Annotated in this window: 53 protein-coding genes, 1 tRNA gene and 1 pseudogene (1 of these 55 cut by a window edge); 30 read left to right on the top strand and 25 right to left on the bottom strand. The window is 72.7% G+C overall.

The genetic code is table 11. From position 1 onward, the window contains the following. Positions 1–3,064, top strand: the 3' portion of a protein-coding gene (hrpA, locus tag ACIQVZ_RS34455; RefSeq protein ID WP_402455569.1) for an ATP-dependent RNA helicase HrpA. Its footprint begins 947 nt before the window's first position; the window shows 3,064 of its 4,011 coding nt (coding positions 948–4,011); its start codon lies beyond the left edge, outside the window; it ends in the stop codon at positions 3,062–3,064. Positions 3,065–3,182: 118 nt separating this feature from the next. Continuing rightward, positions 3,183–3,256: transfer RNA gene (locus ACIQVZ_RS34450), tRNA-Asp, on the top strand. Positions 3,257–3,615: 359 nt separating this feature from the next. On the opposite strand, the gene bldC is transcribed toward ACIQVZ_RS34450, so the two are convergent. After that, entirely contained in the window at positions 3,616–3,822 is a 207-nt protein-coding gene (gene bldC / locus ACIQVZ_RS34445) for a developmental transcriptional regulator BldC (protein ID WP_014137253.1), read from the bottom strand. Positions 3,823–4,307: 485 nt separating this feature from the next. Beyond that, entirely contained in the window at positions 4,308–5,204 is an 897-nt protein-coding gene (locus tag ACIQVZ_RS34440; protein WP_402455566.1) for a hypothetical protein, read from the bottom strand. 199 nt (positions 5,205–5,403) lie between these two features. Between ACIQVZ_RS34440 and ACIQVZ_RS34435 the strand changes: the two genes are divergently transcribed. Next, entirely contained in the window at positions 5,404–6,561 is a 1,158-nt protein-coding gene (locus tag ACIQVZ_RS34435; protein ID WP_350880607.1) for a Glu/Leu/Phe/Val dehydrogenase dimerization domain-containing protein, read from the top strand. 416 nt (positions 6,562–6,977) lie between these two features. Continuing rightward, positions 6,978–7,235: a DUF3073 domain-containing protein gene (locus tag ACIQVZ_RS34430; RefSeq protein WP_063348338.1), complete on the top strand. Its 258-nt coding sequence runs from the start codon at positions 6,978–6,980 to the stop codon at positions 7,233–7,235. 160 nt (positions 7,236–7,395) lie between these two features. Here ACIQVZ_RS34430 and purM read toward each other — a convergent pair whose 3' ends face one another. The 3 genes from purM to ACIQVZ_RS34415 form a co-directional block, all read right to left on the bottom strand. Beyond that, the gene (gene purM / locus ACIQVZ_RS34425; protein WP_363581413.1) at positions 7,396–8,481 is read right to left on the bottom strand and encodes a phosphoribosylformylglycinamidine cyclo-ligase; all 1,086 of its coding nucleotides are present in this window, start codon (positions 8,479–8,481) and stop codon (positions 7,396–7,398) included. Between the two features lie 79 nt (positions 8,482–8,560). Beyond that, positions 8,561–10,144: an amidophosphoribosyltransferase gene (gene purF / locus ACIQVZ_RS34420; protein ID WP_350880611.1), complete on the bottom strand. Its 1,584-nt coding sequence runs from the start codon at positions 10,142–10,144 to the stop codon at positions 8,561–8,563. Between the two features lie 242 nt (positions 10,145–10,386). After that, entirely contained in the window at positions 10,387–11,241 is an 855-nt protein-coding gene (locus ACIQVZ_RS34415) for a diacylglycerol kinase (RefSeq protein ID WP_350880613.1), read from the bottom strand. Positions 11,242–11,367: 126 nt separating this feature from the next. On the opposite strand from ACIQVZ_RS34415, the gene ACIQVZ_RS34410 reads away from it, so the two are divergent. The 3 genes from ACIQVZ_RS34410 (at position 11,368) to ACIQVZ_RS34400 (ending at position 13,665) form a co-directional block, all read left to right on the top strand. Continuing rightward, complete coding sequence (locus ACIQVZ_RS34410; RefSeq protein WP_063348342.1) at positions 11,368–12,651, top strand: adenylosuccinate synthase; 1,284 nt, start codon at positions 11,368–11,370, stop codon at positions 12,649–12,651. A gap of 123 nt (positions 12,652–12,774) precedes the next feature. Beyond that, the gene (locus ACIQVZ_RS34405; protein ID WP_350880615.1) at positions 12,775–13,404 is read left to right on the top strand and encodes a GNAT family protein; all 630 of its coding nucleotides are present in this window, start codon (positions 12,775–12,777) and stop codon (positions 13,402–13,404) included. A gap of 60 nt (positions 13,405–13,464) precedes the next feature. Beyond that, positions 13,465–13,665 carry a DUF397 domain-containing protein gene (locus tag ACIQVZ_RS34400; protein ID WP_350880617.1) on the top strand — a complete coding sequence of 67 codons (201 nt, stop codon included), beginning with the start codon at positions 13,465–13,467 and terminating at the stop codon, positions 13,663–13,665. A gap of 51 nt (positions 13,666–13,716) precedes the next feature. Here the strand turns inward: ACIQVZ_RS34400 and ACIQVZ_RS34395 are convergent, their stop codons facing one another. Beyond that, positions 13,717–13,875, bottom strand: a complete 159-nt coding sequence (locus ACIQVZ_RS34395; protein ID WP_350880619.1) for a hypothetical protein — start codon at positions 13,873–13,875, stop codon at positions 13,717–13,719. 309 nt (positions 13,876–14,184) lie between these two features. On the opposite strand from ACIQVZ_RS34395, the gene ACIQVZ_RS34390 reads away from it, so the two are divergent. From ACIQVZ_RS34390 to ACIQVZ_RS34375, 4 genes are all read left to right on the top strand, one after another. Continuing rightward, the gene (locus ACIQVZ_RS34390) at positions 14,185–15,036 is read left to right on the top strand and encodes a helix-turn-helix transcriptional regulator (protein WP_350880621.1); all 852 of its coding nucleotides are present in this window, start codon (positions 14,185–14,187) and stop codon (positions 15,034–15,036) included. After that, positions 15,033–15,233 (top strand): DUF397 domain-containing protein, encoded by a 201-nt coding sequence (locus ACIQVZ_RS34385; RefSeq protein ID WP_063348346.1) that lies wholly within the window; start codon positions 15,033–15,035, stop codon positions 15,231–15,233. Before ACIQVZ_RS34390 ends, ACIQVZ_RS34385 begins: the two co-directional genes overlap by 4 nt. A gap of 193 nt (positions 15,234–15,426) precedes the next feature. Then, positions 15,427–17,160, top strand: a complete 1,734-nt coding sequence (metG, locus tag ACIQVZ_RS34380) for a methionine--tRNA ligase (RefSeq protein WP_402455556.1) — start codon at positions 15,427–15,429, stop codon at positions 17,158–17,160. A gap of 181 nt (positions 17,161–17,341) precedes the next feature. After that, entirely contained in the window at positions 17,342–17,653 is a 312-nt protein-coding gene (locus ACIQVZ_RS34375) for a helix-turn-helix transcriptional regulator (RefSeq protein WP_063348348.1), read from the top strand. A 106-nt stretch (positions 17,654–17,759) separates the two neighbouring features. Here ACIQVZ_RS34375 and ACIQVZ_RS34370 read toward each other — a convergent pair whose 3' ends face one another. Together ACIQVZ_RS34370 and ACIQVZ_RS34365 are read right to left on the bottom strand one after the other, a co-directional pair. Then, positions 17,760–18,662 carry a class I SAM-dependent methyltransferase gene (locus ACIQVZ_RS34370; RefSeq protein ID WP_402455553.1) on the bottom strand — a complete coding sequence of 301 codons (903 nt, stop codon included), beginning with the start codon at positions 18,660–18,662 and terminating at the stop codon, positions 17,760–17,762. A 105-nt stretch (positions 18,663–18,767) separates the two neighbouring features. Next, positions 18,768–19,766 (bottom strand): NAD(P)/FAD-dependent oxidoreductase, encoded by a 999-nt coding sequence (locus ACIQVZ_RS34365; RefSeq protein WP_402455550.1) that lies wholly within the window; start codon positions 19,764–19,766, stop codon positions 18,768–18,770. 286 nt (positions 19,767–20,052) lie between these two features. On the opposite strand from ACIQVZ_RS34365, the gene ACIQVZ_RS34360 reads away from it, so the two are divergent. Beyond that, the gene (locus ACIQVZ_RS34360) at positions 20,053–20,328 is read left to right on the top strand and encodes a PhdYeFM domain-containing protein (RefSeq protein WP_350880629.1); all 276 of its coding nucleotides are present in this window, start codon (positions 20,053–20,055) and stop codon (positions 20,326–20,328) included. Further along, positions 20,325–20,729: a type II toxin-antitoxin system VapC family toxin gene (locus ACIQVZ_RS34355; protein WP_402455548.1), complete on the top strand. Its 405-nt coding sequence runs from the start codon at positions 20,325–20,327 to the stop codon at positions 20,727–20,729. Before ACIQVZ_RS34360 ends, ACIQVZ_RS34355 begins: the two co-directional genes overlap by 4 nt. Before the next feature lie 75 nt (positions 20,730–20,804). On the opposite strand, the gene ACIQVZ_RS34350 is transcribed toward ACIQVZ_RS34355, so the two are convergent. The 3 genes and pseudogenes from ACIQVZ_RS34350 to ACIQVZ_RS34340 form a co-directional block, all read right to left on the bottom strand. Beyond that, positions 20,805–21,374 carry a GNAT family N-acetyltransferase gene (locus tag ACIQVZ_RS34350; RefSeq protein WP_402455545.1) on the bottom strand — a complete coding sequence of 190 codons (570 nt, stop codon included), beginning with the start codon at positions 21,372–21,374 and terminating at the stop codon, positions 20,805–20,807. 138 nt (positions 21,375–21,512) lie between these two features. Next, a pseudogene (locus tag ACIQVZ_RS34345) lies at positions 21,513–21,662 on the bottom strand (DUF350 domain-containing protein); the annotation flags it as partial. A gap of 50 nt (positions 21,663–21,712) precedes the next feature. Further along, positions 21,713–22,201: an LURP-one-related family protein gene (locus ACIQVZ_RS34340; RefSeq protein ID WP_363581438.1), complete on the bottom strand. Its 489-nt coding sequence runs from the start codon at positions 22,199–22,201 to the stop codon at positions 21,713–21,715. Positions 22,202–22,292: 91 nt separating this feature from the next. Between ACIQVZ_RS34340 and ACIQVZ_RS34335 the strand changes: the two genes are divergently transcribed. Next, positions 22,293–22,802 carry a GNAT family N-acetyltransferase gene (locus ACIQVZ_RS34335; RefSeq protein WP_402455542.1) on the top strand — a complete coding sequence of 170 codons (510 nt, stop codon included), beginning with the start codon at positions 22,293–22,295 and terminating at the stop codon, positions 22,800–22,802. A gap of 34 nt (positions 22,803–22,836) precedes the next feature. Here the strand turns inward: ACIQVZ_RS34335 and ACIQVZ_RS34330 are convergent, their stop codons facing one another. Beyond that, positions 22,837–23,091, bottom strand: a complete 255-nt coding sequence (locus ACIQVZ_RS34330; protein WP_402455540.1) for a hypothetical protein — start codon at positions 23,089–23,091, stop codon at positions 22,837–22,839. 122 nt (positions 23,092–23,213) lie between these two features. Between ACIQVZ_RS34330 and ACIQVZ_RS34325 the strand changes: the two genes are divergently transcribed. Continuing rightward, entirely contained in the window at positions 23,214–25,028 is a 1,815-nt protein-coding gene (locus ACIQVZ_RS34325; RefSeq protein WP_402455537.1) for an NHL domain-containing thioredoxin family protein, read from the top strand. 77 nt (positions 25,029–25,105) lie between these two features. On the opposite strand, the gene ACIQVZ_RS34320 is transcribed toward ACIQVZ_RS34325, so the two are convergent. Beyond that, complete coding sequence (locus tag ACIQVZ_RS34320; protein WP_350880643.1) at positions 25,106–26,416, bottom strand: M18 family aminopeptidase; 1,311 nt, start codon at positions 26,414–26,416, stop codon at positions 25,106–25,108. A 423-nt stretch (positions 26,417–26,839) separates the two neighbouring features. After that, positions 26,840–28,669, bottom strand: coding sequence for an acyl-CoA dehydrogenase (locus tag ACIQVZ_RS34315; RefSeq protein WP_350880645.1), 1,830 nt, complete (start codon positions 28,667–28,669; stop codon positions 26,840–26,842). 214 nt (positions 28,670–28,883) lie between these two features. On the opposite strand from ACIQVZ_RS34315, the gene ACIQVZ_RS34310 reads away from it, so the two are divergent. Both ACIQVZ_RS34310 and ACIQVZ_RS34305 read left to right on the top strand, forming a co-directional pair. Further along, positions 28,884–29,387: an SseB family protein gene (locus ACIQVZ_RS34310; RefSeq protein ID WP_063348360.1), complete on the top strand. Its 504-nt coding sequence runs from the start codon at positions 28,884–28,886 to the stop codon at positions 29,385–29,387. A 126-nt stretch (positions 29,388–29,513) separates the two neighbouring features. Further along, on the top strand, positions 29,514–30,464 hold the full coding sequence (locus ACIQVZ_RS34305; protein ID WP_402455532.1) for a pirin family protein: 951 nt from the start codon (positions 29,514–29,516) through the stop codon (positions 30,462–30,464). 72 nt (positions 30,465–30,536) lie between these two features. On the opposite strand, the gene ACIQVZ_RS34300 is transcribed toward ACIQVZ_RS34305, so the two are convergent. The 3 genes from ACIQVZ_RS34300 to ACIQVZ_RS34290 form a co-directional block, all read right to left on the bottom strand. Next, a complete protein-coding gene (locus ACIQVZ_RS34300) occupies positions 30,537–31,358 on the bottom strand; it encodes an integrase (protein ID WP_350880649.1) in 822 nt (273 codons plus the stop codon). Positions 31,359–31,702: 344 nt separating this feature from the next. After that, positions 31,703–32,323, bottom strand: a complete 621-nt coding sequence (locus tag ACIQVZ_RS34295) for a TIGR03086 family metal-binding protein (protein ID WP_402455529.1) — start codon at positions 32,321–32,323, stop codon at positions 31,703–31,705. Beyond that, positions 32,320–33,186: an alpha/beta hydrolase gene (locus ACIQVZ_RS34290; protein ID WP_402455526.1), complete on the bottom strand. Its 867-nt coding sequence runs from the start codon at positions 33,184–33,186 to the stop codon at positions 32,320–32,322. The genes ACIQVZ_RS34295 and ACIQVZ_RS34290 overlap by 4 nt, the downstream gene beginning before the upstream one ends. A 175-nt stretch (positions 33,187–33,361) precedes the next feature. On the opposite strand from ACIQVZ_RS34290, the gene ACIQVZ_RS34285 reads away from it, so the two are divergent. After that, positions 33,362–34,003 carry a TetR/AcrR family transcriptional regulator gene (locus ACIQVZ_RS34285; RefSeq protein WP_402455523.1) on the top strand — a complete coding sequence of 214 codons (642 nt, stop codon included), beginning with the start codon at positions 33,362–33,364 and terminating at the stop codon, positions 34,001–34,003. Here ACIQVZ_RS34285 and ACIQVZ_RS34280 read toward each other — a convergent pair. Beyond that, a complete protein-coding gene (locus ACIQVZ_RS34280) occupies positions 34,000–35,319 on the bottom strand; it encodes an amidase (protein ID WP_402455520.1) in 1,320 nt (439 codons plus the stop codon). The genes ACIQVZ_RS34285 and ACIQVZ_RS34280 overlap by 4 nt on opposite strands. A 30-nt stretch (positions 35,320–35,349) precedes the next feature. Beyond that, positions 35,350–35,580, bottom strand: coding sequence for a hypothetical protein (locus ACIQVZ_RS34275; RefSeq protein ID WP_350880659.1), 231 nt, complete (start codon positions 35,578–35,580; stop codon positions 35,350–35,352). A 207-nt stretch (positions 35,581–35,787) separates the two neighbouring features. Between ACIQVZ_RS34275 and ACIQVZ_RS34270 the strand changes: the two genes are divergently transcribed. Beyond that, the gene (locus tag ACIQVZ_RS34270; protein WP_402455516.1) at positions 35,788–36,765 is read left to right on the top strand and encodes an LAETG motif-containing sortase-dependent surface protein; all 978 of its coding nucleotides are present in this window, start codon (positions 35,788–35,790) and stop codon (positions 36,763–36,765) included. 88 nt (positions 36,766–36,853) lie between these two features. On the opposite strand, the gene ACIQVZ_RS34265 is transcribed toward ACIQVZ_RS34270, so the two are convergent. Further along, on the bottom strand, positions 36,854–37,489 hold the full coding sequence (locus ACIQVZ_RS34265) for an ATP-binding protein (RefSeq protein ID WP_402455513.1): 636 nt from the start codon (positions 37,487–37,489) through the stop codon (positions 36,854–36,856). Positions 37,490–37,718: 229 nt separating this feature from the next. On the opposite strand from ACIQVZ_RS34265, the gene ACIQVZ_RS34260 reads away from it, so the two are divergent. The 11 genes from ACIQVZ_RS34260 (at position 37,719) to ACIQVZ_RS34210 (ending at position 50,257) form a co-directional block, all read left to right on the top strand. Further along, positions 37,719–38,549 (top strand): hypothetical protein, encoded by an 831-nt coding sequence (locus ACIQVZ_RS34260; protein WP_402455510.1) that lies wholly within the window; start codon positions 37,719–37,721, stop codon positions 38,547–38,549. A gap of 224 nt (positions 38,550–38,773) precedes the next feature. Further along, complete coding sequence (locus ACIQVZ_RS34255) at positions 38,774–39,529, top strand: YcnI family protein (RefSeq protein WP_350880667.1); 756 nt, start codon at positions 38,774–38,776, stop codon at positions 39,527–39,529. A gap of 79 nt (positions 39,530–39,608) precedes the next feature. Further along, positions 39,609–40,277, top strand: a complete 669-nt coding sequence (locus ACIQVZ_RS34250) for an SCO family protein (RefSeq protein ID WP_350880669.1) — start codon at positions 39,609–39,611, stop codon at positions 40,275–40,277. Beyond that, on the top strand, positions 40,274–40,795 hold the full coding sequence (locus ACIQVZ_RS34245; RefSeq protein ID WP_350880671.1) for a copper chaperone PCu(A)C: 522 nt from the start codon (positions 40,274–40,276) through the stop codon (positions 40,793–40,795). The genes ACIQVZ_RS34250 and ACIQVZ_RS34245 overlap by 4 nt, the downstream gene beginning before the upstream one ends. Positions 40,796–40,808: 13 nt before the next feature. After that, entirely contained in the window at positions 40,809–42,872 is a 2,064-nt protein-coding gene (locus tag ACIQVZ_RS34240) for a FixH family protein (protein WP_402455505.1), read from the top strand. Between the two features lie 5 nt (positions 42,873–42,877). After that, entirely contained in the window at positions 42,878–44,200 is a 1,323-nt protein-coding gene (gene efeB / locus ACIQVZ_RS34235; RefSeq protein WP_402455502.1) for an iron uptake transporter deferrochelatase/peroxidase subunit, read from the top strand. 124 nt (positions 44,201–44,324) lie between these two features. Then, positions 44,325–45,260, top strand: a complete 936-nt coding sequence (gene pheA / locus ACIQVZ_RS34230) for a prephenate dehydratase (RefSeq protein ID WP_350880677.1) — start codon at positions 44,325–44,327, stop codon at positions 45,258–45,260. A gap of 570 nt (positions 45,261–45,830) precedes the next feature. Further along, a complete protein-coding gene (gene serS / locus ACIQVZ_RS34225) occupies positions 45,831–47,105 on the top strand; it encodes a serine--tRNA ligase (RefSeq protein ID WP_350880679.1) in 1,275 nt (424 codons plus the stop codon). Between the two features lie 47 nt (positions 47,106–47,152). Beyond that, on the top strand, positions 47,153–48,013 hold the full coding sequence (locus ACIQVZ_RS34220; protein ID WP_402455497.1) for an HAD family hydrolase: 861 nt from the start codon (positions 47,153–47,155) through the stop codon (positions 48,011–48,013). A gap of 159 nt (positions 48,014–48,172) precedes the next feature. Next, positions 48,173–48,904, top strand: coding sequence for a FadR/GntR family transcriptional regulator (locus tag ACIQVZ_RS34215; RefSeq protein WP_350880683.1), 732 nt, complete (start codon positions 48,173–48,175; stop codon positions 48,902–48,904). Positions 48,905–48,970: 66 nt separating this feature from the next. After that, complete coding sequence (locus ACIQVZ_RS34210; protein ID WP_350880685.1) at positions 48,971–50,257, top strand: MFS transporter; 1,287 nt, start codon at positions 48,971–48,973, stop codon at positions 50,255–50,257. Between the two features lie 98 nt (positions 50,258–50,355). On the opposite strand, the gene ACIQVZ_RS34205 is transcribed toward ACIQVZ_RS34210, so the two are convergent. The 5 genes from ACIQVZ_RS34205 to ACIQVZ_RS34185 all read right to left on the bottom strand — a co-directional run bounded on the left by ACIQVZ_RS34205 (position 50,356) and on the right by ACIQVZ_RS34185 (position 54,361). Next, positions 50,356–51,075, bottom strand: a complete 720-nt coding sequence (locus ACIQVZ_RS34205; protein ID WP_063348377.1) for an ABC transporter permease — start codon at positions 51,073–51,075, stop codon at positions 50,356–50,358. Positions 51,076–51,133: 58 nt separating this feature from the next. Further along, entirely contained in the window at positions 51,134–52,051 is a 918-nt protein-coding gene (locus tag ACIQVZ_RS34200) for an ABC transporter ATP-binding protein (RefSeq protein WP_350880687.1), read from the bottom strand. 26 nt (positions 52,052–52,077) lie between these two features. Continuing rightward, positions 52,078–52,980, bottom strand: a complete 903-nt coding sequence (locus ACIQVZ_RS34195; protein ID WP_350880689.1) for an ABC-2 transporter permease — start codon at positions 52,978–52,980, stop codon at positions 52,078–52,080. Next, a complete protein-coding gene (locus ACIQVZ_RS34190; RefSeq protein ID WP_402455492.1) occupies positions 52,964–53,926 on the bottom strand; it encodes an ABC transporter ATP-binding protein in 963 nt (320 codons plus the stop codon). Before ACIQVZ_RS34190 ends, ACIQVZ_RS34195 begins: the two co-directional genes overlap by 17 nt. Positions 53,927–54,151: 225 nt before the next feature. Then, a complete protein-coding gene (locus tag ACIQVZ_RS34185; protein WP_350880693.1) occupies positions 54,152–54,361 on the bottom strand; it encodes an SIMPL domain-containing protein in 210 nt (69 codons plus the stop codon). Between the last annotated feature and the right edge of the window lie 234 nt (positions 54,362–54,595).

Here is a 54,595-nt window from a genome sequence, read left to right as displayed (position 1 = left end):
CCTCTCCGGCGAGCGCGAGATCCGCGACACCGCCGACGCCCTGGACAAGCTGAAACTCAAGTCCACCGAGATCCTGCCGCTGTACGCCCGGCTGAGCTCGGCCGAGCAGCACCGGGTGTTCCAGCGCTCCGGCAGCCGCCGGATCGTCCTCGCCACCAACGTCGCCGAGACCAGCCTCACCGTCCCCGGCATCAAGTACGTGATCGACCCGGGCACCGCCCGGATCTCCCGCTACAGCCACCGCACCAAGGTGCAGCGGCTGCCGATCGAGGCGATCAGCCAGGCCAGCGCCAACCAGCGCAAGGGCCGCTGCGGCCGCACCTCCGACGGCATCTGCATCCGGCTGTACTCGGAGGAGGACTTCCTCTCCCGCCCCGAGTTCACCGACGCCGAGATCCTGCGCACCAACCTGGCCTCGGTGATCCTGCAGATGACGGCGGCGGGCCTCGGCGACATCGCCGCCTTCCCGTTCCTGGACCCGCCGGACTCCCGCAACATCAAGGACGGCGTGCACCTGCTGCACGAGCTGGGCGCGCTGGACCCGGACGAGAAGGACCCGCGCAAGCGCCTCACCGCGCTCGGCCGCCAGCTGGCCCAGCTCCCGGTGGACCCGCGGATGGCCCGGATGGTGCTGGAGGCCGACAAGAACGGCTGCGTGCGCGACGTGATGGTGATCGCCGCGGCGCTCTCCATCCAGGACCCGCGCGAGCGCCCCGCCGAGAAGCGCCAGGCCGCCGACGAGCGGCACCGCCGGTTCAACTCGGAGACCTCCGACTTCCTGTCCTACCTGGCGATGTGGCGCTACGTCCGGGAGCAGCAGCGCGAGCTGTCCTCCTCGGCCTTCCGCCGGATGTGCAAGGCGGAGTTCCTCAACTACCTGCGGATACGGGAGTGGCAGGACATCTACACCCAGCTGCGCACGGTCGCCAAGCAGTTGGGCGTCACCATCGAGGAGCCGCACGAGGACGCCGAGCCGGACGCCGACCGGATCCACCAGTCGCTGCTGGCCGGCCTGCTCTCCCACATCGGCCTGTTCGACGTGGAGAAGCGCGAGTACGGCGGCGCGCGCGGCGCCCGGTTCGCGGTGTTCCCGGGCTCGGGCCTGTTCAAGAAGCCGCCGCGCTGGGTGATGTCGGCCGAGCTGGTGGAGACGTCCCGGCTGTGGGCGCGGATCAACGCCAAGATCGAGCCGGAGTGGGTGGAGCCGCTGGCCGGCCACCTGATCAAGCGGACGTACAGCGAGCCGCACTGGGAGAAGAAGGCCGGAGCCGTCCTGGCGTACGAGCGGGTGACGCTCTACGGGATGCCGGTCGTCACCCAGCGCAAGGTCAACTACGGCCGGATCGACCCGGAGCTGTGCCGCGAGCTGTTCATCCGCAACGCGCTGGTCGAGGGCGACTGGGAGACCCACCACCGGTTCTTCGCCGAGAACCGCAAGCTGCTCGGCGAGGTCGAGGAGCTGGAGAACCGGGCCCGGCGCCGGGACATCATGGTCGACGACCAGACCCTGTTCGAGTTCTACGACGCCCGGCTGCCGGAGGACGTGGTCTCCACCCGGCACTTCGACTCCTGGTGGAAGAAGGCCCGGCACGAGCAGCCGGACCTGCTCAACTTCGAGAAGTCGATGCTGATCAACGACTCCGCGGACGGCGTCACGGAGGCCGACTACCCGGACCACTGGCAGCAGGGCAAGCTGCGCTTCCAGCTGACCTACCAGTTCGAACCGGGCAGCGACGCGGACGGCGTGACCGTCCACATCCCGCTGCCGGTGCTCAACCAGGTCACCGCGGAGGGCTTCGACTGGCAGATCCCGGGCCTGCGGACGGAGCTGGTCACCGCGTACATCAAGTCGCTGCCGAAGGCGATCCGACGCAACTTCGTGCCGGCGCCGGACTTCGCGAAGGCGGCGCTGCGCGCGGTGAAGGACCGCCGGTCCGCAGACACGTTCGGCTCCGCCGAGGGGCTGCTGCCGTCCCTGGAGCACGCCCTCAAGCGCCTGACGGCCGTCACCGTGCCGCCGGAGGCCTGGGACGACGAGCGGGTGCCGGACCACCTCAAGGTGACCTTCCGGGTGGTGGACGGCCGCCGCAAGCTCGCCGAGTCCAAGGACCTGGAGGAGCTGCGGCTGCGGCTCAAGCCGAAGCTCAAGGAGACGCTGTCCTCGGCGGCCTCCGGCCAGGGCATCGAGCAGGGCGGGCTGACCGCCTGGCCGGGCGGCCTGCCCGTGCTCCAGCGCACCTTCGAGCAGCGCTCGCGCGGCCACTCGCTGCGCGCCTACCCGGCCCTGGTGGACGAGGGGGCGTCGGTCGGCGTGAAGCTGTTCGACACCCCGCAGGCGCAGACGCAGTCGATGTGGGAGGGCACCCGCCGGCTGCTGATGCTGACCACCACCTCCCCGGCCAAGTCGATCCAGGGCCGGCTGGGCAACCAGGCGAAGCTGGCGCTCTCGCACAACCCGCACGGCTCGGTGAACGCCCTCTTCGAGGACGTGGTGGCCTGTGCGACGGACCGGCTGATGACCCTGGCCGGCGGACCGGCCTGGGACGAGGCGGCCTTCGGCACGCTGCACGACAAGGTGCGGGCCGACCTGTACGACCTGTCCGCGGACACCACGCTGAAGACGGCCACCGCGCTGATCGCCTTCCACAAGGCCTCGACCCGGCTGAAGTCGGTGAGCAGCCCGGTGCTGCTGAACGCGGTGAACGACGTCCGGCTGCACCTGGCCTCCCTGGTGCACCCGGGCTTCGTCACGGACACCGGCTGGCAGCGGCTGCCGGACCTCAAGCGCTACCTGCTGGCGGTGGACCGCCGGCTGGAGGCGCTGCCCAACCACCCGCAGCGGGACGCCCAGCAGTTGCTGAAGGTCCAGCAGGTGCAGCGGGAGTACGGGGAGCTGCTGGCGGCGGTGCCGGCCGGGCGGCAGCCGTCCGCGGAGGTGCTGGCGATCCGCTGGATGATCGAGGAGTTGCGGGTCAGCTTCTTCGCCCAGTCGCTGGGCACGCCGAGCCCGGTGTCGGAGAAGCGGATCACCAAGGCGATGGAGGCCGCCAGGGCCACGCTCTGAGCTGGGCGGCGGCCTCCTCGGGGGCCCTCAGGTGCCAGTTCGACCTGGGGGCCCACCATGGGCTACAGTCTGTCTTGTTCGCAGCGCGGCAAGCGAGTGAACGAGATCAGAAAACTCTGGTCCCGTGGAGCAGTTGGTTAGCTCGCCACCCTGTCAAGGTGGAGGTCGCGGGTTCAAGTCCCGTCGGGATCGCCGCAGTGCGAGAGGCCCGGAACCGTCAGGTTCCGGGCCTCTCGCTTTTGGGCGTCCGGCGTCTACCCCGGACCAGGTCCAGACCACAAGTGACAGACGGTGTGACGGTCGTCACTTATCTTTTCCCGAGAACACCCCCGCACCACCCCCACCAAGACCTCACTAATTTAATATGTAAAATTGTACAGCCATTAACTGTAAATCCCCCCCGCATCATGCGCATCAAATCGTTATCCGGAGTTCAGCATTCCGTACGTTGTGCCGAGTACCCGGGCACCGCTGGCGGGCATGGCAAAGGGGCCGCTTACCGGACCCGGCGGAGTCCGGTAAGCGGCCCCTTTTAAAGAGCCTTCGGCCTATCAGGCCTCAGTGCGCTGAGCGGGAATCCCGGCCAGCAGAGCGCGCACCTCCGCCTCGCGGTAACGGCGGTGACCGCCGAGTGTGCGAATGGACGTCAGCTTGCCCGCCTTGGCCCAACGAGTGACCGTCTTCGGGTCCACGCGGAACATGGTGGCGACCTCTGCCGGCGTCAGCAGGGGCTCAGCATCAGGGGTACGAGCGGTCATGAGCGGCCTCCTCGGGAGAACCGAACCAGGGCGGTTCTATCCTTCAAATTCTGCACCTTGGCCCGCGATGCCCGAAATGGCATAGACGGGCCGAGTCGGTTATAGGACGAACGGCTTGTCCTGGTGTCTACAACTACACCATCCGTCCAGCCCTATCGACCAAACCGCCAAAATTGACCCCTCACGGGTTCAAGAGCGACGGATGGCGATGGACCACCCCATAACGGGCAGTCACGCGGCCGTGACGCCTGGTTACGAGGGGGCCAGACCCCCTGTTTCCCCGCAAAGCACGCATCGACTCCAGAACCACCCAAAAGTGGGCATGCCCGCGTGAAGTTGGGCTGGTTGTCCCATTTTTGCACATAGGGGTAAGTTCGCGTCAACGGTGAGTAGTGTCACGTTCGACAGCTATTGACCCGAACCAGGACCTTGGTCATCCAGCTCAGGCCATAGGACTCTTACAGTCATACACGGGTGGTCGGACGTCAGTTCGCGTACCGCAGCGCCAGCACCCTCCGCCAGCGCGCCGTCAGTTCCCCGTACGCGCGCAGCGCCTCCGCGGTGTCCCCCGCCCTCAGCGCGCGCAGCCCGTCCTCCAGCTCCCCCGCCGAACGGTCCGCCAACAGCCGCTCCGGCCCCAGCACATGCACCAGCCCCCCGTAGTCCAGCTCCACCAGCGAGCGCGGATGGAATTCCTCCAGCCACCGCCCGATCTGCTCCGCCCCCCGGACCAGTTCCCCGTCCGGCACCTCTTCACGCAGCGCCCGGAAGGCCCGGGCCACCCGGCGGCGCGCCTGCGCCATCGGCACCAGGTAGAACAGCGCCGCCGCCCGCCCCGGCTTGCCCCGCTCCTGCGCCGGCACGAAACAGCGGTCCTCGTCCCCGAACGGCAGGAACCAGCGCACCGGCACCTCCCACCGGCTGGTCAGGATCCACGGCCGGGCGTCCGGATGGCCGGCCCGCCAGCGCTCCCGGTCCGCCTCGGCCGCCGCCCGGGCCACCGGCGGCACCGCGGTGTCCAGCAGCGCCACCGGCGCGGCCGCCCGCAGCTCCTCCAGCGCCTGCCAGCTGCGCAGCCTGGTCGCCCACGGGCAGACGTACAGCACGCCGTCCACCACCCGCAGGTAGGCCCGCCCGCTCTCCCGCTCGGGCAGCGCCCGGGGCGTCCGGGCGGCCAGCTCCGCCAGCGCCTCCCGCTGCTCCTCCAGGACGGCCGCGGCCACCGGCTGCGCCGCCTCGACGGCGTCCGGACCGTGCTCCGCCGCGTAGGCCCGCCAGCGCACCCGCTCGGACTCCGGGTAGGCGGCCAGTGGCTCGTAGACCCGCAGGTGGGCGGCGTAGGGCGGCAGTACCGAGGTGCGCACGACGGTCACGTCCTGCATGGTCGCACGCGCCGACCGGCCCCGGGAGGGCGCGCCCCCTGGCCGTTCGCGCCCGCACCGCGCACCCCCCGGCGTCTCATCCCTCGGACCGCCGGGACAAGCTCGGACAAGAGGGCGGATCGGCGGCGCCCCCGCGACTACGCTTCGCCCTAGGCGCCCGCACCACAGCAGGCGGGCCTTCGATACTGGAGTCACCACAGTGACCGACGTACAGACATCCGCCACGCACCCCGCACCCGGAGTGCTCAGCAGGATCTTCCGCACCGAGCAGGACGGCGCCCCCGGCGACGGCCACGAGCAGGTCGTCCTCTGCCACGACCGCAGCTCCGGGCTCAAGGCGATCATCGCCATCCACTCCACCGCGCTGGGCCCGGCCCTCGGCGGCACCCGCTTCTTCCCGTACGCCTCCGAGGAGGCGGCCCTGGAGGACGCGCTCAACCTGTCCCGCGGCATGTCCTACAAGAACGCGCTGGCCGGGCTCGACCTCGGCGGCGGCAAGGCCGTCATCATCGGCGACCCCAACAAGGACAAGAACGAGGCGATGCTCCGCGCCTACGGCCGCTTCGTGGAGTCCCTGCGCGGCCGCTACATCACCGCCTGCGACGTGGGCACCTACGTGCAGGACATGGACGTCATCGCGCGCGAGACGCAGTTCGTGACGGGCCGCTCGCCCGAGCACGGCGGCGCCGGCGACTCGTCCATCCTGACCGCCTTCGGCGTCTTCCAGGGCATGCGCGCCACCGCCCAGGCCCGCTGGGGCCAGCCGACCCTGCGCGGCAAGCGGGTCGGCGTCGCGGGCGTCGGCAAGGTCGGCCACTACCTGGTCGGCCACCTCGTCGCGGACGGCGCCACCGTCGTCATCACCGACGTCTCCGAGACCGCCCTGAACCGCGTCCGCGCGGCCCACCCGGAGGTGGAGGTCGTCGCCGACACCGCCGCCCTGCTGCAGGCCCGGCTGGACGTCTACGCCCCCTGCGCCCTGGGCGGCGCGCTGACCGACGACACGGTGGCCGCGCTCGGCGAGTCCGGCACCACGATCGTCTGCGGCGCGGCCAACAACCAGCTGGCCCACCCGGGCGTCGAGAAGGATCTCGCGGACCGCGGCATCCTCTACGCGCCGGACTACCTGGTGAACTCCGGCGGCGTGATCCAGGTCGCCGACGAGATCGAGGGCTTCAACTTCGACCGGGCCAAGAACAAGGCCACCAGGATCTTCGACACCACCCTGGAGATCTTCACCCGGGCCGCCTCCGACGGCGTCCCGCCGGCGGTCGCCGCCGACCGCCTGGCCGAGAAGCGGATGCGCGAGATCAGCGCGCTGCGCACGGTCCTGCTGCCGGGTGCCCGCCGGGCCTGATCCGGCGCCCCCGGAACCCCGGACGCGCGGGGGGCGGCCGCACCCCTGTGACCCGCCCCCGGGCGGAAGGGGCCCAGCCGTCCCCCGCGCATCACGATGTGGAACCGGATTCTCACTTCTGCGCCCGATCGGGTGATCCAAGGTCCCCCTTGGGGGGATAATCGGTCCTGGAACGACGGACCTGAGACACCTCCGGACAGCGCGCAAACCGCCGCAAAACCTCCCCTGACCTGGGAAGACCTGGTCTCGGGTGCGGTCGGTGCGCGCCACGTCACACCGACGACGTACCGTCCAGCGGCGGAAACAGGTACCGTTAATGCTCCAAGGGACGGTCCTCCCATTCGGGCAGGCCGGTCCTGATCATGAACACGTGTCAGACTCGGGGCCGTGAGCCCCATCGTTGAGGGGGTCGACCCATGGGGCGCGGCCGGGCCAAGGCCAAGCAGACGAAGGTCGCCCGCGAGCTGAAGTACAACAGCGGCGGGTTTGACGCTAACCGTCTGTCCAACGAGCTGGGCGCATCGCCGTCCACCGCTCCGATCGACCCGGAGCCGATCGAGGAGGAGGAGGACGACGACCCGTATGCCGAGTACGCCGCCCGCTATGCCGACCTCGACGACGAGGACGACACCGAGCCGGGCACCGGGCCGTCGCAGGCCTCTCGCCGCTCGTAGCCAGTAGTTTCGCCGACCGGCCCAGCGCCCAGCGCGCCAGGCCGGTCTTCGGCGTTCCCGCGTACCGGATGGCGTACCGGGTGGTCGCCGCCCCCGGCTGGCAGGACGCGGAAGGGCCCCTCCGGTGCGCCGGAGGGGCCCTCTCGTCGTCCCGCCGGGCTCAGCCCGCGGTGAAGCCCTCGTAGGCGTTGTAGAGCGCCGCGCCGGCCTCGTGCTCGCCGGTGCGCTCGACGATGTCGCCGAGCAGCCAGGCCTCGACGCCGCGGTCCTCCAGGATCGCCAGCACGGCGTCCACCGAGGACGGCGGGACGACCGCGACCATGCCGACACCCATGTTGAGCGTCTTCTCGATCTCCAGGGTGGCCACCTTGCCGACCTGGGCGACGGTCTGGAAGACCGGCAGCGGAGTCCAGGTGCCGCGGTCCAGGCGGGCGTGCAGGCCCTCCGGGACGACCCGGGCCAGGTTGGCCGCCAGGCCGCCGCCGGTGACGTGCGAGAAGGCGTGGATCTCGGTGGCGCGGGTGAGCGCCAGGCAGTCCAGCGAGTAGATCCGGGTCGGCTCCAGCAGCTCCTCGCCGAGCGTGCGGCCGAACTCCTCGACCTTGCGGTCCAGCTTCCAGCCGGCCTCGTTCAGCAGCACGTGGCGCACCAGCGAGTAGCCGTTGGAGTGCAGGCCCGAGGCCGCCATCGCGATCACCACGTCGCCGGCCCGCACGCGGTCGGCGCCGAGCAGCGCGTCCGCCTCGACCACGCCGGTGCCGGCGCCCGCGACGTCGTACTCGTCCGGGCCGAGCAGGCCCGGGTGCTCGGCGGTCTCGCCGCCGACCAGGGCGCAGCCGGCCAGCGCGCAGCCCTCGGCGATGCCCTTGACGATCGCGGCGACCCGCTCCGGCACGACCTTGCCGACGCAGATGTAGTCGGTCATGAACAGCGGCTCGGCGCCGCACACGACCAGGTCGTCGACGACCATGCCGACCAGGTCGTGGCCGATGGTGTCGTGCTTGTCCATGGCGGCCGCGATGGCCACCTTGGTCCCCACGCCGTCGGTGGCCGAAGCCAGCAGCGGCCGCTCGTAGCGCTTGAAGGCGGACGCGTCGAAGAGGCCGGCGAAGCCGCCGAGACCGCCGACCACCTCGGGGCGGTTCGCCTTCTTCACCCACTGCTTCATGAGCTCGACGGCGCGGTCGCCCGCCTCGATGTCGACGCCGGCTGCGGCGTAGGTGGCGCCGTTCTGGTTGCTGGTCACTACGGTGCGGCCCTCTCGGGTCTGGTGGGGGATGGAACAGCGGTGGGGCCCCGTTTCGCGGGACCCCACCGTGGATTCGTTACGGGCGGCGCAGCGCGTCGGCCGCGCCGGCCCCGCCGAGCAGCGACTGGACGCCGTCCAGGTCGCTGCCGCTGGTCGGCTTGCCGCGCACGGCCGGCGGCTGCTGGCTGCCCTTGATCTCGGCCTCCAGCAGGAGCTTGCCGAGCAGTGCCGGGTCCGGCAGCTCCATCGGGTACTCGCCGTCGAAGCAGGCCCGGCAGAGCCTGTCCTTGGGCTGCTTGGTGGCCTCGATCATGCCGTCGATCGAGATGTAGGAGAGCGAGTCCGCACCGAGCGTGCGGCCGATCTCCTCGACGGTCATCCCGTTGGCGATCAGCTCCGCGCGGGTGGCGAAGTCGATGCCGAAGAAGCACGGCCACTTCACCGGCGGCGAGGAGATCCGGATGTGCACCTCGGCGGCGCCGGCCTCGCGCAGCATCCGCACCAGCGCGCGCTGGGTGTTGCCGCGGACGATCGAGTCGTCGACGACCACCAGGCGCTTGCCCGCGATGACCTCGCGCAGCGGGTTGAGCTTGAGCCGGATGCCGAGCTGACGGATGGTCTGGCTGGGCTGGATGAAGGTGCGGCCCACGTAGGCGTTCTTCACCAGGCCGGAGCCGTACGGGATGCCGCTGGCCTCGGCGTAGCCGATCGCGGCGGGGGTGCCCGATTCCGGCGTCGCTATCACCAGGTCGGCCTCGACGGGCGCCTCCTTCGCCAGGCGGCGGCCCATCTCCACGCGGGAGAGGTGCACGTTGCGCCCGGCGATGCTGGTGTCGGGGCGGGCCAGGTAGACGTACTCGAACACGCAGCCCTTGGGCTTCGCCTCGGCGAAGCGGGAGCTGCGCATGCCGTTCTCGTCGACGGCGATCAGCTCGCCGGGCTCGACCTCGCGGATGAAGGAGGCGCCGCAGATGTCCAGCGCCGCCGTCTCGGAGGCGACCACCCAGCCGCGCTCCAGCCGACCGAGCACCAGCGGGCGGATGCCCTGCGGGTCGCGGGCGGCGTAGAGGGTGTGCTCGTCCATGAAGACGAGCGAGAACGCGCCCTTGACCTTGGGCAGCACGACCTTGGCCGTCTCCTCGATGGAGAGGTCCGGGTGGCCGGCGAGCAGCGCGGTCACCAGGTCGGTGTCGTTGGTCGCGGCGCTCCGCCCGGAGCGGGAGACGTGCTCCTCACCGGGCAGTTCGGCGACCATCGCCGCCAGTTCGGCGGTGTTCACCAGGTTTCCGTTGTGCCCGAGGGCCAGCGAACCGTGCACGGTCGCGCGGAAGGTCGGCTGGGCGTTCTCCCAGACCGAGGACCCGGTGGTCGAGTAGCGGGCGTGTCCGACGGCGATATGCCCGTGCAACGACCCCAGGGAGGCCTCGTCGAAGACCTGGGACACGAGCCCCATGTCCTTGAAGACGAGAATCTGGGAGCCGTTGCTCACTGCGATGCCCGCGGATTCCTGACCGCGGTGCTGCAGGGCGTAAAGGCCGAAGAACGTGAGCTTGGCGACCTCCTCGCCGGGAGCCCAGACACCGAAGACGCCGCAAGCGTCCTGGGGGCCTTTCTCACCGGGAAGAAGATCGTGGTTGAGTCTTCCGTCACCACGTGGCACGTCTTCGAGTCTAGGGCAGCGGGCACGGGCTTCCGGAACCCGGGCGGCCGGGATTGTCCGGCGATCGGTCGGTAACGCGCGTAGACAAAACCCCTTACCAGGTGGGGATTTCGGGTGGGGGGAATTCCGGCCGGAGGCGGTTGGCCTTGTGGTTCGCGCCTGTTGGGGCGTTCCGTGTGCGGAGGGCCGGGAGTCGGGCCGGCGGCGAAAGTGAGCCTGCTCACCCGGGGTTCACCCCGGCGTCACGCGGCGGGCAGCAACAGGCCCCAGGCGCCCGGGTGGACCGTCCAGGTGCGGGCGCGGACCGGACCGACGGGGTGGCCGTCCGCCTCGTAGCCGAAGCCGCGCCCGACCACCGAGACGCTCTCCGCCCGGGCGCGCACCAGGGCGCCGGGCGCGCGGATCACCACCTCCAGCACGCCGGCGGCGTCCGCCTCGACGCCCGGCAGGGTCAGCTGGACCAGCCGCACCGGTCGGTGCACGTCGGCGAGCAGCCGGCCGTCGGCCTCGACCCGGACCCGGGGGTTGTGCTCGGCGGAGGACCGGCCGTCCGCCGTGAGTGCGTTCGCCTGCTCGGCCGCAGCCAGTTTCGCCCATAGCGAACGCCAACCACCCGTACGGCCTGCCGGACGCCGCGTCCCGGCACCGGTGATCCGCACCCCTCCCAGGGCCACCCCGCCGCCGTCGTCCACCAGCAGGTCCAGCTTGCGCGCCGCACCCGACAGCACCGCCCGCGCGGCCCGGACCGGCTCGCCCGGCACCCCGAGCGCGCGGGCCGCGGCCAGCTCCTCCGACCGGCCGACCGGAACCATGCCCACCGGATCCGCGCCCAGCTCACGCTGGCGGTACAGGGCCTGGAGCACCCGCTGCAACGCCAGGTCGGAACCGATCACGACCGGGCGCCGCCGACCCCGGTGCGAAAGCACCCGGTCGAGTTCGGACGGGCTCTCCGGATAGACCACCTTGACGTCCGCGCCTCCGCAGAGCACGTCCTTCGCGATCCGCACCGACTCGCCGTCGGTCTGCCGGGCCGCCGGGTCGAGGAGCAGCAGGAGCGGCTCGGGGCCGCCGGTTGCGGGCGTGGACAGGGACGACACGACCGGTCCTTCCTCAGGTAATCTCTCGGTGCAAGAGCCCCTTGCGCTACTGCGCCAGGGGCTTCGTCTATCTCGGGGCAGACTGCGGCCTACGCAGGATGCCCCAACCGGAAGGGGTGTACGCCTGTGCCGGCACTCGTGCTCGTTGGCGCTCAGTGGGGGGACGAGGGCAAGGGGAAGGCCACCGACCTCCTCGGCGGCTCCGTCGACTACGTCGTCCGCTACCAGGGCGGCAACAACGCCGGTCACACGGTGGTCATCGGCGACCAGAAGTACGCCCTGCACCTGCTCCCCTCCGGCATCCTCAGCCCTAACGTGACGCCGGTCATCGGCAACGGCGTCGTCATCGACCCGGGCGTGCTGCTCTCCGAGCTGAGCGGCCTCAACGACCGTGGCATCGACACCTCCAAGCTGCTGGTCTCGGGCAACGCCCACCTGATCACGCCGTACCACCGCACCCTGGACAAGGTCACCGAGCGCTTCCTCGGCAAGCGCCGGATCGGCACCACCGGCCGCGGCATCGGCCCGACCTACGCGGACAAGATCAACCGCGTCGGCATCCGGGTCCAGGACCTGTTCGACGAGTCGATCCTGCGCCAGAAGATCGAGGCGGCGCTGCACGACAAGAACCAGATCCTGGTCAAGCTGTACAACCGCCGCGCCATCCCGGCCGAGCTGGTCGTCGAGGAGTACCTCGGCTACGCGGACAAGATCAAGCCCTTCCTCGCCGACACCACCCTCGTCCTGGACCAGGCGCTCAAGGCGAACAAGGTCGTCCTGCTGGAGGGCGGCCAGGGCACCCTGCTCGACGTCGACCACGGCACGTACCCCTTCGTGACCTCGTCGAACCCGACCTCGGGCGGCGCCTGCACCGGCGCCGGCATCGGCCCGACCAAGATCGACCGGGTCATCGGCATCCTCAAGGCCTACACCACCCGCGTCGGCTCGGGCCCGTTCCCGACCGAGCTGCTGGACGAGGACGGCGAGGCGCTGCGCCGCATCGGCGGCGAGCGCGGTGTCACCACCGGCCGTGACCGTCGCTGCGGCTGGTTCGACGCGGTCATCGCGCGTTACGCGACCCGGGTCAACGGCCTCACCGACTTCTTCCTCACCAAGCTCGACGTGCTCACCGGCTGGGAGCAGATCCCGGTCTGCGTCGCGTACGAGATCGACGGCAAGCGGGTCGAGGAACTCCCGTACAACCAGTCCGACTTCCACCACGCCAAGCCGATCTACGAGACGCTGCCGGGCTGGACCGAGGACATCAGCAAGGCCAAGACCTTCGCCGAGCTGCCGAAGAACGCGCAGGCGTACGTGAAGGCGCTGGAGGAGATGTCCGGCGCGCCGATCTCCGCCATCGGCGTCGGCCCGGGCCGCGACGAGACGATCCAGATCAACTCGTTCATCTGAGCCTGATCCGGTCGAGGGCCCTGCGGGACGTCCCGCAGGGCCCTTCGTTTCGCCCGCTCCGCCGATTTCGCACTAGTGCAGAAGTTCATTGCATCTAGTGCATCGTGGCGCTACCTTTCCGGCATGACCGCACAGCCGCCCACGCCCGTGACCCTCACCGGCCGCCACGTCCGCCTGGAGCCCCTCGGCCGCCACCACCTGCCCGACCTGTGGGCCGCCGTCGGCCCCGACCCGGAGGTCTGGCGCTGGATCCCCTCGCTCCCGCCCGCGACCGAGGAGGAACTGGGCGCGATCCTCGACGCCCGGCTCGCCGAGGTGGCGGCCGGGTCGGCGGTGAAGTTCGCCGTGATCGACCTCCCCAGCGGCCGGGCCGTCGGCGTCACCGGCTACTACGACGTCAGGCTCGCCGACGAGGTCGTCGAGATCGGCGGCACCTGGTACGCCCGCTCGGTCTGGCGCTCGCCCGTCAACACCGAGGCCAAGCTGCTGCTGCTCTCCCACGCCTTCGACGACCTGGGCATGGGCCGGGTCTACTGGAAGACGGACGCGCTCAACGAGCGCTCCCGCAACGCGATCCTGCGCCTCGGCGCCCAGTACGAGGGCGTCCACCGCCGCGAGAAGCGGCGCGCCACCGGCGTGTGGCGCGACACCGCCTACTTCTCGATGCTCGCCGACGAGTGGCCCGCCGCCCGGATCCGCCTCGTCGAGCGCCTTTCGCGCGGTGCCCAACCCTCCGTGCGCCCCCGTTCCTGAACGGCCGCCCGGGAGTTGTCCAGGGTGCCAGGCAGGAACCGCGATGGGAGTAGGAAACCGATGACCCAGCAGTGGCAGAAGTCCACCAGCAGCACCCGGGACGGCGGCGACTCCGTGGAGGTGTCCGTCAACGAGCGGGGGCTGATCGAGGTCCGCGAATCCGAGAGCCCCGACGCGATCATCGTCACCACCCCGCAGAAGTTCGCGCTCTGGATCGAGGGCGTGAAGCGCGGCGAATTCGACCACTTCGGCGACGGCTGACCGCATCCTCCGGTGGCCCCCCTCCCGACGGGGGGCCACCGCTGCCGCGCGCTATTTCTTCTCGACGGCGGCGGAGGAATGGCGGACGACGAACTCGCGTTTTACGGAACGCGGTTCGCGGGGTTGGGCGTTGACCAGCCAGACCAGCCAGCCGACGAATAGCACGGCGAGCAGCAGGGCCGACAAACCGGCGACGAGCAGGCCGTTCACCGGGTAGCGGGAACGCGGTGGGCGGGGGTGAGAAGCAGCGGAAGCGGCATGACAGTCTCCGGTCGGTGATGTCGAGCGTGCCGACCATGCATCTGGTGTGTATTTACGGCTGATTGGCGGCTGTTTAGGCCACAACAAGTCAGTGACTGACGCGAGAACGACCATAGGGTCGAGGTGCAAGACTTGCTACCGAGCGGGAGAACGTTCACTCCATCGTGGGGTATCCCCCATTTCAGTAGCTAGGGCTGGGTAAGCACGGCACACTTCACCGGAAGCATCGACCCGAGCCGCGATCCGGAGAAGAGAGTCATGCCACCCCGCTTGTCGCCGACCGTGCGTCAGCAGCGCCTTGGCATCGAGCTGCGCAAGATGCGCGAACGCGTGGGCGTGACGCCCAAGAGCCTGGCCGCCACCCTGGGCACCGACCTGCCCAAGATCTCGCAGATGGAGAACGGGAAGTCCGGCATCAGCGCCGAACGGCTCCGGCTCTGGGCCCGCACCTGCCACTGCGCCGACGGCCCCTACCTCGACGCGCTGCTCGCGATGACACAGGACCGGCGCAAGTACTGGTGGGACGGCTACCGCGGCCGGCTGCCCGGCGGGCTCATCGACATCGCGGAGATGGAGCACCACGCCGAGTCGCTGGCCATCCTGCACACCACCTTCATCCCCGGACTGCTGCAGACCTCGGCGTACGCCTCCGCGGTGTTCGCCCGGGTCCGGCCGCCCATGCCCCAGCCGGACGCCGACGCCCGCACGGCATTCCGGATCCAGCGCCAGCGGCTGTTCACCGAACGCCCGAAGCCGTACGCCGCGTACATCCACGAATCCGCGCTGCGCATGCAGTTCGGCGGGGCGGCGGTGCTGCGCGACCAACTGCTCGGCGTGCTGGAGGATTCCGAGCGGCCCGGGGTGGAGATCCGGACCATCCCGTTCAGCGTCGACACCTTTCCCGGGTCCGGGGAGAGCCTCTACCTCGCCCGCGGGCCCGTTCCCGAGCTCGACACCGTGCAGATCGACCTCTCGAACGGGCCGAAGTTCGTGCACCTCGACACCGAGCTGCAGACGTACCGACAGATCAAGGAGGAGACCGCCGCGGTCGCCCTCGGGCCGGCCGAGTCCCGGGACTTCATCCGGGCCTTACTGAAAGACTTCTCATGACTGAGTGGCGGAAGTCCTCGTCCAGCGGCGAGAGCAACGAGTGCGTCGAGATCAGAGCCGCCGACGGTCTGGTGGAGATCCGCGAGTCGGACCGCCCCGAGATCGTCGTCCGGACCACGCCGCGCAAGTGGGCCGCGTTCGTCCGCGGGGTGAAGGCCGGGGAGTTCGACCGGTACAGCGACTCCGTCGGGCCCTGAGCCGCACCCGCCCCTGAGCAGCACCGCCCTTGAACCGCACCCGCCCCCCCTGAGGCCACCCCCTGAGCCACACCTGAGCCGCACCGTCCCCCCGGCCCGGCGGCGGTAGGCTTGGCAGCCCACAGTGGACCCCTGCGCCTGGCACAGCACTCCGGGTGGGGTGCGCGTGCGGGAGAAATCGGAGCATCCGAGGATGGCTCGGCACCTGATCACCAGCGCCCTTCCGTACATCAACGGGATCAAGCACCTGGGCAACATGGTCGGGTCGATGCTCCCGGCGGACGTCTACTCCCGCTACCTGCGCCAGCGCGGCCACGAGGTGCTCTACATCTGCGCGACCGACGAGCACGGCACGCCCGCCGAACTGGCCGCGCAGGAGGCCGGACTGCCCGTCGCCGAGTTCTGCGCCCAGGCGCACGACGCGCAGAAGGCGGTGTACGACGGCTTCGGGCTGTCCTTCGACCACTTCGGCCGCAGCTCCTCCCCGCAGAACCGCGAGATCACCCAGGAGATCGCCCGCGAACTCCAGCGCAACGGCTTCATCGAGGAGCGCGCGATCCGGCAGGTGTACTCCAACGCCGACGGCCGCTTCCTGCCGGACCGCTACATCGTCGGCACCTGCCCGCACTGCGGCTACGACAAGGCGCGCGGCGACCAGTGCGAGAACTGCACCCGGGTGCTGGACCCGACCGACCTGCTGGAACCGCGTTCGGCGATCAGCGGCAGCTCCGACCTGGAGGTCCGGGAGACCAGGCACCTGTTCCTGCTCCAGTCGGAGCTGACCGACGAGGTCGAGCAGTGGATCGCCGCCCACGGCGACGACTGGCCCGTGCTGGCCTCCTCGATCGCCCGCAAGTGGCTCACCGAGGGCCTCCAGGACCGCGCGATCACCCGCGACCTGGAGTGGGGCGTTCCGGTGCCGGCCGACGTCTGGCCGGAGCTGGCGGCCGAGGGCAAGGTGTTCTACGTCTGGTTCGACGCCCCGATCGAGTACATCGGCGCCACCAAGGAGTGGGCGGACGCGGCCCCGGCCGGGCAGGCCCGGGACTGGAAGTCCTGGTGGTACGAGGCCGACCACAGCGTCCGGTACACCGAGTTCATGGCCAAGGACAACGTCCCGTTCCACACCGTGATGTTCCCGGCCACGATCCTCGGCTCGCGCCGGCCGTGGAAGAAGGTCGACTACGTCAAGGCCTTCAACTGGCTGACGTACTACGGCGGGAAGTTCTCCACCAGCCAGAAGCGCGGCATCTTCACCGACGTCGCCCTGGAACTGCTGCCGGCCGACTACTGGCGCTACTTCCTGATGGCGCACGCCCCCGAGTCGGACGACTCCAGCTTCACCTGGGACCTCTTCGCCTCCGTCGTCAACAAGGACCTCGCCGACACCCTCGGCAACTTCGTCAACCGGGTGCTCACCTTCAGCCGCAAGCGCTTCGGCGACGCCGTCCCGGCCGGCCACGCGCCCGGCGAGGCCGAACAGCGCCTCGGCGAGCAGATCGCCGCCCTGCTGGCCGAGTACGAGGCCCAGCTGGACGCGCTCAACTTCCGCAAGGCCGCGCAGGGCCTGCGCGCGCTGTGGAGCGCGGGCAACGCGTACCTGGACGAGAAGGCGCCCTGGCTCCAGGTGAAGACCGACCCGGACGCGGCGGCGCTGACCCTGCGCACCGCGATGAACCTGATCCAGCTGTACGCGGTGGTCTCCGAGCCGTTCATCCCGACCGCGGCGGCGGCGATGCGCGGCGCCTTCGCCCTGCCCGGGGACGCCCCGGCGGCCGGCCTGTCCTGGGTCGGCCCGGAGCAGGCGCGGGCACTGGACCTGGTGCCGGCCGGGACGGCGTTCACCGTGCCGCCGGTGCTGTTCGCCAAGATCACCGACGAGGACCTGGCCGCCTGGACCACCCGCTTCGGCGGCCAGGAGGGCTGAGCCGCGGCGGACGGCCCGGCGCCCGGGCCGTCCGCCACCCTCCCGACACCGCCGGGAATCTGACGCCCAGTCACCGACGGCCGCGTCCGGGCCACCGGCGCCCCGCCGGGCGGCACCACGCCCGCCCCACCGGCCCCGGCGCGCCGAGGCACTGCGGTACCGCGCCGGTACGCTTCCAGCCATGGATGTTGACCTGGTCACCGCCCTGCGGGCGATCGCCAACCCGACGCGCCTGCAACTGCTGGCGTGGTTGCGCGAACCCGAACGCCACTTCCCCCTGGAGGAAGCGGTCGCCGACCCGCGCGAGGTCGGCGTCTGCGTCAGCCACATCCAGGCCAAGGCCGGCCTCGCCCAGTCCACCGTCTCGGCCTACCTCGCCGAACTCCAGCGCGCCGGCCTCGTCCGCGCCACCCGCATCGGCAAGTGGACCCACTACCGCCGCGACGAGGCCCGCATCGCCGCCCTCATCACCGCTCTCGGCCACACCCTGTAGGCCCCTGCCTGTAGGCCCCTGCCTGTAGGCCCCTGCCTGTAGGCCCCTGCCGCGGCCGGGGCGGGGACTCCCCGCCCCGGCCGCGGCAGGCTCGGCCCCACGGCCGTCAGGCGGCCTTGCGGGCGGTGTGGACGGTCATGGCCGAGAGGAAGAAGGCGTCCGGGCGGTTCAGGATGCCCGTGGGGGCGTCCTCGGCGAGGAGGGCGTCGAGGGTGGCGCGGTCCTCGGGGGCGAGGTTGTCGACGAGTTGGTCGTGCAGACGGGCGAGTTGGGCGTGGAGGTGCTCGCGGGCGGGGCGGGCGAGCGGGGCCGGGTGGTCGATCAGGAAGGTGCGGGTGCCGCTGGGGGTGAGGCCGGCGCGGATGAGCATGGCCGGCCAGTCCTCCACCTCCTCGGTGGCGCCGGGCAGTTCGGCGCGCATGGTGCTGAAGCCGTCCTCGTGCACGGCGTCGAGCCGGGCCTGGAAGCCGGGCCGGCCGAGGCCGAAGTCGCGCGGCAGGTAGCGCATCGGCAGGCCGCGTTCGGCGACGGCCAGCAGGCCGCCGGGCCGGAGCATCGCGGCGAGGGAGGTCAGGGCGGCCTGCTGGTCGCCGAGGTGGTGGATCGCGTTGCCGGACCAGATCAGGTCGGCCTCGCCGAGCTTGCCGAACTCGGTGGGCAGGTCGGCCTGCTGGGTGCTCAGACGGCCACCGGAGCGGGCCCGGGCGCGCTCCAGCAGGGCGGCCGACTGGTCGACGGCGACCGTCTCGGCCTCGGGGAAGGCCTCCGCCAGCAGTCCGGCGATCACCCCGGGTCCGCTGCCGACGTCGAGGACCCGCCGCACCCCGTCGGTCTCGCCGCGCAGGGACCGCAGCCACTGCGCGGCCCCGGTGATGGCGGGGGCGCGCAGTTCGGCCTCCCGCTCCAGGTGGGCGGCGAGGGCGTCCCAGTCGAAGTCGGCGGCGGGGACGTCGCCGTGGTGGTGCCCGTGCTGGTGGCCCTGGCCGTGCTGGTGCTGGTGTTCGGACATCGCGTGTTCTCCGATCGTGGGTGACGGAAGGGGTGCTGCGGTCGGAAGGGTGCTGAAGGCGGACAGGTGACGCCGGGCGGAGGTGCCGGGGCTCTCTCCCCCCGCTCAGGCGGGAACGGCGGCGCCGGACGCGCGGTGTTCGGCGACCGCCCGTCCGATCTCCTCCGCGACGAGGTCGTGGTCGAGGTCGAACGCCGCCGCCGCGCCCGTCCCGGCGGCGACGACCACCTGGGCCCGCGGGTCGGCGACGTTGCCGACCGCCCAGACGCCGGGGACGCTGGTGCGCCCGGCCCGGTCGGTGGTGACCCAGCCGTTCTCGTCCCGGGCGCACTCCAGGCCGAACAGCAGCGCGTCCCGGGGCACCGGCTGCGGGAAGACGAACACGGCCTCGCGCGGCACCACCCGGCCGTCGGCGAGTTCCACACCGCGCAGCCGGTCGGCGTCCGTCACCAGCCGGGTGATCCGGCCTTCGACGACCCGGACGCCGCGGGCGGCGAGCCGCTCCCGCTCGGCCCCGGTCGGCGTGAGGGTGTGCGTGATCAGGACGACGTCCGCGGACCACTGCCGGAGCAGCAGCGCCTGGCCGACCGCGCCCGGGCCGGTGCCGAGCACGCCGAGCGGGCGGTCCCGGACCTCGTAGCCGTGGCAGTACGGGCAGTGCAGCACGTCGCGGCCCCAGCGTTCGAGCAGGCCCGGGAGCTCCGGGAGCCCGTCGCGCAGGCCGGTGGCGACGACCACCCGGCGCGCGTGCAGCACAGGGCCGCCCGCCAGGTGGACGGCGAAGCCCGCCCCCGCGCCTTCGGCGTCCGCGACGCCCTCGACGTGGTCGACCCGGGCGTCGATCAGGTCGGCCCCGTAGCCGGCGACCTCCGCCCGGCCGACCTCCAGCAGCGCCGCCGGGGGCATGCCGTCCCGGCTCAGGTACCCGTGCATGTGGGCGGCGGGGGCGTTGCGCGGCTGGCCCGCGTCCACCACCGCCACCCGGCGCCGGGCCCGGCCCAGCACCAGCGCGGCGCTCAGCCCGGCCGCGCCCGCGCCGACCACCACCGCGTCGTAGTCGTCCCGGGGGGCCGTCGGCCCTGCCGTCCTCGTCGTGTCGCCCATGGCGCTCACCTCCACCGCCAGGCTGCGGCCGGACCGGCCATATCGGCAAGCTTTGTTGCCGTTTCCGCAAACACCGAACCCCGACCGGCCACCGCCCGTCCGCTCCGCGCCACGGGCCCGGACTCCCCGAGTGGACGGGGATACGGACCGACCCTTGCCATGGAGTGCACTCCAACTCCTAGCCTCTGACGCACCACCGAACCACCACGGACCGCCCGGCCGGATAGCCGAGCCGGTCTCCCCCGCCAGTGCGACACGGTGCATTACGGCGCGATACGCTTGCCCCATGAAGACCATCACGCAGCGCGAACTCGCAGCGCGGTCCAAGGCCGTGCTCGACGATGTCGAAGCCGGCGAGATCTACCACATCACTCGCAACGGCACCGAGATCGCCGAAGTCCGGCCGATCAGCAGTCGCCGCCGATTCGTCCCCGTCGAGGAACTCCAGCGAAAGTGGCGGAACGCGCCGACGGTCGACGCCACGCAGATGCGCGCGGAAGCCGACGCCTTCTACGGCGACGAGGACCGGATCGGCGGCGACGACCCGTGGGAGCGGAAGTGACTGAGCGACGCCGACGCGGACTGCTCGACACCTGCGTCGTGATCGATCTGCCGCAGATCGATCCACAGCTCCTGCCGGCCGATGCCGCGCTGTCGTCCATCGTGCTGGCCGAACTCGCCCAAGGCGTCGCCATGGCCAAGGACCCGGTGCAGATGATGGCCAGGGCCCAGCGACTCGCGGACGTGGAGGCGGAGTTCGCCGCCCTCCCCTTCGACCGCGAGGCAGCTCGGCGGTTCGCCACCCTGGTCGCCCTCACGATCCAGGCCGAGCGGGACCCCCGCCCCCGCCGCATGGACCTGATGATCGCGGCGACCGCGGCCGCCCACGGCCTGCCGCTCTACACGCGGAACCCGGGCGACTTCGCCGGCCTGGAGCAGGGCGTCGAAGTCATCCCCGTGTGACGAACGGCCCCGCTCCAGTGGTGCCGTCGCCGCTTCCGGACGGGTCGCCGCCACCGGCCGCCCGCGGGAAGCCGGCTACTCCCTCGGGGCGGCGAAGCAGTGGACCACGACCGTGCGGTCGGCGGCCCACTGCTGTTCGCCGCTGCCGAGCCAGGTCCAGCCGAGGCGGCGGTAGCAGGCGTTCGCCGGGGCCGCGGTGGCGAGGACGTCGAGGACGGGGTGGAGGCCGAGCGCCCGCGCGTGCGCCACGGCGGCCGCCGCCAGCTGTGCGCCGATCCGGTGGCCGCGCGCCGTGGGGGCGACGTAGAGCCGGCCGATCACGGCGGTGAGTTCCGGGCGGCCGCCGGTGCGGCGGCTCCACAGGCCGGGGGCGACGTCGCCGGGGGCACTGCGGGAGAGGCCCACGTGGCCGACCGGGCGGCCGTCCAGTTCGGCGACCCAGGCGGCGAGCAGGCCCCCGGGGGTGAGCCAGGCGGCGGGGCGGTCGGGCCAGTCGGCGGGGTAGCCGTCGGTGGTGTGGACGTCGCCGAGCACCCGGACGCAGTCGGCGAGGTCGGTGACGCGGCGCCGTCGCACGGACACCCCTGCCCCGGCCCGCCGCGAGCCGGACGCGACGACGTTGGCGCGTTCTTCAAGGTCAGCCATGCCGGTACGTTACCGGCCGGGCCCCACCGCCGCAGCAGGTCGGCGACCCCGGTCGGATCCTCGCCGCCACCGCCGGCCGTCGACCGACGCTCCATCAGCCGAACGCGGCCGGGCGCACCCAGGCACTCGGACGGGCCGTCAGGCGATCGCGGCCGACACCACCGCCGCCACCGCGATGTTGCAGCTGGCCGAGACCCAGACCGCCGGGTGCGGCTCCGGCTCGACCAGGATCGCGCCGAGCCTGCCGGGCGTCAGCAGGTCCACCGCCCGGAAGGCGACGGCCATCAGCGGGGCGGGCGGCGGACCGGGGAAGCAGGACCCCTGACGTCAGCGGGGGATCAGTGTTCCTCGTGCACCAGGTGGTCGACGCAGGCGGCGATCGCGAGCAGCAGGCCGGTGTCGGCGCCGTCGGCGATCTCCACGCCGTAGGTGTCCCGGATCCGGAACCACTTGCGGGAGATCCGGGCGAGGTCGTCGCCGTGGTGGTTCTCGATCCGGTAGTCCTTGTCGATCAGGTTGCCGTGGATCTTCAGCTCGCCGCCGGAGGCCAGCTCCACCAGGTACTTGTCGCGGAACGGGGTGAACAGCTTCTCCCGGACGGTCGCGATCACCTCGCCGTCGGCGTCCTCGATCTTCATAGCGTCGCGGACGGTGAACGCCTTCTCCTTCACCACCGCGACCACCCGCCCGTGCGCGTCCTTCAGCTCGAAGGTGTGCCGCAGCCGCAGCACCTTGCCGTCCACCAGGTACGCCTTGTGGCCCCGGTCGTCCTCGATCCAGTAGTCGTCTCCGACTGCGAACAGCTTCTCCCTGACCAGATACCGCACAGCGGCCTCCTCCGTGTCGACGTGACCCCCATTCGACCCGATCCCCCCGCCCGCCGGGAAGCACCGCCACACACGGGCGTTCAATGGCGGCATGCGTCCCGACCCCGCCGCCCCGCTGCACAGCGAGCGCCTCGACCTCCTCCCGATCGGCCCCGAGCACGCCGAGGAGCTGGCCGCCGTCCTCGCCGACCCCGCCCTGCACGCCTTCACCGGCGGCTCCCCGGCCACCGCCGACGACCTGCGCGTCCGCTACGCCCGGCTCGCCGCCGGCTCCCCCGACCCCGCCGAGACCTGGGGCAACTGGGTGCTGCGGCTGCGCGCCGACGGCCGCCTCACCGGCTACGTCCAGACCACCGTCCGCCCCGGGGCCGCCGAGCTCGCCTGGGTGGTCGGCACCCCCTGGCAGGGCCGCGGCCTGGCCACCGAGGCCGCCCGCGCCCTGCTCTCCCACCTCGCCGCCACGGGCGTCAGCACCGTCACCGCCCACATCCACCCCGACCACCACGCCTCCGCCGCCGTCGCCCGGGCCCTCGGCCTCACCCCCACCGGCGAGCAGCAGGACGGCGAGACCCGCTGGCAGGCGGAGCTCCCCCGGCCCTGACCCGGACCCGGCCCCGGACCCGGCCCTGACGCCCTCAGTCCTCCTCGCCCGGCGCCGGATGCGGGTTGACGGCCTGCCCGTCGATCGGCTGCCCCCAGTCGTCGTCACCCTCGGCCCCCACGCAGTACCCGGAGCCCTCCACCCACCCCCCGGCGTCCTGGCACTGCTCCGCGGTGACGTCACGCGCAACGGGCCCGGCGGCCGCCGCCGAGGCGGCACCGGCACCGGTGGCGAGCAGGACAGCGGTCGCGACCGTCAGGGCGGACCGGAGCAGGGGTGAGGTGATCATGCGGACAACGACAGCACGAACCCCGACCCCCACCCCGTCGACACGCCCACCACCCCCGGCCACACCCCACCACGACCGCCGCCCCGGAATGCCGCCCGGCCACGATGCGGTTGGATACAGGCATGGCATCTCGTGCACGTGTACGCGCCCCCGAGCTGGTCGGGGCAGGCGGTTGGCTGAACACCGGTGGCAAGGAGCTGACGCTCGCCGACTTCCGGGGCAAGATCACCGTCCTGGACTTCTGGACGTTCTGCTGCATCAACTGTCTGCACGTCCTGGACGAGCTGCGGGAGTTGGAGGAGAAGCACCGGGACACCGTGGTGATCGTCGGGGTGCACTCGCCGAAGTTCGTGCACGAGGCGGACCACCAGGCCGTGGTGGACGCGGTCGCCCGGTACGAGGTGCACCATCCGGTGCTGGACGATCCGGCGCTGGCGACGTGGAAGCAGTACGCCGTGCGGGCCTGGCCGACGCTGGTGGTGATCGACCCGGAGGGGTACGTGGTCGCCCAGCACGCGGGCGAGGGCCACGCGCACGCGATCGCGCGGCTGGTGGAGGAGTTGGAGGCCGAGCACGCGGCGAAGGGCACGCTGCGCCGCGGCGACGGCCCGTACGTGGCGCCGGAGCCGACCGCGGGGGACCTCAAGTTCCCGGGCAAGGCGGTCCGGCTGCCCGACGGGCACTTCCTGGTCGCCGACTCCGGCCACCACTCGCTGGTGGAGCTGGCCGAGGACGGCGAGACGGTGGTCCGCCGGATCGGCGACGGGCAGCGCGGCCTGGTGGACGGCACCAGCCCCCGGTTCAGCGAGCCGCAGGGGCTGGCGCTGCTGCCGGAGGGCTCGGACTTCGACGTGATCGTGGCCGACACCGTCAACCACGCGCTGCGCGGGGTGCGGCTGGCGGACGGCTCCGTGACCACGCTGGCGGGCACCGGCCGCCAGTGGTGGCAGGGTTCGGCGACCGAGGGCCCGGCCCGCGAGGTGGACCTCTCCTCGCCGTGGGACGTCGCCTGGTTCGACGGCCGGGTGTGGATCGCGATGGCCGGCGTGCACCAGCTGTGGGCGTACGACCCGGCCGCCGGCACGGTCGGCGTCGCGGCCGGCACCACCAACGAGGGCCTGGTGGACGGGCCCGTCGGCGAGGCCTGGTTCGCCCAGCCGTCCGGTCTGGCGGTCTCGGCGGACGGCGAGCGGCTGTGGGTGGCCGACTCGGAGACCTCCTCGATCCGATGGGTTTCACGTGAAACCGGGACGGTCCACACCGCCGTCGGCACCGGCCTCTTCGACTTCGGCCACCGGGACGGCGCGGCCGCGCAGGCACTGCTCCAGCACCCGCTGGGCGTCACCGTGCTGCCGGACGGCTCGGTGGCGGTCAGCGACACCTACAACCACGCGCTGCGCCGCTTCGACCCGGCGAGCGGCGAGGTCACCACGCTGGCCACCGATCTGCGCGAGCCGTCCGGCGCCGTCCTGGTGGACGGGGACATCGTGGTGGTCGAGTCGGCCCGGCACCGGCTGACCAGGCTGCGGCTGCCGGAGGAGGCGGTGCGGGTCGAGTCGGTCGCGCACCGCACCCGGCGGGCGGCCACCGAGGTCGCGCCGGGCGCGTTCCGGCTGGACGTGGTGTTCTCGGCGCCGAGCGGCCAGAAGCTGGACGAGCGGTACGGCCCGTCCACCCGGCTGCTGGTCAGCGCGACCCCGCCCGAGCTGCTGGTCTCCGGCGCGGGCGCGGACAGCGACCTGTCGCGCGAGCTGGTCCTCTCCGAGGAGGTCACCGAGGGCGTGCTGCACGTCTCGGCGATGGCCGCGTCCTGCGACGACGATCCGGAGATCGAGTTCCCGGCCTGCCACGTGCACCAGCAGGACTGGGGCGTGCCGGTGAAGCTGGTCGCCGACGGCGCGCGCCGGCTGCCGCTGGTGCTCGCCGGCCTGGAGTAGCCCGTCCGGCGCGGAAGGGGACCGGCGGAGCGTACTCCGCCGGTCCCCTTCGCCGTTGAGGGGGGATCAGCCCGGGATCAGCCCTCCAGGAACGCCTTGATCGCGCTGGCCAGCAGGTACGGGTCCTCGGCGCCGCACAGTTCGCGCGCCGAGTGCATGGACAGCGCCGCGATGCCGCAGTCCACCGTCTTGATGCCGAGGCGCGCCGCGGTGATCGGGCCGATGGTGGTGCCGCAGGGCATCGCGTTGTTGGACACGAAGGACTGCCACGGCACGCCGGCCTTCTCGCAGGCGGCCGCGAACACCGCCCGGCCGACGCCGTCGGTCGCGTAGCGGTTGTTGACGTTGACCTTGAGGATCGGCCCGCCGTTCGGCAGCGGGTGGTGGCCCGGCTCGTGCCGCTCGGCGTAGTTCGGGTGGACGGCGTGGCCCATGTCCGAGGAGAGGCAGATCGTCCCGGCCAGCGCCCGGGCGCGGTCCTCCGGGGTGCCGCCGCGGGCGTGGACGGTGCGGTCCAGGACGTTGCCGAGCAGCGGGCTCTGCGCGCCGGTGTCCGACTCGCTGCCGGTCTCCTCGTGGTCGAAGGCGGCCAGCACCGGGATGTACGGAAGGTCGGCGGCGTCCTCGGCGGAGGCGACGGCGGCCAGCGCGGCGGTGGCGGCGTGGACGGACAGCAGGTTGTCCAGGCGCGGGCCGGCCAGCAGTTCGCGGTCGCGGCCCAGGTAGGCGGCCGGCTGGACGTCGTGCGTCATCAGGTCCCAGCCGGCCACGTCCGCGGCGTCCACGCCGGCGCGCTCGGCGACGTACGAGATCAGCGAGCCCTCGTCGACCGGGCCGAGGCCCCAGATCGGGGTGAGGTGGCGCTGCTTGTCGAGCTTCATGCCGTCGTTGACCTGGCGGTCCAGGTGGATCGCGAGCTGCGGCACCCGCAGCAGCGGCTCGTCCAGCTGGACGAGCCGCGAGCTGCCGTCCTTCAGCGCGAGGCGGCCGGAGAGCCCGAGGTCACGGTCCAGCCAGGTGTTCAGCGGGACGCCGCCGTAGATCTCCACGGCGACCTGGCGCCAGCCGGCCGAGCCGGTGTCCGGCAGCGGCTTGACCCGCAGGTTCGGCGAGTCGGTGTGGGTACCGACCACCCGGAACGGGGTCTCGGGGCGGGCGCTCTCCGGCAGGTACCAGGCGATCAGGGCGCCGCCCCGGATCAGGTAACGGCCGCCGGCGGCGCCGTCCCAGACGTCGGTCTCGGCGACCTGCCGGAAGCCTGCCTTCTCCAGCCGCTCGGCGGCGCTCGCGACCGCGTGGTACGGGGACGGCGAGGTGCCGAGGAACGCGATCAGATCGTCGCTGTGCGTCCGGTCGAAGAATGCCTGGCGGGCGGCGGCGGTCGACATACTGCTCCTGAGTCGAGGGAGGGCCGAAGCCGGATGGGGAGTCGGCTTCGCACCTTGAGCATATGCCCGTACACGGACAGGGAATTCGGAACCTCCCAACGGATGCAGAACGAGGACACAACCGTGAAGTGACGCCGTGCCGAACTCCGTACACCCAGAGATCCGCGCCGGTCGCGGACGGTCATCGCCAGGCCCGGCCCGGCTCCCGCGACCCCCGAACAACCGGTGCGAAACGGGCGAACTCGGCGACGGGTGCGGGGCGGACGGGCGGACGGGCGGACGGGCGGACGGGCGGCAACGCCGAAGGGCCCGGCGGTGGCCGGGCCCTTCGACGTGAGGGTGCTGTCAGGCGGTCGGAGAGGTGTCACGCCCCTCGCGGCGCCCCTGGGGGCACCGCGGCGGGTGACGGGTGGGGCGAGGGCCTCAGAAGGCCTCCTCCGCCAGGTCCATGATCTCGTTGTCGATGCCCTCGGCGATCAGCCGCTGCGGGGCGACGGTCGGCAGGACGTTCTTGGCGAAGAAGCGGGCCGCCGCGACCTTGCCCTGGTAGAACGGGACGTCCTTCTCCGAGGCCCCGGCCTCCAGCTTGGCCAGCGCCACCGCGGCCTGACGCAGCAGCAGCCAGCCGACGACGACGTCGCCGGAGACCAGCAGCAGGCGGGTGGTGTTGAGGCCCACCTTGTACATGTTCTTGACGTCCTGCTCGACCGAGGTGAGGTCGGCCAGCAGCTTGCCCACGATGGCGTCCAGGTCGCCGACGGCCTTGGCGAGCAGCTCGCGCTCGGCGGCCAGGGCGTCGCCGCCCTCGGCCGCGCCGAGGAACTTCTGGATCTGCTCGGACAGCGCGGTGAGCGCCTGGCCGCCGTCCTTGACGATCTTGCGGAAGAAGAAGTCCTGGCCCTGGATCGCGGTGGTGCCCTCGTAGAGGGTGTCGATCTTGGCGTCCCGGATGTACTGCTCGATCGGGTACTCCTGCAGGTAGCCGGAGCCACCGAAGGTCTGCAGGGACTGGGCGAGCTGCTCGTAGGACTTCTCGGAGCCGTAGCCCTTGACGATCGGCAGCAGCAGGTCGTTGAGGCGCTCGGCGGCCTCGTCGCGCTCGCCGCGCAGGCCGGCGGCCACCATGTCGTCCTGGACGGACGCGGTGAACAGGACCAGCGCGCGCATGCCCTCGGCGTAAGCCTTCTGGGTGAGCAGCGAGCGGCGCACGTCCGGGTGGTGGGTGATGGTGACGCGCGGGGCGGTCTTGTCCAGGAACTGCGAGATGTCGGCGCCCTGCACGCGCTCCTTGGCGTACTCCAGGGCGTTCAGGTAGCCGGTGGAGAGGGTGGCGATGGCCTTCGTGCCGACCATCATCCGGGCGAACTCGATGATCTTGAACATCTGGCGGATGCCGTCGACCTTCTCGCCGAGCAGCCAGCCCTTGGCCGGGTGCTTGGCGCCGAAGGTCATCTCGCAGGTGTTCGAGGCCTTGAGGCCCATCTTGTGCTCGACGTTGGTGGCGTAGGCGCCGTTGCGCTCGCCCAGCTCGCCGGTCTCCCAGTCGAAGTCGAACTTGGGGACGATGTACAGGCCCAGGCCCTTGGTGCCGGGCTTGCCGCCCTCGGGGCGGGCCAGCACCAGGTGGATGATGTTCTCGGACATGTCGTGCTCGCCCGAGGTGATGAAGCGCTTCACGCCCTCGATGTGCCAGGAGCCGTCCTCCTGCTTGATCGCCTTGGTGCGGCCCGCGCCCACGTCCGAGCCCGCGTCGGGCTCGGTGAGGACCATGGTGGCGCCCCAGAGGCGGTCGGTCATCCGCTGGGCGACCTTCTTCTGCTCCTCGGTGCCCTCGTCGTGGACGACGCCGGCGAAGGCGGGGCCGGAGGAGTACATCCAGATGGCCGGGTTGGAGCCCAGGACCTGCTCGGCGTAGGCCCAGATCAGGGAGGACGGGGTGACCTGGCCGCCGATCGCCTCCGGGATGCCCAGACGCCACCACTCGGCGTCCATGTAGGTCTGGTAGCTCTTCTTGAAGGTGGCCGGGACCGGCGCGGTGTTGGTCTCGGGGTCGAAGACCGGCGGGTTGCGGTCGCTGTCGGTGAAGGACGCGGCGAGGTCGTTCTCGGCGAGGCGCGAGATCTCGCTCAGGATGTTCTTCGCGGTCTCGACGTCCATGTCCGCGAACGGTCCGGAGCCGTAGACCTGCTCGCGACCGAACACCTCGAAGAGGTTGAACTCCACGTCCCGCAGGTTGGACTTGTAGTGACCCATGGCCGTTTTCTCCGGTTCGTCGCTTCCGGGAGACCGCCGCGTTCGGGCGCCCCGTACCCACCAGTACGCATCATGATGCTACCCAGCGGTAACTTGGGCAAGCCCCTGGCGGTGAATCCGCTATGAACGTGGTCACGTCCCACAAGTCGGGACGACCAGTCCTTGTCAGGATCGACGCCCGCACGGGCGGGTGCGCTCCCGATAGCCTGTCCGTGTGTACGGATATGACCAGAACGCATACCCGGGCGACCCCTACCAGCAGCAGGCGGGTCCGCAGCCGGGCATGAACGGCATGCCCGGCCCCGACGCCTACGGCGCGCAGTCGCAGGCGTCCCAGCAGTCCCTCTACCCCGAGCCCTCCCCGCCGTCGCTGGCGGACGCCGTCCGGGCGTTCACCACGGGCTCGATGGCGGTCGAGGACTTCCAGGCCATCTTCATCACCTCGAAGGTGCACTGCCCGCGCGGCGAGCGGCCCGGCTTCCTGGCGCTGCACAACACGCCGACGCCGGTGATCCCGATGTTCAGCTCGCTGAAGGAGCTGCGCCGCTACGCCGGCAAGGACTCCAAGCACTTCACCGTCACCGGCGCCGAGGTCCTGGACCTGCTGCCGACCGGCTACGGCTTCGCGCTGGACATGGAGGGCGAGCACCGGATGGTGTTCGACGCCAAGGCGGTCGAGCAGATGGTCGACTTCACCATGCGCCGCATGTACGGCTGACCCATCCTGGAGGAGGAGCCCCGCGCTCCTTCGTCACCATATGGTTCAACGTTCAACTTGCTTGTTGTTGAGAATTGAACTAACCTCGTGGACGTAGGCCAGAGGAACCCCCCGAAGGAGGCCGACATGCCCGCCGTGACCGTCGACAACCCGCTGACCCTGCCGCGCGTCGCCACCCCCGACCCCGCCGCCACCAGCGCCCGGCCGGTCCTCACCGTCGCGACCGCACCCGAGGGCTTCGAAGGCGAGGGCTTCCCGGTCCGCCGCGCCTTCGCCAAGATCAACACCAAGTACCTCGACCCGTTCATCATGATGGACCAGATGGGCGAGGTGGAGTACGCCGCAGGCGAGCCCAAGGGCACGCCCTGGCACCCGCACCGCGGCTTCGAGACGGTCACCTACCTGATCGACGGCGAGTTCATCCACAAGGACTCGCACGGCGGCGGCGGCCACCTCGGCGGCGGCGACACCCAGTGGATGACGGCCGGCTCGGGCATCCTGCACATCGAGACCCCGCCGGAGTCGCTGGTGACCACCGGCGGCCTGTTCCACGGCATCCAGCTGTGGGTCAACCTCCCGGCCTCCGACAAGATGGCCGCCCCGCGCTACCAGGACATCCACGGCGGCCACGTCAAGCTGCTCTCCACCCCGGACGGCGGCGCGATCCTGCGGCTGATCGCCGGCGAGCTGGACGGCCACCGGGGCCCGGGCGTCACCCACACCCCGATAACCCTGCTGCACGCCAGCATCACCCCGGGCGCGCAGGTCACCCTGCCGTGGCGGCCGGACTTCAACGCGCTCGCCTACGTCCTCAACGGCGACGGCACCGTCGGCGCCGAGGGCCGCCCGGTCCACACCGGGCAGGCGGCCGTGTTCGGCGAGGGCGACACCATCACCATCACCGCCGACACCAAGCAGGACTCCCGCCACCCGAACCTGGACGTGATCCTGCTCGGCGGGCAGCCGATCCGCGAACCGGTCGCCTGGTACGGGCCGTTCGTGATGAACAGCCACCGCGAACTGGAGCAGGCCATGCGGGACTTCCAGTCCGGCCGGTTCGGCCACCCGATCGACTGACGGCACCGCCCCGGCGGTCACCGCACCACCCCGGTGACCGCACCGTCCGATGACGCCCCGGCCGTCCGCCCGCTACAGCAGCGCGTAGACCGCCGAGGCGTCGTCGTGCGCCTTGCCGCGCGGCCAGCGCTCGCAGGCGGCGTCCGCCCGCTCGACCTCGCGGACCTGCGCGATCAGTTCGCCCGGACCGGACTCGGCGAGCAGCCGCAGCACATCCGCCCAACTCCCCAGCCCGAAGCGCTCGGTGAAGCGCGAGGCGCCGTCGGTGAGCGCGGCCAGCGCGTGCAGCCGCTCCAGCCGGACGAAGCCGGTCTCCGCGTGCCCGGCCGCCTTCGGGCTGGCCGCGGCGATCCACGGACCGTTGCCCCGGTTGCGGGCGGACCGGACGGCCAGCGCGTACTCCAGGTGCAGCGCGGCCCGCTCGGCCGAGCCGGGGACGGTCGCCCAGACCTGCCGGCGCAGTTCCTCCCCGCCGGGGAAGCGCTGGTTGTCCCCGATCACCTTCGGCGGGCCGTCCTTGTACTCCAGCACCAGCAGCGAGTCGCCAAGCACCAGGTACTCCAGCGACTCGCCGTGCCGGCGGGCCGCCACCACCATCGCCGCGGGGGTGTTGGGGTGGCCCAGGTCGCAGCGGCCGCCGTGCAGCGCGGCCGTCTCCACGATGGCGTCGGCCAGGCACTCGGCGATCGAGCGGTCCACCCGGTCGGTGAGCCGGGCGAGCAGGTGCACGCCCAACCGGCGGACGTACCAGGCGGTTCCGTGCCGGCACCCGGACTCCAGGCCGGCCGGCGAACTCGCGCCGTCCAGCAGTACCAGCGCCTCCGGCGAGGCCGCCGCGAAGTCCTCGCTCTCGCGGTCCGGCCGCCGTGCTTCCCCTGCGAGCTGTAGCTGCATCCCGACAGTGTGGCCGCCACCCCCGCCCGGCGCCCAGACCCCTGCGCCGGTGTGGCGCGGGCCGGTCCCCGCCGCCCGGTGGCAGCCTGGGCAATCCGGTCATACCGTCGAATAGCAACCGGACAATTCGGCCAATCAGGGCCTGTCAGGTTTGGGATCACCTTCGGGTGTCCGGGCGGCCCGGGACTGACGAGGAGCAGGAGATGTTCTGGGAGTTCATCGTGCTGGTGGCCGCCTCGACCGGCTTTCCGACGGCCGCGCTGCTCTTCCTGATCGGCGGGCCGCGCTTCCCCGACGAACAGCGCGGCGGCCGGCACGCCTAGGCCCTGTCCGGACCGGCGTTCCTAGGCCTTCCAGGCCGGGTCCCGCCCGAGCAGGGCCAGCGCGCGGTCGAACCGGCCTCCCGACGCACCCGGTTCGAGGCGCGGCGCGAACGCCTTGCCCGGCACCCGGTTCTCCGGCGCGGCCGGGACGGCCTCGGCGACCGCCAGCAGGGTCGCCGCCAGCGCCTCGTCGCCGTCCACGACCGCGGTGAACGGGGCCTGGACGCCGAGCGCGGCCGCGACGTCCCAGCCGTGCACCAGGGTGTCGAGCAGGTGGAAGCCGACCGCGTGCGCCAGCGGGAAGGGGCCGCCGTGCCGGATCTCCGGCAGCCAGACCTCGCGCCCGGCCGCCACGGCCTCGCGGAACGCCTCGGTGAGCTCGGCGCCCGTGCGGCGGAAGGCGCCCGCCGGGTCGTCGCCGACCGGGGCGTCGGCCCAGAGCGCGAGGTCGGGCCCGGCACCGCGGGCGGCCGCGGCGAAGCCCTGGTGCTGGCCGACGATGTGCTCCATCAGCCGGCGCAGCGTCCAGCCCGCGCACGGGCTCGGCAGCTCCAGCTGGTCCGGCCGCAGGCCGTCCACCACTTCGGCGGCCAACTCCACCGATCGGGCGTGCAGTTCGACGAGTTCTCCGGCGCGGCTCATGCGGCACTGACCTCCTGACCGGCCGACAGGAAGCCGATCGCGTTGTCGATGACGGTGGGCTCGGCGACGATCCTGCGGTGGCCGAGCCCCCGGGTGACCAGTAGTTCCAGCCGGTCACCGTACGCGGCTTTCAGGCGCCGCGCGTGCGATATTCCGACCACGTCGTCGTCCTCGTCGTGCGCCACCAGGATCGGCGGCGACACCTCCTCGGGCCGGTGCGCGGCGTCGAAGCGCCGCCACGGGTCCTCGGTGCCGGCGAACAGCTCGTGCTCGATCCGGTGCCGCAGGTCCCGCTCGATCACCGGGCGGAGGCCGAGCCCGGCGCAGAACGCGCCCGGCAGGTAGGCGAATTCGCTGACCCCGGCGAGGGCGACCAGCCGCCCGGCCCGGACTCCCTCGCGCAGCGCCAGGAACGCCCCGGCCACGCCCAGCGAGTGCGCCACGATCGCCTCGAACCCGCCGTAGCCGTCCTGGAGTTGCCCGGCGATGGCGCGGTACTCCAGCACCGTGGTGGCCCGGCCGCCGGAGTCGCCGTGGCCCGGCGCGTCGAAGGCGACCGGGCTCAGCCCGAGCGCGCGCAGCCGGGGCACGTAGGGGGCGAAGCGCGAGGCGCGGGATCGCCAGCCGTGCATCAGCAGCACCGGCCGGGTGCCGTCGCCCCAGCGGTAGACGACGACCTCCTTGCCGTTCACGGTGATCCGCTCGACGGCGGCCTGCCGGTGGGTCTCCCGCTCGGCGGGGCGGACGGCGCTGCGCCGCAGCGGACGCTGGAACAGCTCGTACGCGGCGCGACCGGCCAGCCGGGGCGCCAGGTGCGAGGTGGTGTTGAGGGCGGTGCGAACCAGTGCGAGGGCCGGGTCCATGCGGTCTCCCTGTCGGTGCGGACGGGCGTGCCGGGGTGCGGGGGCCGTGCTGGGTCCAGATATTAGCACGACCGTTCGTGCAGTTTTATGAACAGGAAGTCCGCCGCCCACCCCCGGGCTACCCTGGCGGCACGCACCGCGACGGCGACGGCGACGACGAGAACTGAGGTGGCCGATGGCCGGATCGACCACGGACGGACGGGTCCTGCGCGGCGAGGAGACCCGCCGGGCGGTGCTGCACCGCGCCGTCGCGATCGCCTCCGTCGAAGGCCTCGGCGCGCTCTCCATCGGCCGTCTCGCCACCGACCTCGGACTCAGCAAGAGCGGCGTGTTCGCCGGCTTCGGCTCCAAGGAGGAGCTCCAACTCGCCACCGTCCGCGCCGCCCGCCGCATCTTCGCCGACGCCGTCGTCGCCCCGGTCGCCGACACCCCGCCCGGCCTCGCCCGGGCCCGCGCCCTCTGCGAGAGCTGGCTCGCCTACTCCCGGGCCCGGGTCTTCCCCGGCGGCTGCTTCTTCTACGAGGTCACCGCCGAGTTCGACGCCCGCCCCGGCGCCGTCCGGGACGCCCTCGCCGACTGCGCCCGCGAATGGCGCCAGGTGATCACCGACGCCCTCGCCGAGGCCCGCGCCACCGGCGGCCTACGGCCCGGCACCGACCTCGACGACCTCGCCTTCGCCCTGATCGCCCTCCTGGAGACGGCCAACTCCCAGGCCGTGCTGCACGACGAGGACGTTCCCTACCAGCGGGCCGCCCGCCTCCTGCTGCGCCTGCTGCGCGCCGAGGCCGGCGACCCGGCCGACCCGGCGCTCGCCTAGGCGTCCGGGCTTCCGCCCAACGCCCCTTCCAGGAAAGCCGCCTGGGCCAGCAGCCGCTCGTCGCCGCCCGCCGTGCCCACCACCTGGAGGCCCAGCGGCAGCCCCTCCGCCGTCCGCCCGGCCGGCAGGCTCAGCGCGGGCAGGCCCAGGTAGCTCCACGGCAGCGACATCACCGGGTCCCCGGTGGTGTGCAGGCCCTCCGGCGCCCCGCCGGTCGCCGACGGCGCCAGCCACAGGTCCACTCCGGCCTCGGCGGTCGCCCGGGCGACCCGCTCGCGCAACCGCTCCCGGGCCTGGAGCGCGGCCGCCCGGTCCTCCGCCGCGACGCCCTGACCGACCCGGATGCTCGCCGCCGTCTCCGGCCGGTACAGGCCACCGAACCGGGCGAACCAGTCGGCGTGGCTGCGGGCCAGCTCGAAGCGGTTGATCGTCTGCAGTTGCCGGGTGATCCCGGCGAAGTCCGGGAACAGCGGCACCCGGCGCACCGTCAGGCCGGCCCGCGCCAGGCGCTCCAGGCTCTCCTCGAAGACGCGCAGCGCCGCCGGATCGGCCCGCTCCAGGTACGCGCCGTCCGGGACCCCGAGCACCGGCCGTACGGCGGCCGCCGGCCCGCCCCGCCATTCGTCGCAGAGCAGTGCGGCCGCCAGGGCCGCCCCGGCCAGATCGGCCGTGAACACCCCCAGGGTGTCGAAGCTCGGCGCGTTCGGGATCACCCCGGCCGTCGGGATCCGCCCGTACGTGGGCCGGAAGCCCACCACCCCGCAGTACGCGGCCGGCCGGATCACCGACCCCACCGTCTGGGTGCCGACCGCCAGCGGCACCAGCCCCGCCGCGACCGCCGCCGCCGACCCGCTGCTGGAGCCGCCCGGGGTGTGCCCGGGATGGTGCGGGTTGCGGGTCGGTCCCGGCGCGCTCGCCGCGAACTCGGCGGTCACCGTCTTTCCGGCGACCAGCGCCCCGGCCGCCCGCAGCCGGTCCACCACCACGGCCTGCGGCCCCGCCAGGACCCCCGGCGGCAGCGCCGAACCGCCGTGCGTGGGCAGCCCGTCCACGTGCACGATGTCCTTGACCCCCACCGTCACCCCGTACAGCGGCGGCCGCCCGGCCGGCTCGGGGTGCCGCGCGGCCAGCGCCCGCGCCTGCGCGCGCAGCCGGTCGTGCCGCCCCGGCTCCGGGACGAACGCGTGGATCAGCGGATCCACCCGTTCGACCAGCGCGCAGAACCGGTCGACGTGCTCGGACAGGCCCGGTACGCCGGACCGCAGCCCGGCGGCCTCACGGGTCAACGACCGTGGCCGGGCGAGGGGTTGCTCCATGCCGATCACGGTAGACCACCCGTTGGCGCACTACTGGTGTTCGGCCGACAGGTACGGCGTCTCGCGCAGGTAGTACGCCCCGCAGGTGTGGCAGCACAGCTCCGGTGTCTTGCCCCAGTCCACCGGCTCCCGCACCTGCGCGCCCGGGTCGAGCTCCCGGCCGCACATCGCCACGCTCTCCGCCCCCCGGACCATGTGCCACAACCGCACCCCGCCGGTCGCACCCCCGGCCCCGTACTCGGCTCGCATCTGGTGCTTCATGCGGCCATCGTCCGGCCCCCCGGCCACCCCGGCAACCGGTGGCCGAACAGGCGCCCGGGCAGCACCGATCACTTAGCGCCAAATCTGATCGAAACCAGCCACTCGCAACCGGTAGGGTTCGCGGGCGCGACCCGCGCCGACGGCCCTGCCGGAGGCCTCAAGTCGCCCGAAATCGACCCCATTTACCCCAATCTGGAGCTTCTCAACGTGCGCTCTTCTCGCCTTCTGGCCGCGTCCGCGCTGATGGCGCTCTCCTTCGGCACCACGGTCGGCGCCGTCAGCGCGAGTGCGGTCGGAGTCCCCTCCTCTCCGCCCCCCACCTCCACCCCGGCCACCCCGAGCGCCCCCGCGCCGAGCACCCCGGCCCCGAGCACCACCCCGAACGCCCCCGCCACGGCGACTCCGAGCACCACCCCCAGCCGCACCGCGACGGCCACCCCCACCAACCGGCCGTCCACCCTGCCGACGCCGACCCCGACCACCAGCGACCGGTGCCACGGCGGCGTCTACCAGAGCCCGCTGCTCAAGGTCACCGGCTCCGGCCTGTACGGCACCACCCTGGTCAAGGGCGGACCGGCCGCCGAGCTGAGCGTGACCTGGCAGAACAACAGCGGCGTCGATCTGCCCGCCGTCCACAACTCGCTCTACGTCACCGACGAGTTCGACGGGGACTACCCCGTCCAGTGGAGCACCGAGTTCTTCGACGTTCAGCTGAACACCGGCTCCGGCTGGAAGCCCGCAAAGCTCGACGACCGCTCCCTCCGGTCGCCGGACCTCAAGCTGGCCAAGGGCGAGAAGATCACCTACCAGGTCCGGATCGCCGCCACCGCCAAGGCCCCGGTCGGGAAGTACGGCGCCAACTACGACGCCGGCTCCGACGCGTTCGACAACGACAAGGTGCCCACCCCGGCCAACAACAAGCCGAACGCCTGCACCCAGTTCTACAACCCCTTCGAGGGCGAGTTCCGGGTCGCCGACGCCGGTGCCGCCACGCCGACTGCCGGCACCCCCGCGGCCGCCGGCCACGGTTCGGCCTCCGCCTCGCCGTCGGCGGGCCCGCACCTGGCCGAGACCGGTGCCGACTCCAGCACCCTGCCGATCGCCCTCGGCGGCGCCGCCGTCCTGGCGGCCGGCGCCGGCACCGTGTTCGTCCTGCGCCGCCGCAAGGCCGGCGCGCACAGCTGACCCTGCACCGACTGAACGCCGGGGGCGCGGACCGTGGTCCGCGCCCCCGGCGTTCGTCGTATCAGCGCGTCGCCATCAGTTCGCCGTGTCAGGACGCCCGCAGCAGGGCCCCGTCCTGCCACTTGAGGATCTTGTCGAAGCTCACGATGGCGCCCCGGAGCGGGTGGTTGCGGAGCTGGACGTGGTCGGTGAGGGCGTGGATGAGGAAGAGGCCCCGGCCGGATTCGGCGGTGAGGTCCGGGAGGGTGTCGAGGTCCACGGGGCGCAGCGTGGGCGCCGCGGGGCGGGCGGGGAGGACGTGGGTGTCGTAGGGGTGGCCGTCGCGCCGGGGCTGGTGGCCGGTGAGGACGCGGGCCGGGACGGTGGCGCGGCCGCGGCGGGGGCGGCGGTGCGCGGCCGGGCGGGGCGGCGGTGGGGGGACAGGGCGGCGACGCGGCGGCGGGGCGGGGGTGCCGACGGGGCCGGGCAGGCCGGGGCCGGAGTCGGTGACCTCGATCCGCAGGCGGTCGCCGCTGATCGAGGCGGTGACCTGGAAGCCGTCGTCGGGCCGCCCGCAGGCGCCGTGCTCGACGGCGTTGGCGCAGGCCTCGCTGAGGGCGACGCCGAGGTCGTGGGCGATCTGCGGATCGACGCCCGCCGTCGCCATGGCACCGAGCAGGATGCGCCGGGCCAGCGGGACGCTGGCCGGGTCGCGCTTGAGGTGCAGAGTCCACCAGATGTCCACGGGAGGTCCCTCCTGGCTGCGGCTCCACATACAACTAGGTATCTCCGGGCGATTCGGCGGTGAACCGTGCCCGGGGCCCGCTGCCGCCCGTTCGGCGGATGGACTGAGGCCGTGGATTGTGCCGAGTGGCGCACTCTCCGGTCTGCACGCCGCTGCCGAACGGGGCATTCGTAGGGATTTCCCACCCTGCCCACGCGGGCGAGGTAGGCGGTGAGATGATGTCCCGGCCATGACTGCCCTCCCCGCCGCCCCGCTCCCGGGCGCCCTCGCACCGGATGCGCCGGTGGGGGCCGCCGCCTGGGACCTGCGGCTTGCCCGGGCCGTCCCGTTCGCCCTGGTGTGCACGCTGATAGCGGCCGCCGGGCACGCCCTGGCGGGTGGCGGGAACGTGCCGCCGACCGCGTTGGCGACGGGCTTCGCCGCGGTGCTGGTGCTCGCGGTGGCCTGCGGTGGGCGGGAGCGTTCGCTGACGGCCATCGCCGGTGCGCTGGGCGCGGGGCAGCTCGGGCTGCACTGCCTGTTCCACAGCTTCAACGGCCACGCCGCGATCGGCGGCATGGCCGGCATGCACCACGGCGGCTCCGGTCCGCTGACCCTGCCGACCGTGGCGGGCCGGCTGATCTGCAACGAGGCGCGCCCCGGCACGCTGGCCGGCCTGCCCGGGAGCCCGACCGCCGAGCAGCTGGTCTCCTCGGCGGGCCTGGACCCGAACGCGTACGCCGTCGCGCCGTGGTGGCAGGGCGGCGTGTTCGGGATGACGCCGTCGATGCTGGCCGGGCACCTGGCCGCCGCGCTGGTCGCGGGCTGGTGGCTGCGGCGCGGTGAGGCGGCGCTGTGGCGGCTGGTGCGGGTGACCGCGTCGGCGGCCCGGGAGCACTGGGCGGCGCCGCTGCGGTCGGCGCTGGTGCTGGTGGCGGCGCTGCTGCGCGGCCTGTTCGGCGCCGCCGGTCCGGCCCGCCCCTTCGGTGTCCGGGGCGGGGAGAGTCCGCTTCCGGCGGGTGCCGCGCTGCGGCACAGCGTGGTGCGGCGCGGTCCGCCGCGCGGGGCCTTCGCGTACTGATCCGGCTCCTGGCGCCCTGTTCGTGTCGGGCCCCGGTCGTGCGCAGCGTCCCGGGCCGGTCCCGTGTGTCCCCGACATCCCGTGTGTCCCCGACACGCCGACGGCCCCCGGTTCCGCCCCCACACGTCCCCAGCACGTCCCCACGCGCGGCCCCGCCGAGGCACGGTCTTCCCGTCGCCCGGACGCGGGCCGGTCCGCCGAGCTCCGATCGGAGACACCTCATCATGCGTTCCCTTCCCACCCGCCGTCTCGCCGCCGTCGCCCTCACCGCCGCCGCCTCCGTGGTGGCGCTGGCCGGTCCCGCGTTCGCGCACGTCACCGTGAACCCGGGTGCGGCCGCCCAGGGCGGCTACACGGCCGTCGACTTCCGGGTGCCGAACGAGAGCGACGCCGCCGGCACGGTGAAGCTGGAGGTCAACCTCCCGCTGGACCACCCGCTGGCCTCCGTCCGCACCCTGCCGCTGCCGGGCTGGACCGCGACCGTCGAGAAGGCGAAGCTCGACAAGCCGATCAAGGTGCACGGCAGCGACGTCAACGAGGCCGTCTCCAAGATCACCTGGACCGCCGACTCCGGCACCAAGATCGCCCCCGGTCAGTTCCAGGAGTTCCGGGTCTCGATCGGCCCGCTGCCCTCCGACGCCGACAGCATGGTCTTCAAGACCCTGCAGACCTACGACAACGGCGACATCGTCCGCTGGATCGACGAGTCCAAGGACGGCCAGCCCGAGCCGGCCCACCCGGCCCCCGTCCTGAAGCTCACCAAGGCCGCCGCCGGTGAGGACGCCCACGGCGGCGTCACCGCCGCCCCCTCCGCGGGCGCCCACGGCGACAGCGCCGACCACGCCGCGGCCCCGGCCGGCGCCAAGTCCAGCGACTCCACCGCCCGGGTGCTCGGCGTGGTCGGCATCGTGGTCGGCGTGATCGGCACCGCCGTCGGCGTGCTCGGCCTGCGCCGCCGGAGCAGCGGCTCCGCCTCCTGACCCGCCCCGCCGGCGGGGCCGTACCCACGCCCCGGGTACGGTCCCGCCGGCGGTCCCACCCCGCACGATCGGATCTCCCATGCTCCGCACCACCCGCACCACCCGCCTGGCCGGCGCGGCCGCCGTCGCGCTCGCCGCCGCCCTGACGCTGACCGCCTGCGGCTCCTCCGGGGGCGGCTCGACCCCCGCCAAGGTCACCCGGCAGAAGTCCGACTCGCCGTACCAGGGCACGGTGCTCACCAAGAACTTCGAGAAGCCCGACCTCCAGCTGACGGACACCTCCGGTCAGCCGTACGACCTGCGGCAGCAGACCAACGGCAAGACCACGCTGCTGTTCTTCGGCTACACCAGCTGCCCGGACGTCTGCCCGACCACCATGGGCGACATCGGAGTCGCGATGAAGGCGCTCCCGGCCGAGGAGCGGCAGAAGGTCAACGTCGTCTTCGTCTCCACCGACCCGCAGCGCGACACCCCCCAGGTGCTGCGCACCTGGCTGGACTCGATGGGCAGCGACTTCATAGGCCTGACCGGCGACCTGGCCAAGGTGAAGACGGCCGCCAGGTCGCTCGGCATCATGATCGAGGACCCGGTGGTCAACGCGGACGGCACCGTCACCTCGACCCACGGCGCGCAGGTGCTGGCCTTCCTCCCCTCGGACGACAAGGCGCACGTGCTCTACCTGAGCGGCACCGAGGTGAAGACCTACGAGCACGACCTGCCGCTGCTCGCCAAGGGGGTCGCGGCATGAAGGCCTCGACCGGCCACGCCCCGGCCGGCCGCGCGACCCTCGGCTTCCGGCGGACGGCGCTCACGGGCGCGGTACTGGCGACGGCCCTGGGCGGCGGCGCCATCCTGGTCGCCTGCGGGGCAGGCGGTCAGGGCGGTACCGGCGGCGGGGCGGCGAAGCTGAGCGTCGCCGACTCCTACATCCCGCTGCCCCCGGCCGGCGGGATGGCCGCCGGCTACCTGACCGTCCGCAACGACGGCGGGCAGGACCAGCTGGTCAAGGTGAGCAGCCCGGGCGCCGAGTCCGTCACCATGCACCGCTCGACCCCGTCGAGCATGGAGCAGGTCCCGAGCCTGGACGTGCCCGCGCACGGCGCGTTGGAGTTCGCCCGCGGCGGCACCCACCTGATGATCATGGGGTGGCAGAAGGCCCCCGCCCTCGGCGACGAGCTGGAGCTCGACCTGACCTTCGCCAAGTCCGGCACCCTGTCGGTCAAGGTGCCGGTCAAGGAGCTCACCTACCGTCCCGGCCAGAGTTAAGGGGACCGCCAGCATGGAGAAGGCCGCCCACCGCCGCATCGCCGGACTGCTCGGGACGCTCGGCGCGCTGCTCGCGCTGATGCTCGCCGGCGCCGGACCGGCCGCCGCGCACGCCACCCTGGAGTCCACCGACCCGCACCAGAACTCGGTGGTCGCCACCGCCCCGCAGGCGGTCACGCTGACCTTCAGCGAGTCCGTGTCGCTGTCCAGCGACTCGGTGCGGGTGCTCGACCCGGCCGGCAAGGCGGTGGACACCGGCAACCCCGGGCACGCCGACGGCAAGGCGGACACCGCCCGGGTCGGGCTGAACAGCGGGCTCGCCAACGGCACGTACACCGTCGCCTGGCGGGCCGTCTCGGAGGACTCGCACCCGATCGGCGGCGCGTTCACCTTCTCCATCGGCGCGCCCTCGGACACCTCGGTGTCCGCCACCGCGCTCCAGGGCGCCAAGGCCGACGGCCTGGTCTCCGCCCTCTACGGCACCGGGCGCACCATCGCGTACGCGGCGTTCGCGCTGCTCGCCGGCGTCGCCGCGTTCGTGCTGATCTGCTGGCCGGAGGGCGCCACCCGGCGCCGGATGCAGCGGCTGCTGATGACCGGCTGGACGGCGCTGCTGGCCTCCACCGTCGCGGTGCTGATGCTGCGCGGCCCGTACGAGCGCGGTTCGGGGATCGGCAAGGCCCTCGACCTGGCGCTGGTGCGCGCCACCCTGGACGAGCGGATCGGCACCGCGCTGGCCGCCCGGCTGCTGCTGCTCGCGGCGAGCGGGGTGTTCCTGTCGCTGCTGGTCGGCCAGTTGGGGCAGCCGGCCCGGTCGGCGGCGCAGCCCGGCGACGCCGGGACCACGGGGAGCGCCGGAAGCGGCGGAAGCGGCGGAAGCGGCGGAAGCGGCGGAAGCGCGGGCGACGAGGAGGCCGAGGAGGCCGAGCTGCGGGAGCTGGAGCAGCGCGCCGCCGAGCGGCCGCAGCGCGAGGCCCGGCTGGGCCTCGGCGTCGCCGGGCTGGTGCTCTCGATCGCCCTGGCGGCGACCTGGGTCGGCGCCGACCACGCCTCGGTCGGCATCCAGGTCTGGCTGTCGCTGCCGCTCGGCATGCTGCACCTGATCGCGATGGCGCTCTGGCTGGGCGGCCTGGCCGCGTTGCTGGTCGCGCTGCGCGAGGGTGTCGGCGCGCAGGTCGTCGACCGCTTCTCGAAGGTCGCCTTCGGCTCGGTCGCGGTACTGGCCGCCACCGGCGTCTACCAGTCCTGGCGCGGCCTCGGCAGCTGGGGCGCGCTGACCGGCACCGAGTACGGGCGGCTGCTGCTGGTGAAGACCGGCTGCGTGGCCGTGATGCTCGGCGCCGCCTGGTTCTCCCGCACCTGGCTGGCCCGGCTGCGCGCGGCCCCGGCCGAGGCGGCGGAGGTCGAGCGGGCCGCGGTGCCGGAGCCGGTCGGCGTCGCCGCCGCGCACTCCGAGGACCCGCTCCGGCAGGCCCAGCTGGCCCGCCAGCAGGCGGCCCGGGAGAGCGCCGGGCGCGAGCGCGGACTGACCCCGACCCGGGCCGGGCTGCGCCGCTCGGTGCTGGTCGAGGCGCTGGTCGCGGTGGCGGTGCTGGTGGTCACCACGATGCTCACCAACTCCCCGCCCGGGCGGGTGGCGAGCGAGGTCAAGGCCGGTGCCGTCGCACCTGCCGCCGGAGCGGCCGCCGGGTCGGCCGCCGGGGGCGTGCCCGCTCCGCAGACCGAGCCGGGCCGCACCGTGGAGCTCAAGCTCCCGTACGACACCAAGGGCCGCACCCCGAACGCCAAGGGGACGGCGACCGTCACCCTCAACCCGGCCCGGACCGGCCCGAACGAGGTGCACCTCGCGCTGACCGGCGCGGACGGGCAGCCGGTGGACGTCCCCGAGGTGCAGCTCGCCTTCACCCTGCCGGACCGCGACCTCGGCCCGCTGCCGGTGGCGCTCACCCCGGAGGGCACCGGCCGCTGGAGCGGCACCGCGCAGCTGCCGCTGGCCGGCACCTGGGTGGTGTCGGTGCAGATCCGCTCCTCCGACATCGACCAGACCACCCCGACCCAGCAGTTCAAGATCGGCTGACCGCGATGGAGCACACCTCGACGGACCGCACCACGGCGGACCGGGCCACGGTGCCGAGGCCCGCAGCACAGGGTGAGCAGGCGCCCGGCCGCGCCGGCTTCACCCGGCGGGCCCTGCTCGGCACCGCCGGCGCCGGGCTGCTGGCCGGCGCCGGAGCCGGCGTCGCCGGGGCGGTCGCCCTGGACCGCCACCCCGGCGCAACGCCCGCCGCCGGACCGGGCGGCGCGCTCGGCGCGGCCCGGGTGCCGTTCCACGGCGAGCACCAGGCCGGCATCCTCGAACCCCAGCAGGCCCGGGTCCAGCTGGCCGCCTTCGACCTGGCCGAGGGCGTCGGCCGGGACGGGCTGCGCGCCCTGCTCCAGCGCTGGACGAAGACCGCCGAGCGGCTGACCGCCGGGGAGCCCGCCGAGGACGCCGACAACCAGGTGTCGCTGGACGCCGGCCCCTGCTCGCTCACCCTCACCGTCGGCTTCGGCGCCGCCCTGTTCGACAAGGCCGGGCTGGCCGACCGCCGACCGCAGGCGCTCGAACCGCTGCCGTCCTTCCCCGCCGACGCGCTCGACCCCGCACGCGGCGACGGCGACCTGTTCGTCCAGATCGGCGCCGACGACGCCCTGGTGGCCGTGCACGCGCTGCGGGTGCTGCAACGCCAGGCGGCCGGAACGGCGGCGCTGCGCTGGCAGTCGGCCGGCTTCGCCCGTACGCCCGGTGCCACCGCGCGCCCGATGACCGGCCGCAACCTGATGGGCCAGATCGACGGCACCAACAACCCCCAGCCGGGTGAGGACGGCTTCGCCGCCAAGGTGTTCTGCACCGCCGGGCCGGACCAGCCGGCCTGGCTCGCCGGCGGCTCGTATCTGGTGTTCCGGCGGATCCGGATGCTTCTGGACAACTGGGAGGCACTGCCGACCGACCGGCAGGAGCGGGTGATCGGGCGGCGCAAGTCGGACGGCGCGCCGCTCGGCGCGCCCGCCGGGGCCGGCGAGCGCGCCCCCGTCGACCTGGCCGCGCAGGGCCCGGACGGCGCGCTGGCGATCCCCGCCGACGCGCACGTCCGGGTGGCCGCCCCGGCCGCCAACGGCGGGGCGGCGATGCTGCGGCGCGGGTTCTCGTACCACGACGGCCTGCTGCCCGACGGCTCGCCGGACGCCGGGCTGCTCTTCCTCGCCTTCCAGGCCGACCCGCGCAAGGGCTTCACCCCGGTGCAGCGCAAGCTGGCCCGGGGGGACGGCCTCTCCCGCTTCCTGCGGCACGAGGCCAGCGGCCTGTACGCGGTGCCGCCGGGCGTCCCGGCCGGGGGGTACCTCGGCCAGCAGCTCTTCGAGTAGCACGCCCCGACGGGCTCCGGTCCCGGCCGCTGAAACGCTTTCCCGGCCGGCGGGTGGAGTCGTTATGGTGACTTCTTCGGCAACACCCCTGCCCCGGTTCCACCCTGTTCCCCACGGAGGCGTCATGTCGGCCACCCGCTACACCTACCTCGGCCCGGCCGGCACCTTCACCGAGGCCGCGCTGCGCACCCTGCCCGAGGCCGCGACGCGGGAGCTGGTGCCGCTGGCCTCGGTGCCGCTGGTGCTGGACGCGGTGCGCGGCGGGGACGCCTCCGGGGCGTTCGTCCCGATCGAGAACTCGGTCGAGGGCGCCGTCACCGCGACCAACGACGAACTCGCCGCCGGCGCACCGCTGATGATCTACCGTGAGGTCCTGCTGCCGATCTCCTTCGCGCTGCTGGTGCGGCCGGGTACCGACCTGGCGGGGGTCAAGACGGTGACCAGCCACCCGGTGGCCCAGGCGCAGGTGCGCCGCTGGCTGGCGGCCAATCTGCCGGACGCGCAGTGGGAGTCGGCCGCCTCCAACGCGGACGGCGCCCGGCTGGTCGCCGAGGGCCGCTACGACGGGGCGTTCGCGGGCGAGTTCGCGGCGCCGATCTACGGGCTGGACCCGCTGGTCAAGGACATCGCGGACGCGCAGACCGCGACCACCCGGTTCGTCCTGGTCGGCCGCCCGGGCCGGGTCTCCTCGCCGACCGGCGCGGACAAGACCTCGATGGTGGTCTGGCTGCCGGACGACCACCCGGGCGCGCTGCTGGAGCTGCTCCAGGAGTTCGCGGTGCGCGGGGTCAACCTGATGCGGATCGAGTCGCGGCCGACCGGCGAGGGCATCGGCAACTACTGCTTCCTGATCGACTGCGAGGGGCACCTGTCCGAGCGCCGGGTGGCGGAGGCCCTGATGGGGCTGAAGCGGATCAGCCCGCAGGTGCGGTTCCTCGGCTCCTATCCGCGCGCCGACCGGCAGGTCTCCACGCACCGGCGGCAGGGGACCTCGGACGACGATTTCACGGCCGCCGCCGACTGGCTCTCCCGGTGCCTCGACGGGCGCGGCGACATCTGATCCACGCGAGGGTGTCGCGACGGCACCGCGACGGCACCGCGACGGCACCGCGACAACATCTGATCGACGCCCTTTGTCTTTTCGCCCTTTTCCGATCGTTTTCCCCCGGCCGGACGGAAGGGGGCGGGTGACCGCACCCGTCGTCCACAGGGGCCCGCGGCGCCGGAACCCGCCATCCACAGGGGCGGGGACTATCCACAGCCGGAAGTTATCCACAGGCCTGGGGATGAGTCGACAAACCGGTATAGCCACTGCGGGTTTCGGTCGGATCATTGGTTAGCGGCGTAGAGATGACTAATCGGACCAGAGTCACCCGTGTGCCACTAAATCACCCGTCCGAGTGCTTCAATTCCCTCACCCGAGAAGGTCAAATGAGGTTTGAAACCTCAATTCCCTGGCTTCGGTGATCGGAGGGCCAACCTCCCCTTCAATCCACAGGCACCGCCCGGATCCTGTGGATAACCCCGGCCCCGCGCGTTCCCCACAGAAGTTATCCACAGGATCCGGGTGGTTATCCCCAGGGGAAAACCCGTACCGGTGGACGAGCCTCCGCCCGGTACGCTTGGGCCTGTGATTGACCTTCGCCTGCTTCGTGAGGACCCTGACCGAGTGCGCGCCTCGCAGCGCGTCCGTGGCGAGGACGTCGACCTGGTCGACGCCCTCCTCTCCGCCGACGAACGGCGCCGGTCCTCGGGCAGTCGCTTCGACGAACTGCGCAGCGAGCAGCGGACGCTCGGCAAGCAGGTCGCCCAGGCCAAGGGCGAGGAGAAGGCCGCCCTGCTGCAGCGCACCAAGGAGCTGGCCGCCGAGGTCAAGGCCGCGGACGCCGAGCAGGGCGCGGCCAAGGAGGAGGCCGAGCGCCTGCTCCGCTCGCTGGCGAACCTCATCGACCCGGCCGCCCCGGTCGGCGGCGAGGAGGACTTCGTCACCCTGGAGGAGATCGGCACCCCGCGCGACTTCGCCGCCGAGGGCTTCGAGCCGCGCGACCACGTCGAGCTCGGCCAGATCCTGGGCGCGATCGACACCGAGCGCGGTGCCAAGGTCGCCGGCGCCCGCTCCTACTACCTGACCGGCGTCGGCGCGCTGCTGGAGCTCGCCCTGGTCAACATGGCCATCGCCCAGGCCACCGCGGCCGGCTTCATCCCGATGATCACCCCGACCCTGGTCCGGCCCGCCGCCATGGACGGCACCGGCTTCCTCGGCCAGGCCGCCGAGAACGTGTACCACCTCGCCGAGGACGACCGGTACCTGGTCGGCACCAGCGAGGTCCCGCTCGCCGCGTACCACATGGACGAGATCCTCGACGCCGACAAGCTGCCGCTGCGCTACGCCGGCTACTCGTCCTGCTTCCGCCGCGAGGCCGGCACCTACGGCAAGGACACCCGCGGCATCATCCGCGTCCACCAGTTCGAGAAGGTGGAGATGTTCGTCTACACCACTCCCGAGGACGCCGAGAACGAGCACCGCCGCCTGCTCCAGTGGGAGAAGGACTTCCTCAACGCGCTGGAGCTGCCCTACCGGGTGATCGACGTCGCCTCCGGCGACCTCGGCGCCTCGGCCGCGCGCAAGTTCGACATCGAGGCCTGGATCCCGACCCAGGGCAAGTACCGCGAGGTCACCTCGACCTCCAACACCACCGAGTACCAGGCCCGCCGGCTCGCCATCCGGATGCGCGAGGAGGGCAAGACCCGCCCGCTGGCCACCCTGAACGGCACCCTGGTCGCCGTCCCGCGCACCATCGTGGCGATCCTGGAGAACCACCAGCAGGCCGACGGCTCGGTGGTCGTGCCCGAGGCACTGCGGCCGTTCCTCGGCGGGCGGACCGTCCTCGAACCGGTCAAGTAGCACCGCGCCACCCGCACCACCCGCAACTCCCGGGAGACGTACGGCCCATGAGCACCACCAGCCCCAGCCCCGTCTCCCCCCGCGGTGAGCACCCGAGCGGTGGCGGCCTGCCCTACCGGCTGGTCGCCACCGACCTCGACGGCACCCTGCTGACCAGCGAGGAGACCGTCTCCGAGCGCACCCGCGCCGCCCTGGCCACGGCCACCGGCGCGGGCGCGCTGCACATCGTCGTCACCGGCCGCTCCGCCGCCTGGGCCCGCCCGGTCTTCGACGAGATCGGCTACACCGGGATAGCCGTCTGCGGCCAGGGCGCCCAGGTGTACGACGCCGGCGCGCACCGGCTGCTCACCTCCCTCACCCTGGACCGCCGGCTCGCCGCGCTCGCCATCGCCAAGATCGAGGCCGAGACCGGCCCGCTGGCCGTCGCCGCCAACCAGGACGGCCTGGACGGCGAGGTGCTGGCCGGCCCCGGCTACGAACTGCTGATCGGCTCCGACCTCCCGGTCGTCCGGGTCGACCGCGACCAGCTGCTCGACGCCCCGGTCAGCAAGCTCTACATCCAGCACCCCGGACTGACCGACGACGCGCTCGCCGAGGCCGCCCGCCGCGTCGCCGGGGACCTGGTCGGCGTCGTGATGGCCGGTGCCGGAGTGGTCGAACTGCTGCCGCTGGGCCTGTCCAAGGCCACCGGGCTGGCCGTCGCCGCCCGCCGCCTGGGCGTCCGCGGGGCCGACACCATCGCCTTCGGCGACATGCCCAACGACGTGCCGATGTTCGGCTGGGCGGCCCGCGGCGTCGCGATGGCCAACGCCCACGAGGAACTGCTCGCCGTCGCCGACGAGGTCACCGCGAGCAACGACGAGGACGGCGTCGCCGTCGTCCTGGAACAGCTCTACCCGGGCGTCTGACTCCTCCTCCCGACCCCGCCGTGGTGTTCGGCGGGGTGTTCGGTGCGGTGTTCGGCGAGGGTTCACCTCCAGTTGTAGGATGACCGGGCAAGCAGTTGTAGGATGACCGACGACCGGCGCTGACCAGCGACGCGGTGACCAGACGAAGGGAGTACCGGCATGACCGGCGACGGCAACAGCCTCCAGGCGGCCGGACGGCGCTCCCTGGTGGACACCGCGATCGACCAGCTGCGCGAGCAACTGGCCGGCGGCGTCTGGCCGGTGGGATCGCAGATCCCCACCGAGCACGAGCTCGCCGAGCGGCTCCAGGTCGGCCGGAACACCGTCCGGGAGGCGATCCGGGTGCTGGTGCACGCCGGCATGCTCGTCTCCCGCCAGGGCGAGGGGACGTTCGTCCGCTCCACCAGCGACCCGGCCGCCGTCCTGCGCGGCGTCCAGCGCTCGGGCATCCGGGACGTCCTGGAGGTCCGGGCCGCGCTGGAGACCGAGGCCGCCCGGCTGGCCGCGCTGCGGCACACCCCCGAGGACGTCGAGCGGATGCGGGCCGCGCTGGCCCGCGAGGCCGAGGTGATCGCCTCGCACGCCGAGCGGACCGACCGCGAGGCCACCGTCGAGCACGACCTGGAGTTCCACACCGCCATCGTCGAGGCCGCGCACAACCCGGCGCTCACCGAGGTCTACCGCTACTTCGGCGCCTCCGTGCGCGAGTCGATGACCTCGGCCTTCGGCGACCACGACATGCCCGAGGTGGCCGTGGCCACCCACGCGGCGCTGGTCGACGCGATCGAGAGCGGCGACCCGGACCGTGCCGAGGCCGCGTGTCGCGCGCTGCTCGCCGAGCCGACCGCGGCCGTCGAGCAGCTCCTCGCGGCCATCGCGGCCCGGAAGTGACGTAGGCACCCGCCTCCCTTCCGTCCTCCGCGCCCTCGCGCACATTCACGAAAGAACAGCACACCCATGGCCGTCACCCGTGCCCAGCAGCCGGTTGCCACCACGTCCCTCCCGCTTCCCGTCCGCACCCGGCTGGCCCACCCCGCGCTGCTGCTGACCGGCATCCTGCTGGTCGCGCTGAACATGCGCGCCTGCCTGGCGGCGGTGTCGCCGATGGTCGGCGAGATCCAGCGGACCTTCGGACTCTCCGCCACCGCGAGCGGACTGATCACCACCGTGCCGGTGCTGTTCCAGGGCGTCGGCGCCCCGCTCACCCCCCGGCTGACCCGGCGGTTCGGCACCGAACGGGTGGTGCTGGGCGCGGTCCTGGTGCTGGGCGCGGGCGTGCTGCTGCGGGTGCTGCCCTCGGTGGCGGCGCTGTACGCGGGCTGCGTGGTGATCGGCGTGGCCATCGCGGTGCTGAACGTGTCGATGCCGGGCCTGGTGAAGCGGGAGTTCCCGGACCGGGCGGCGGCGATGACCGGCGTCTACTCGACCACCATGCTGGTCGGCGCGACCCTGGCGGCCGGTCTGTCGGTGCCGCTGGAGCACGCCCTCGGCGGCGGCTGGCAGGCCTCGCTGGGCACCTGGTCGCTGCTCGCGCTGATCGCCGCGGTGGCCTGGCTGCCGCAGGTGCTGCGCTCCCGGCAGGAGCGGGCGGCGGTCGCGGCGCCGACCGGCCTCTCCGCCGGACGGGTGGCCGGCCCTGCGGCCGGTCGGGCGGCGGCCGAGAAGCCGATCGAGGGCATCTGGCGCTCGCCGATGGCCTGGCAGATCAGCCTCTTCATGGGCATCTCGTCGCTGCTGGTGTACACCCTGGTCGCCTGGATGCCGACCATCCTGGCCGACCACGGCATGGACCGCGGCGAGGCCGGTCTGGTCTTCGCCTTCTCCAACCTGGTGCAGGTCGCGGGCGCCTTCCTGGTGCCGCTGCTGGCCGGCCGGATGACCCGCCAGCGCGGGCTGGCGGTGGCCATGGCCGGGCTGAACGGCCTCGGCGTCGCCCTGCTGCTGATCGCGCCGGTGTCCGGCGCCTGGGTGTCGGCGACCATCCTGGGCGTCGCCCAGGGCGGTTCGCTGGGCCTGGGCCTGGCGTTCATCGTGCTGCGCACCGGCAGCGCGGCCGGCGCCGCCCAGCTGGGCGGGATGTCGCAGGCGGTCGGCTACCTGGTCGCGGCGGCGGGCCCGGTCGGCGCCGGCGCGCTGCACCAGCTCACCGGCGGCTGGACGGCCACCCTGGTGCTGATGCTGGTGCTGGCCACCGTGGTCGGCGCGGCCGGCTGGGGCGCGGGCCGCAACCGGACGCTCGGCTAGCACCTCCGCCCGGACCGACCCGGGCCGATCCTGACCGCCCCGGGCCGACCCCGGCTGCCCCGGACCGACCCCGGCTGCCCCGGACCGACCCCGGCCGGCTACTCCTCGGCGGCCAGGGTCAGTCCGGCCAGCTTCACCGAGGCCAGCACCGTCGCCGCGACGGTGACCGCCAGCAGCAGCGGGACGGCCACCCCGAGCGAGACGTCGGCGCCGATCGCGGCGTCCCCCGCGACCGCCTCGGCCACCGACCGGCCCCACTGCTGGACGCTCAGCGTCCGGGCGCCCGACACGAAGTTGCCGATCAGCGACTCCCAGACCAGCGCGTACCCCAGCCCGGCCACCACCGCGTGCCGGGTGACCACGCCGAGCAGCAGGAACAGTGCGCTGTACGCCGCCCCGGCGACCAGCACCGCCACGGTGTAGCCGAGCGCGATGCCGTCCCTGGTGCCGATCAGCAGCAGGCCGCAGAGCAGCGTCGGGAGGGCCGCGAACACCCAGGTGGTGCCGATCGCGACGACCAGTTTGGTGGTGACGATCTTCCACCGCGGCAGCGGCTTGGCCAGCAGGTAGACGATCGAGCCGTCGTCGATCTCGGTGGCGATCACGCCGGTGCCGACGACCAGGCCGAGGATCGGCACCAGGGTGCCGAGGCCGAGCTGCCCGAGGATCTTGACGGTGAGGTCGTGCTCGTTCCCGCTGGCGGTGCCGCTCGCGACGGCCGAGATGACCAGCAGCAGGGCGGGGACCACCAGCAGCAGGAGGCCGCGGCGGCGGCCCAGCAGGCCGCGCAGGGTCAGCCTGGCGACGGTCGGGTTCATGGTCGGTCGGCCCTTTCCTGGGTCCGGTACGGGAGTTCGGTGGCTCGGACGCCGGGCCTCACGCGGAGACCAGGTAGGAGAAGACGCTCTCCAGCGACTCGTCCGCCGGCGAGACGGTGTACAGCCGGATGTCCGCCTCCCGGGCGACCCGGGGCAGCAGGGTGGTGAAGCCCTGGAAGTTCACCGCCTCGATCCGCAGCGCCCGTTCCCGCGCGTCCACCTCGACACCGGTCGTGGAGCCGTCGGCGATCAGCGCGGCGGCCAGCCGGCGGTCGTCGCTGGAGCGGACCAGATAGCGGTGCGGCCGGTCGGTCATCAGCCGGCGGATCTTCCGGAAGTCACCCGAGGCGGCGTGCCGGCCGGCCACCACGACCTCGATGTGCCGGGCCAGTTGCTCGACCTCCTCCAGGATGTGGGAGGAGAACAGCACCGTCCGCCCGTCCGCGCCGAACCGGCGCAACAGCTCCATCAGCTGGAGCCGCTGGCGCGGGTCCATGCCGTTGAACGGTTCGTCGAGCAGCAGCACGGCCGGGTCGTGGACCAGCGCGGAGGCCATCTTGACCCGCTGCTTCATGCCCTTGGAGTACGTCCCGGTGCGGCGGTCCTTGGCGTAGTCCATCTCCACCAGGTCCAGGGCGCGCCGGGCGGCGGCGCCCGGGTCGGCGAGGCCGTGCAGTTCGGCGTTGGCGAGCACGAACTCCCAGCCGGTCAGGTAGTCGTACATCGACTCCCGCTCCGGGACCAGGCCGATCTGCCGGTACACCTGCTGGTTGCGCCAGATCGGCGCGCCGTCCAGGGTGACCGCCCCGCTGGAGGGCGAGAGGAAGCCGCTCATCATGTGGATGAGGGTCGACTTGCCCGCGCCGTTCGGACCGAGCAGGCCGGTAATGCCTGGGCCGATCGTCATACTGATGTCGTTGACGGCGACCACGTTCCCGAACCAGCGGGAGACCTTGTCGATGGTGATGGTGGCCATGACGCCCTCTCAAACTCCTCGGTTCATCAGACGCTGCGGTAACGGCGCAGCAGCAGCCCGTACGAGCCGGACACCATCGCGACGACGGCGGCGGTGAAGACGACCACGCCGAGCCCGCCGGGCGCGTGCATCCGGCCGTCCATCCCGCCGACGTCGAAGAGCTGGTTGGTCAGGCTCTCCACCAGGTCGTTCGGCGACAGCAGCGCGATCCACTGGGCGGAGTCCGGGACGGTGAACTCGGTGGCGGTGCCGATCCGGGTCAGGATCGCCACCACGGCCGTGCTGATCGCCAGGTAGCCCATGATCCCGGCCACCCCGAAGCCGCGGCGCGGGGTCGCGGCGGCGACCACCAGCGCCACCGAGGTCGGCACCAGGGAGTACAGCAGGGCGGCGACCAGGCCGGACAGGAAGTGCCCGGTGTTGTGCCCGAAGTCCAGCCCGCCGAGCAGCGCCCCGATGTAGAGGACCAGCAGCGGCGCCGCCATCAGCAGGAACTGGGCGCTGACCATGGCGGCGAACTTGGCCCGGACGTAGTCGGCGCGGGTGATCGGGCGGGAGAAGTACAGCGGGACGGTGTGGTGCCGGAGATCCCGGGAGAACAGCACCGGCGCCTGCGAGGCCAGGAAGGTCGACACGATCAGCACGAACGAGGACAGGTACCGCGGGTAGTCCAGCGGCAGCTCCTTCGCGCTGGTGGCGAGCGCGATCGCCACCATGACCACGGCCGGCAGCGTGACCACGCCGAGCACCAGCATCGGCAGCACCTTGGACTTGCCGGAGCGCCCGAGCCCGTACGCGGCGCGCAGGCTCTGGGTGAACAGCGAGCGCGTCGCGTAGGCCCGGCCGAGCCGGGGCCCGGTGTAGCCGCGGTAGCCGATGTCGTGGATGACGCCGGTGTCGGCGGACCTGGTGTCAGGAGGCAGCGACATCGTCCGTCCCTCCCCTGCTCTCGTCGGTGAAGAGTTCGGCGACCCGGTGGCGGCGCTGCTCCAGCCGGACCAGGCCGAGACCCAGGCCGGCGACGGTGTCGCGGATGGTGTCGTAGGTGTCGTCGCCGGCCAGCCGGACCAGCAGCAGGTGCGAGCCCTCCGGTTGGACGGACAGCCCGGCGGCGGCCAGCCGTTCGCGGACGGCGTCGCCCGGCTCCGGCACGGCGTCCTGCGGGTGGTCCGTCACCTCGACCGCCAGGACGGCCGTCGCCTCGGTGAAGGAGGCGGTGGAGGAGGAGCGCAGCAGCTTGCCGCCGTCGATCACGACCAGGTGGTCGCAGGTGCGCTCCAGCTCGCCGAGCAGGTGGGTGGTGACCAGCACCGAGATCCCGAAGTCGGTGTGCACCCGGCGGATCAGGCCCAGCATCTCGTCCCGGCCGGCCGGGTCGAGGCCGTTGGTCGGCTCGTCCAGCAGCACCAGCTTCGGGTCGTGCACCAGCGCCTGGGCGAGCTTGACCCGCTGCTTCATGCCCGTCGAGTACCCGCCCATCGGCCGGTACCGCTCCTCGTACAGGCCGACGTGCCGCAGGGTGTCCGCGGTGCGCTCGCGGGCGGCGGTGGCCGGCAGCCCCGCCATCCGCGCCATGTGCACCACGAACTCGGTCGCCGACACGTCCGGCGGCAGGCAGTCGTGCTCGGGCATGTAGCCGACCCGTTCGCGGATCTCCGGGCCCCGGGTGGCGACGTCCAGGCCGAGGACCTCGCCGCGGCCGGACGTCGCCGGGGCGAGGCCGAGCAGAATCTTGATGAGGGTGGACTTGCCCGCCCCGTTGGCCCCGACCAGCCCGACCACCCCGGGCCGCACCTCGACGGTGAGCTGGTCGAGGGCGGTGACCCGGGGGAACCTCTTGGTGAGGCCGTCCGTCTTGATGACAGCAGTGGACACCCACTCAACGTAACGGGCTGACGCGTCAAGGGCTATGAGCTGGAATGACGAGCCCGTCTGGTGCTGCGGTATGACGCCGCGGAGGATCTCCCCTAAGGGGCGGAGCACCTCCCCCTCAGGGTCAGGACGTCCTCGTCGCCCATGCGGAGGCCGGCCACGTGAACTCCGGCGGCGACGACCCCGGGGCGGCGGTCTTCGGTCGGCCCCCAACGGCGCGACCAGAAGCTACGGGGCGGCGATCGCGAATCCCAGCACGACCGCGGCCGAGACCACGACGGCACCCGGCGCGAGGTCAGTCTCGGAAACGCCACCGGAGTCGCCGTGCCCGCGGTACCAGCCGCTTCCGATGCTCTCCGGGTCGACGTCCTCGATGTGGACGACCTGGCCCAGCCGCACGCCCGCGGCCTCCGCGTACAACTCGGCCTTCGCCCTCACAGGCCCGGACGGCGTCCGCCCGGGCCTGCGCCCTCAGGTCCGGCTTGCTGCGTACGTCGAAGTCGACGCCCTCCACCTGGTTGGCCCCCGCCTCCACTGCGGCGATCAGGAACGGTTCGAGGGAGTCGAGGTCCCGGTACTAGATGAGTGATGCGAAGGGTTAGTGGTCGTAGGCGGTCAGTGAGCGCATGACGGGCTGGCCGGTGTGGTCGTTGTGCCAGATCGCGCAGGTCA

This window comes from Kitasatospora sp. NPDC098663 (assembly GCF_044760075.1).
In the GTDB taxonomy this organism is placed as follows: domain Bacteria; phylum Actinomycetota; class Actinomycetes; order Streptomycetales; family Streptomycetaceae; genus Kitasatospora.
This window is presented reverse-complemented; position numbering and strand designations above follow the sequence as displayed.

What these genes read in the sequence shown, in the direction of transcription:
- bldC (WP_014137253.1), bottom strand. Translation starts at nt 3,822, where the DNA reads ATGACCGCTCGTACCCCTGATGCTGAGCCCCTGCTGACGCCGGCAGAG.
- ACIQVZ_RS34440 (WP_402455566.1), bottom strand. Translation starts at nt 5,204, where the DNA reads ATGCAGGACGTGACCGTCGTGCGCACCTCGGTACTGCCGCCCTACGCC.
- ACIQVZ_RS34430 (WP_063348338.1), top strand. Translation starts at nt 6,978, where the DNA reads ATGGGGCGCGGCCGGGCCAAGGCCAAGCAGACGAAGGTCGCCCGCGAG.
- ACIQVZ_RS34405 (WP_350880615.1), top strand. Translation starts at nt 12,775, where the DNA reads ATGACCGCACAGCCGCCCACGCCCGTGACCCTCACCGGCCGCCACGTC.
- ACIQVZ_RS34400 (WP_350880617.1), top strand. Translation starts at nt 13,465, where the DNA reads ATGACCCAGCAGTGGCAGAAGTCCACCAGCAGCACCCGGGACGGCGGC.
- ACIQVZ_RS34390 (WP_350880621.1), top strand. Translation starts at nt 14,185, where the DNA reads ATGCCACCCCGCTTGTCGCCGACCGTGCGTCAGCAGCGCCTTGGCATC.
- ACIQVZ_RS34385 (WP_063348346.1), top strand. Translation starts at nt 15,033, where the DNA reads ATGACTGAGTGGCGGAAGTCCTCGTCCAGCGGCGAGAGCAACGAGTGC.
- metG (WP_402455556.1), top strand. Translation starts at nt 15,427, where the DNA reads ATGGCTCGGCACCTGATCACCAGCGCCCTTCCGTACATCAACGGGATC.
- ACIQVZ_RS34375 (WP_063348348.1), top strand. Translation starts at nt 17,342, where the DNA reads ATGGATGTTGACCTGGTCACCGCCCTGCGGGCGATCGCCAACCCGACG.
- ACIQVZ_RS34370 (WP_402455553.1), bottom strand. Translation starts at nt 18,662, where the DNA reads ATGTCCGAACACCAGCACCAGCACGGCCAGGGCCACCAGCACGGGCAC.
- ACIQVZ_RS34365 (WP_402455550.1), bottom strand. Translation starts at nt 19,766, where the DNA reads ATGGGCGACACGACGAGGACGGCAGGGCCGACGGCCCCCCGGGACGAC.
- ACIQVZ_RS34360 (WP_350880629.1), top strand. Translation starts at nt 20,053, where the DNA reads ATGAAGACCATCACGCAGCGCGAACTCGCAGCGCGGTCCAAGGCCGTG.
- ACIQVZ_RS34350 (WP_402455545.1), bottom strand. Translation starts at nt 21,374, where the DNA reads ATGGCTGACCTTGAAGAACGCGCCAACGTCGTCGCGTCCGGCTCGCGG.
- ACIQVZ_RS34335 (WP_402455542.1), top strand. Translation starts at nt 22,293, where the DNA reads ATGCGTCCCGACCCCGCCGCCCCGCTGCACAGCGAGCGCCTCGACCTC.
- ACIQVZ_RS34330 (WP_402455540.1), bottom strand. Translation starts at nt 23,091, where the DNA reads ATGATCACCTCACCCCTGCTCCGGTCCGCCCTGACGGTCGCGACCGCT.
- ACIQVZ_RS34325 (WP_402455537.1), top strand. Translation starts at nt 23,214, where the DNA reads ATGGCATCTCGTGCACGTGTACGCGCCCCCGAGCTGGTCGGGGCAGGC.
- ACIQVZ_RS34320 (WP_350880643.1), bottom strand. Translation starts at nt 26,416, where the DNA reads ATGTCGACCGCCGCCGCCCGCCAGGCATTCTTCGACCGGACGCACAGC.
- ACIQVZ_RS34315 (WP_350880645.1), bottom strand. Translation starts at nt 28,669, where the DNA reads ATGGGTCACTACAAGTCCAACCTGCGGGACGTGGAGTTCAACCTCTTC.
- ACIQVZ_RS34305 (WP_402455532.1), top strand. Translation starts at nt 29,514, where the DNA reads ATGCCCGCCGTGACCGTCGACAACCCGCTGACCCTGCCGCGCGTCGCC.
- ACIQVZ_RS34300 (WP_350880649.1), bottom strand. Translation starts at nt 31,358, where the DNA reads ATGCAGCTACAGCTCGCAGGGGAAGCACGGCGGCCGGACCGCGAGAGC.
- ACIQVZ_RS34295 (WP_402455529.1), bottom strand. Translation starts at nt 32,323, where the DNA reads ATGAGCCGCGCCGGAGAACTCGTCGAACTGCACGCCCGATCGGTGGAG.
- ACIQVZ_RS34290 (WP_402455526.1), bottom strand. Translation starts at nt 33,186, where the DNA reads ATGGACCCGGCCCTCGCACTGGTTCGCACCGCCCTCAACACCACCTCG.
- ACIQVZ_RS34285 (WP_402455523.1), top strand. Translation starts at nt 33,362, where the DNA reads ATGGCCGGATCGACCACGGACGGACGGGTCCTGCGCGGCGAGGAGACC.
- ACIQVZ_RS34280 (WP_402455520.1), bottom strand. Translation starts at nt 35,319, where the DNA reads ATGGAGCAACCCCTCGCCCGGCCACGGTCGTTGACCCGTGAGGCCGCC.
- ACIQVZ_RS34275 (WP_350880659.1), bottom strand. Translation starts at nt 35,580, where the DNA reads ATGAAGCACCAGATGCGAGCCGAGTACGGGGCCGGGGGTGCGACCGGC.
- ACIQVZ_RS34260 (WP_402455510.1), top strand. Translation starts at nt 37,719, where the DNA reads ATGACTGCCCTCCCCGCCGCCCCGCTCCCGGGCGCCCTCGCACCGGAT.
- ACIQVZ_RS34255 (WP_350880667.1), top strand. Translation starts at nt 38,774, where the DNA reads ATGCGTTCCCTTCCCACCCGCCGTCTCGCCGCCGTCGCCCTCACCGCC.
- ACIQVZ_RS34250 (WP_350880669.1), top strand. Translation starts at nt 39,609, where the DNA reads ATGCTCCGCACCACCCGCACCACCCGCCTGGCCGGCGCGGCCGCCGTC.
- ACIQVZ_RS34245 (WP_350880671.1), top strand. Translation starts at nt 40,274, where the DNA reads ATGAAGGCCTCGACCGGCCACGCCCCGGCCGGCCGCGCGACCCTCGGC.
- ACIQVZ_RS34240 (WP_402455505.1), top strand. Translation starts at nt 40,809, where the DNA reads ATGGAGAAGGCCGCCCACCGCCGCATCGCCGGACTGCTCGGGACGCTC.
- efeB (WP_402455502.1), top strand. Translation starts at nt 42,878, where the DNA reads ATGGAGCACACCTCGACGGACCGCACCACGGCGGACCGGGCCACGGTG.
- pheA (WP_350880677.1), top strand. Translation starts at nt 44,325, where the DNA reads ATGTCGGCCACCCGCTACACCTACCTCGGCCCGGCCGGCACCTTCACC.
- ACIQVZ_RS34220 (WP_402455497.1), top strand. Translation starts at nt 47,153, where the DNA reads ATGAGCACCACCAGCCCCAGCCCCGTCTCCCCCCGCGGTGAGCACCCG.
- ACIQVZ_RS34215 (WP_350880683.1), top strand. Translation starts at nt 48,173, where the DNA reads ATGACCGGCGACGGCAACAGCCTCCAGGCGGCCGGACGGCGCTCCCTG.
- ACIQVZ_RS34210 (WP_350880685.1), top strand. Translation starts at nt 48,971, where the DNA reads ATGGCCGTCACCCGTGCCCAGCAGCCGGTTGCCACCACGTCCCTCCCG.
- ACIQVZ_RS34205 (WP_063348377.1), bottom strand. Translation starts at nt 51,075, where the DNA reads ATGAACCCGACCGTCGCCAGGCTGACCCTGCGCGGCCTGCTGGGCCGC.
- ACIQVZ_RS34200 (WP_350880687.1), bottom strand. Translation starts at nt 52,051, where the DNA reads ATGGCCACCATCACCATCGACAAGGTCTCCCGCTGGTTCGGGAACGTG.
- ACIQVZ_RS34195 (WP_350880689.1), bottom strand. Translation starts at nt 52,980, where the DNA reads ATGTCGCTGCCTCCTGACACCAGGTCCGCCGACACCGGCGTCATCCAC.